Origin of the sequence: Paenibacillus uliginis N3/975 (assembly GCF_900177425.1) — a bacterium.
GTDB classification, from domain to species: domain Bacteria; phylum Bacillota; class Bacilli; order Paenibacillales; family Paenibacillaceae; genus Paenibacillus_AQ; species Paenibacillus_AQ uliginis.
Genome location: NZ_LT840184.1, coordinates 2,219,251 through 2,276,921 on the forward strand (window position 1 = coordinate 2,219,251; position 57,671 = coordinate 2,276,921).

The 57,671-nt window shown below is 44.5% G+C and carries 57 protein-coding genes and 1 tRNA gene (2 of these 58 only partly in view); 48 read left to right on the plus strand and 10 right to left on the minus strand.

What is annotated here, in order from left to right; translation table 11 throughout:
- The 3 genes from B9N86_RS10495 to B9N86_RS10505 all read left to right on the plus strand — a co-directional run.
- Nucleotides 1-228 carry the final stretch of a PTS sugar transporter subunit IIA gene (locus tag B9N86_RS10495; protein WP_208919072.1) on the plus strand. 270 nt of this gene lie to the left of the window's left edge, so the window shows 228 of its 498 coding nt (coding positions 271-498); its start codon lies off the left edge, out of view; the stop codon is at nt 226-228.
- A gap of 349 nt (nt 229-577) precedes the next feature.
- Nucleotides 578-2,041 carry a PTS transporter subunit EIIC gene (locus B9N86_RS10500; protein ID WP_208919073.1) on the plus strand — a complete coding sequence of 488 codons (1,464 nt, stop codon included), beginning with the start codon at nt 578-580 and terminating at the stop codon, nt 2,039-2,041.
- 240 nt (nt 2,042-2,281) lie between these two features.
- Nucleotides 2,282-3,679: an amino acid permease gene (locus B9N86_RS10505; RefSeq protein WP_208920203.1), complete on the plus strand. Its 1,398-nt coding sequence runs from the start codon at nt 2,282-2,284 to the stop codon at nt 3,677-3,679.
- A 24-nt stretch (nt 3,680-3,703) separates the two neighbouring features.
- Here the strand turns inward: B9N86_RS10505 and B9N86_RS10510 are convergent, their stop codons facing one another.
- Nucleotides 3,704-4,330, minus strand: coding sequence for a LysE family translocator (locus tag B9N86_RS10510; protein WP_208919079.1), 627 nt, complete (start codon nt 4,328-4,330; stop codon nt 3,704-3,706).
- A 276-nt stretch (nt 4,331-4,606) separates the two neighbouring features.
- Between B9N86_RS10510 and B9N86_RS10515 the strand changes: the two genes are divergently transcribed.
- The 7 genes from B9N86_RS10515 (at nt 4,607) to B9N86_RS10545 (ending at nt 12,798) form a co-directional block, all read left to right on the plus strand.
- Entirely contained in the window at nt 4,607-4,771 is a 165-nt protein-coding gene (locus B9N86_RS10515) for a hypothetical protein (protein ID WP_208919081.1), read from the plus strand.
- A 123-nt stretch (nt 4,772-4,894) separates the two neighbouring features.
- Complete coding sequence (locus tag B9N86_RS10520; protein WP_208919083.1) at nt 4,895-5,821, plus strand: Gfo/Idh/MocA family protein; 927 nt, start codon at nt 4,895-4,897, stop codon at nt 5,819-5,821.
- Nucleotides 5,822-5,883: 62 nt separating this feature from the next.
- Entirely contained in the window at nt 5,884-6,768 is an 885-nt protein-coding gene (locus B9N86_RS10525; protein WP_244563026.1) for a DUF72 domain-containing protein, read from the plus strand.
- A 226-nt stretch (nt 6,769-6,994) separates the two neighbouring features.
- Nucleotides 6,995-9,871 (plus strand): 2-oxoglutarate dehydrogenase E1 component, encoded by a 2,877-nt coding sequence (locus tag B9N86_RS10530; RefSeq protein WP_208919085.1) that lies wholly within the window; start codon nt 6,995-6,997, stop codon nt 9,869-9,871.
- Nucleotides 9,872-9,877: 6 nt separating this feature from the next.
- A complete protein-coding gene (odhB, locus tag B9N86_RS10535; RefSeq protein WP_208919087.1) occupies nt 9,878-11,149 on the plus strand; it encodes a 2-oxoglutarate dehydrogenase complex dihydrolipoyllysine-residue succinyltransferase in 1,272 nt (423 codons plus the stop codon).
- 197 nt (nt 11,150-11,346) lie between these two features.
- The gene (locus B9N86_RS10540) at nt 11,347-12,429 is read left to right on the plus strand and encodes a lactonase family protein (RefSeq protein WP_208919088.1); all 1,083 of its coding nucleotides are present in this window, start codon (nt 11,347-11,349) and stop codon (nt 12,427-12,429) included.
- 120 nt (nt 12,430-12,549) lie between these two features.
- Nucleotides 12,550-12,798: a YuzB family protein gene (locus tag B9N86_RS10545; RefSeq protein WP_208920207.1), complete on the plus strand. Its 249-nt coding sequence runs from the start codon at nt 12,550-12,552 to the stop codon at nt 12,796-12,798.
- Between the two features lie 80 nt (nt 12,799-12,878).
- Here B9N86_RS10545 and trhO read toward each other — a convergent pair whose 3' ends face one another.
- Entirely contained in the window at nt 12,879-13,775 is an 897-nt protein-coding gene (gene trhO, locus B9N86_RS10550) for an oxygen-dependent tRNA uridine(34) hydroxylase TrhO (protein ID WP_208919097.1), read from the minus strand.
- Between the two features lie 265 nt (nt 13,776-14,040).
- Here trhO and B9N86_RS10555 point away from each other — a divergent pair, with 265 nt between their 5' ends.
- The 7 genes from B9N86_RS10555 (at nt 14,041) to B9N86_RS10585 (ending at nt 21,553) form a co-directional block, all read left to right on the plus strand.
- A complete protein-coding gene (locus B9N86_RS10555; RefSeq protein ID WP_208919099.1) occupies nt 14,041-14,679 on the plus strand; it encodes an SGNH/GDSL hydrolase family protein in 639 nt (212 codons plus the stop codon).
- A 242-nt stretch (nt 14,680-14,921) separates the two neighbouring features.
- The gene (locus B9N86_RS10560) at nt 14,922-15,956 is read left to right on the plus strand and encodes an ABC transporter substrate-binding protein (protein ID WP_208919101.1); all 1,035 of its coding nucleotides are present in this window, start codon (nt 14,922-14,924) and stop codon (nt 15,954-15,956) included.
- Between the two features lie 57 nt (nt 15,957-16,013).
- Nucleotides 16,014-16,931 (plus strand): ABC transporter permease, encoded by a 918-nt coding sequence (locus B9N86_RS10565; RefSeq protein ID WP_208919103.1) that lies wholly within the window; start codon nt 16,014-16,016, stop codon nt 16,929-16,931.
- Nucleotides 16,931-17,725 carry an ABC transporter ATP-binding protein gene (locus tag B9N86_RS10570; RefSeq protein WP_208919105.1) on the plus strand — a complete coding sequence of 265 codons (795 nt, stop codon included), beginning with the start codon at nt 16,931-16,933 and terminating at the stop codon, nt 17,723-17,725. Before B9N86_RS10565 ends, B9N86_RS10570 begins: the two co-directional genes overlap by 1 nt.
- A 164-nt stretch (nt 17,726-17,889) precedes the next feature.
- Complete coding sequence (locus B9N86_RS10575) at nt 17,890-19,113, plus strand: CynX/NimT family MFS transporter (RefSeq protein WP_208919125.1); 1,224 nt, start codon at nt 17,890-17,892, stop codon at nt 19,111-19,113.
- Between the two features lie 158 nt (nt 19,114-19,271).
- Nucleotides 19,272-20,486: a chromate efflux transporter gene (chrA, locus tag B9N86_RS10580; RefSeq protein WP_208919127.1), complete on the plus strand. Its 1,215-nt coding sequence runs from the start codon at nt 19,272-19,274 to the stop codon at nt 20,484-20,486.
- A 149-nt stretch (nt 20,487-20,635) separates the two neighbouring features.
- Nucleotides 20,636-21,553: an NAD(P)/FAD-dependent oxidoreductase gene (locus B9N86_RS10585; RefSeq protein ID WP_208919129.1), complete on the plus strand. Its 918-nt coding sequence runs from the start codon at nt 20,636-20,638 to the stop codon at nt 21,551-21,553.
- A gap of 129 nt (nt 21,554-21,682) precedes the next feature.
- Here the strand turns inward: B9N86_RS10585 and B9N86_RS10590 are convergent, their stop codons facing one another.
- Nucleotides 21,683-21,982, minus strand: coding sequence for a hypothetical protein (locus B9N86_RS10590; RefSeq protein ID WP_208919131.1), 300 nt, complete (start codon nt 21,980-21,982; stop codon nt 21,683-21,685).
- Between the two features lie 96 nt (nt 21,983-22,078).
- Between B9N86_RS10590 and B9N86_RS10595 the strand changes: the two genes are divergently transcribed.
- The 9 genes from B9N86_RS10595 to B9N86_RS10635 all read left to right on the plus strand — a co-directional run bounded on the left by B9N86_RS10595 (nt 22,079) and on the right by B9N86_RS10635 (nt 31,589).
- Entirely contained in the window at nt 22,079-22,417 is a 339-nt protein-coding gene (locus tag B9N86_RS10595; protein ID WP_208919133.1) for an antibiotic biosynthesis monooxygenase family protein, read from the plus strand.
- A gap of 60 nt (nt 22,418-22,477) precedes the next feature.
- Entirely contained in the window at nt 22,478-23,278 is an 801-nt protein-coding gene (locus B9N86_RS10600) for an alpha/beta fold hydrolase (protein ID WP_208919135.1), read from the plus strand.
- A 129-nt stretch (nt 23,279-23,407) separates the two neighbouring features.
- The gene (locus B9N86_RS10605; RefSeq protein ID WP_208919137.1) at nt 23,408-24,385 is read left to right on the plus strand and encodes an AAA family ATPase; all 978 of its coding nucleotides are present in this window, start codon (nt 23,408-23,410) and stop codon (nt 24,383-24,385) included.
- A gap of 11 nt (nt 24,386-24,396) precedes the next feature.
- Nucleotides 24,397-25,503, plus strand: coding sequence for a DUF58 domain-containing protein (locus B9N86_RS10610; RefSeq protein ID WP_208919140.1), 1,107 nt, complete (start codon nt 24,397-24,399; stop codon nt 25,501-25,503).
- Complete coding sequence (locus B9N86_RS10615) at nt 25,500-26,804, plus strand: DUF4129 domain-containing protein (protein WP_208919142.1); 1,305 nt, start codon at nt 25,500-25,502, stop codon at nt 26,802-26,804. Before B9N86_RS10610 ends, B9N86_RS10615 begins: the two co-directional genes overlap by 4 nt.
- 12 nt (nt 26,805-26,816) lie before the next feature.
- Entirely contained in the window at nt 26,817-28,775 is a 1,959-nt protein-coding gene (gene pulA, locus B9N86_RS10620; RefSeq protein ID WP_208919144.1) for a type I pullulanase, read from the plus strand.
- A 106-nt stretch (nt 28,776-28,881) separates the two neighbouring features.
- Entirely contained in the window at nt 28,882-30,498 is a 1,617-nt protein-coding gene (locus B9N86_RS10625) for an S-layer homology domain-containing protein (RefSeq protein ID WP_208919146.1), read from the plus strand.
- Between the two features lie 408 nt (nt 30,499-30,906).
- A complete protein-coding gene (locus B9N86_RS10630) occupies nt 30,907-31,362 on the plus strand; it encodes a RidA family protein (RefSeq protein WP_208919148.1) in 456 nt (151 codons plus the stop codon).
- Entirely contained in the window at nt 31,359-31,589 is a 231-nt protein-coding gene (locus B9N86_RS10635) for a GNAT family N-acetyltransferase (protein ID WP_208919150.1), read from the plus strand. The genes B9N86_RS10630 and B9N86_RS10635 overlap by 4 nt, the downstream gene beginning before the upstream one ends.
- Before the next feature lies 1 nt (nt 31,590).
- Here the strand turns inward: B9N86_RS10635 and B9N86_RS10640 are convergent, their stop codons facing one another.
- Nucleotides 31,591-32,448 (minus strand): alpha/beta hydrolase family protein, encoded by an 858-nt coding sequence (locus B9N86_RS10640; RefSeq protein ID WP_208919152.1) that lies wholly within the window; start codon nt 32,446-32,448, stop codon nt 31,591-31,593.
- A 190-nt stretch (nt 32,449-32,638) separates the two neighbouring features.
- Between B9N86_RS10640 and B9N86_RS10645 the strand changes: the two genes are divergently transcribed.
- A tRNA-His gene (locus B9N86_RS10645) sits at nt 32,639-32,711 on the plus strand.
- Nucleotides 32,712-32,833: 122 nt separating this feature from the next.
- On the opposite strand, the gene B9N86_RS10650 is transcribed toward B9N86_RS10645, so the two are convergent.
- Nucleotides 32,834-33,334 (minus strand): hypothetical protein, encoded by a 501-nt coding sequence (locus B9N86_RS10650; protein WP_244563027.1) that lies wholly within the window; start codon nt 33,332-33,334, stop codon nt 32,834-32,836.
- A gap of 365 nt (nt 33,335-33,699) precedes the next feature.
- Here B9N86_RS10650 and B9N86_RS10655 point away from each other — a divergent pair, with 365 nt between their 5' ends.
- The 9 genes from B9N86_RS10655 (at nt 33,700) to B9N86_RS10700 (ending at nt 39,932) form a co-directional block, all read left to right on the plus strand.
- The gene (locus B9N86_RS10655; RefSeq protein ID WP_208919156.1) at nt 33,700-34,431 is read left to right on the plus strand and encodes a ZIP family metal transporter; all 732 of its coding nucleotides are present in this window, start codon (nt 33,700-33,702) and stop codon (nt 34,429-34,431) included.
- A 67-nt stretch (nt 34,432-34,498) separates the two neighbouring features.
- Nucleotides 34,499-34,759: a YqkE family protein gene (locus tag B9N86_RS10660; protein ID WP_208919158.1), complete on the plus strand. Its 261-nt coding sequence runs from the start codon at nt 34,499-34,501 to the stop codon at nt 34,757-34,759.
- A gap of 262 nt (nt 34,760-35,021) precedes the next feature.
- Nucleotides 35,022-35,471 (plus strand): HAD family hydrolase, encoded by a 450-nt coding sequence (locus B9N86_RS10665; protein ID WP_208919167.1) that lies wholly within the window; start codon nt 35,022-35,024, stop codon nt 35,469-35,471.
- Between the two features lie 42 nt (nt 35,472-35,513).
- On the plus strand, nt 35,514-35,930 hold the full coding sequence (locus B9N86_RS10670; protein ID WP_208919169.1) for a GNAT family N-acetyltransferase: 417 nt from the start codon (nt 35,514-35,516) through the stop codon (nt 35,928-35,930).
- A 72-nt stretch (nt 35,931-36,002) separates the two neighbouring features.
- Nucleotides 36,003-36,722 (plus strand): DsbA family oxidoreductase, encoded by a 720-nt coding sequence (locus B9N86_RS10675; protein ID WP_208919171.1) that lies wholly within the window; start codon nt 36,003-36,005, stop codon nt 36,720-36,722.
- Nucleotides 36,723-36,923: 201 nt separating this feature from the next.
- Nucleotides 36,924-37,736 carry a GNAT family N-acetyltransferase gene (locus B9N86_RS10680; RefSeq protein ID WP_244563028.1) on the plus strand — a complete coding sequence of 271 codons (813 nt, stop codon included), beginning with the start codon at nt 36,924-36,926 and terminating at the stop codon, nt 37,734-37,736.
- Nucleotides 37,721-38,845, plus strand: coding sequence for a DUF4269 domain-containing protein (locus B9N86_RS30225; RefSeq protein ID WP_244563029.1), 1,125 nt, complete (start codon nt 37,721-37,723; stop codon nt 38,843-38,845). Before B9N86_RS10680 ends, B9N86_RS30225 begins: the two co-directional genes overlap by 16 nt.
- 111 nt (nt 38,846-38,956) lie before the next feature.
- On the plus strand, nt 38,957-39,571 hold the full coding sequence (locus tag B9N86_RS10695; protein ID WP_208919173.1) for a TVP38/TMEM64 family protein: 615 nt from the start codon (nt 38,957-38,959) through the stop codon (nt 39,569-39,571).
- Between the two features lie 34 nt (nt 39,572-39,605).
- Nucleotides 39,606-39,932 carry a hypothetical protein gene (locus B9N86_RS10700; RefSeq protein ID WP_244563030.1) on the plus strand — a complete coding sequence of 109 codons (327 nt, stop codon included), beginning with the start codon at nt 39,606-39,608 and terminating at the stop codon, nt 39,930-39,932.
- Between the two features lie 163 nt (nt 39,933-40,095).
- Here the strand turns inward: B9N86_RS10700 and B9N86_RS10705 are convergent, their stop codons facing one another.
- From B9N86_RS10705 to B9N86_RS10715, 3 genes are read right to left on the minus strand one after another with little or no spacing between them, the layout of a single operon-like run.
- Nucleotides 40,096-41,982: a CotH kinase family protein gene (locus B9N86_RS10705; protein ID WP_208919175.1), complete on the minus strand. Its 1,887-nt coding sequence runs from the start codon at nt 41,980-41,982 to the stop codon at nt 40,096-40,098.
- Between the two features lie 19 nt (nt 41,983-42,001).
- Nucleotides 42,002-42,703 (minus strand): DUF4956 domain-containing protein, encoded by a 702-nt coding sequence (locus B9N86_RS10710; RefSeq protein ID WP_208919177.1) that lies wholly within the window; start codon nt 42,701-42,703, stop codon nt 42,002-42,004.
- Between the two features lie 3 nt (nt 42,704-42,706).
- Nucleotides 42,707-43,420: a polyphosphate polymerase domain-containing protein gene (locus B9N86_RS10715; protein WP_208919179.1), complete on the minus strand. Its 714-nt coding sequence runs from the start codon at nt 43,418-43,420 to the stop codon at nt 42,707-42,709.
- A 265-nt stretch (nt 43,421-43,685) separates the two neighbouring features.
- Here B9N86_RS10715 and B9N86_RS10720 point away from each other — a divergent pair, with 265 nt between their 5' ends.
- Nucleotides 43,686-45,434, plus strand: a complete 1,749-nt coding sequence (locus B9N86_RS10720; protein WP_208919182.1) for a M28 family peptidase — start codon at nt 43,686-43,688, stop codon at nt 45,432-45,434.
- Nucleotides 45,435-45,610: 176 nt separating this feature from the next.
- Here B9N86_RS10720 and B9N86_RS10725 read toward each other — a convergent pair whose 3' ends face one another.
- Nucleotides 45,611-46,885 (minus strand): MFS transporter, encoded by a 1,275-nt coding sequence (locus B9N86_RS10725; RefSeq protein ID WP_208919184.1) that lies wholly within the window; start codon nt 46,883-46,885, stop codon nt 45,611-45,613.
- A 279-nt stretch (nt 46,886-47,164) separates the two neighbouring features.
- On the opposite strand from B9N86_RS10725, the gene B9N86_RS10730 reads away from it, so the two are divergent.
- The 9 genes from B9N86_RS10730 (at nt 47,165) to B9N86_RS10770 (ending at nt 55,674) form a co-directional block, all read left to right on the plus strand.
- On the plus strand, nt 47,165-47,920 hold the full coding sequence (locus tag B9N86_RS10730; RefSeq protein ID WP_208919186.1) for a DUF2087 domain-containing protein: 756 nt from the start codon (nt 47,165-47,167) through the stop codon (nt 47,918-47,920).
- 29 nt (nt 47,921-47,949) lie between these two features.
- A complete protein-coding gene (locus B9N86_RS10735; RefSeq protein ID WP_208919188.1) occupies nt 47,950-48,306 on the plus strand; it encodes a GIY-YIG nuclease family protein in 357 nt (118 codons plus the stop codon).
- A gap of 315 nt (nt 48,307-48,621) precedes the next feature.
- Nucleotides 48,622-49,470 (plus strand): DegV family protein, encoded by an 849-nt coding sequence (locus B9N86_RS10740; protein ID WP_208919190.1) that lies wholly within the window; start codon nt 48,622-48,624, stop codon nt 49,468-49,470.
- A 217-nt stretch (nt 49,471-49,687) separates the two neighbouring features.
- Nucleotides 49,688-49,843 (plus strand): hypothetical protein, encoded by a 156-nt coding sequence (locus B9N86_RS10745; RefSeq protein ID WP_208919193.1) that lies wholly within the window; start codon nt 49,688-49,690, stop codon nt 49,841-49,843.
- Nucleotides 49,844-49,952: 109 nt separating this feature from the next.
- Nucleotides 49,953-51,260, plus strand: coding sequence for a beta-N-acetylhexosaminidase (gene nagZ / locus B9N86_RS10750; RefSeq protein ID WP_208919194.1), 1,308 nt, complete (start codon nt 49,953-49,955; stop codon nt 51,258-51,260).
- A 217-nt stretch (nt 51,261-51,477) separates the two neighbouring features.
- On the plus strand, nt 51,478-52,428 hold the full coding sequence (rpoD, locus tag B9N86_RS10755) for an RNA polymerase sigma factor RpoD (RefSeq protein ID WP_208919196.1): 951 nt from the start codon (nt 51,478-51,480) through the stop codon (nt 52,426-52,428).
- 362 nt (nt 52,429-52,790) lie between these two features.
- A complete protein-coding gene (locus B9N86_RS10760; protein WP_208919198.1) occupies nt 52,791-53,813 on the plus strand; it encodes a UDP-N-acetylmuramate dehydrogenase in 1,023 nt (340 codons plus the stop codon).
- A 125-nt stretch (nt 53,814-53,938) separates the two neighbouring features.
- On the plus strand, nt 53,939-54,868 hold the full coding sequence (locus B9N86_RS10765) for a manganese-dependent inorganic pyrophosphatase (RefSeq protein ID WP_208919200.1): 930 nt from the start codon (nt 53,939-53,941) through the stop codon (nt 54,866-54,868).
- 287 nt (nt 54,869-55,155) lie between these two features.
- A complete protein-coding gene (locus tag B9N86_RS10770; protein ID WP_208919202.1) occupies nt 55,156-55,674 on the plus strand; it encodes a hypothetical protein in 519 nt (172 codons plus the stop codon).
- A gap of 96 nt (nt 55,675-55,770) precedes the next feature.
- Here B9N86_RS10770 and B9N86_RS10775 read toward each other — a convergent pair whose 3' ends face one another.
- Complete coding sequence (locus B9N86_RS10775; protein WP_208919204.1) at nt 55,771-56,514, minus strand: DUF1707 domain-containing protein; 744 nt, start codon at nt 56,512-56,514, stop codon at nt 55,771-55,773.
- 250 nt (nt 56,515-56,764) lie between these two features.
- Between B9N86_RS10775 and B9N86_RS10780 the strand changes: the two genes are divergently transcribed.
- Together B9N86_RS10780 and B9N86_RS10785 are read left to right on the plus strand one after the other, a co-directional pair.
- Nucleotides 56,765-57,532, plus strand: a complete 768-nt coding sequence (locus B9N86_RS10780; protein ID WP_208919213.1) for an amino acid ABC transporter substrate-binding protein — start codon at nt 56,765-56,767, stop codon at nt 57,530-57,532.
- Nucleotides 57,533-57,595: 63 nt separating this feature from the next.
- A protein-coding gene (locus B9N86_RS10785) for an amino acid ABC transporter permease (protein WP_208919215.1) crosses the window boundary here: on the plus strand, nt 57,596-57,671 show its 5' end (the start). The gene runs 584 nt beyond the window's last position; only the first 76 of its 660 coding nucleotides appear in the window; its start codon is at nt 57,596-57,598; its stop codon lies off the right edge, out of view.

Below are 57,671 nucleotides of genomic sequence, written 5' to 3' on the forward strand. Positions count from 1 at the left end.
GGATTGAAGGGTGAAGGATATACGAGTCATGTCAGTATAGGGGATTCTGTTAAAGCCGGTCAGACTTTAATCGAGTTTGACATTGACACAATTAAGGCTGCAGGATATCCGATTGTAACGCCGGTGATTGTCACGAATGCCGATGAGTTAGCTTCTGATGTTGAAGGGCATACAGGAAGTGTGACTGCCGGATCAGATTCCGTGCTCAGCATCACCCTAAATTCCTAATTAGAATTTTTTGTCATTGACAATCCTGATATACTGAATTAAGATAACAACATCAAATGAATACGTTTTAAGGCGTGTTACCATGAATTTGGGCATGAGCCAAGAAGATAGTGTGACTACTTTATGTAGTCATCGTTCTTCTTGGCTTTTTTTGTGGACTGCAGGGGGTTATGACAGCTAGAGACATGCGGCCTTGAAATGTTAAATACACTTCCCATAACAAGGAGGGGGTTGTCCTTAGACAGGATTGTTTAACCGGAGTAAAGGAACAAAAAGGTTATTCATTCGATGCATTATGTAAACGTTTTCAGTCATATGCTAAATTATTGAAATTGAAAGGATGATTGACATGCTGGCAAAATTACAAAAGCTTGGTAAGTCTCTTATGCTGCCTGTGGCTACACTGCCTGCAGCAGGTATTTTGCAAGGTCTTGGTATGATCGACTATCAGAAAGATATTCCTTTAGGTGTAGTCGGTGAGTTCCTTAATCAATATGTAACACCATTTATGACTTCGGGTGCGTTAGCGATTTTGGAGAATTTGCCGATCATCTTCGCAATCGGTGTTGCAATCGGTTTCGCTGGAGATGCGGTTGCCGCGTTATCCGCTCTAATTGGTTATTTGGTGCTGGTCAGAGTAATGGACAAAGTGCCGCTGCAAATGCCTTTTATTGCAGATGATGTTAAGCTGAACATGGGAGTGCTTGGCGGTATCTTAATCGGTATATGGTCTGCGTATTTATATAGTAAGTACCACAAAATTAAGATGCCAGATTGGCTCGGCTTTTTTGCTGGAAAACGGTTCGTACCTATCATTACGGCTGCCACTACGATGGTTTTAGCAGTTCTGGTCGGAATGATCTGGTACCCGATACAGCTCGCTATTGCTGACTTCGGTAACTGGATTGTAAGCCTAGGCGGTATTGGAGCATTTTTATTTGGTACCGCTAACCGTCTCTTAATTCCGCTTGGTTTGCACCATGTGCTTAACTCGATTGCCTGGTTCCAAATTGGTGACTTCACGAATGCTGCTGGTCAGGTTGTTCAAGGTGACTTGACCCGATTCATGCAAGGAGACAAATCGGCAGGCATGTTTATGACTGGATTTTTCCCGATTATGATGTTTGCCATGCCAGCAGCAGCACTTGCTTTCATTCATACGGCAAAGCCATCCAAACGTAAACTTGTTGGCTCCATCGTTATCGGTTCAGCTGTTGCTTCGTTCCTAACCGGTATTACAGAGCCGCTCGAATTCACCTTCATGTTCCTTGCTCCTTTACTATACGTTGTACATGCGATATTGACAGGTCTTTCGGGTCTAATCATGTACTTGTTGGATGTCCATTTAGGGTTCACCTTCTCGGCTGGTCTGATCGACTATCTCTTATATCTGAAGCTGTCCACTAATGCATGGATGCTCATACCTGTTGGTCTGGCCTTCGGGGTACTGTATTACTTCCTTTTCCGGATCATCATCGTTAAGTTAAACTTGAAGACTCCAGGGCGTGAAGATGATGAGGATGAGGATGAGGCAGCTGCTGATGCGTCTGTTGGAAAATCCGCTGCTGCTGTATCTGGGGAATCGAAAGCGGCTAAAGTTCTTACAAACATCGGTGGACCAGAGAACATTACGAGTATCGATGCTTGTATTACCCGTCTGCGTCTCGTGGTTAAAGACGACAAGGCTGTCAAGGACGCTGAGCTTAAAAAGCTGGGAGCTTCCGGAGTCATGCGTCTCGGTCAAGGTGCTGTACAGGTTGTGTTTGGAACGCAGGCTGAGTCTATTAAGGATGATATCAAGAAATTGTTGTAAAATCATACGAAAGAGCGGGCGTCATTGCCCGCTCTTTTTTGTGCTTCATCATTTAAAGCATGTTATGAAAACTGATATTGGAATACCCCGGCCAGCAGGCAAATTATACGCCCCAAAATCAGGTTATTAAGGATAATTTTCATGATTGAAGGGGGGATTATGCACATAGCTGTCAGCGCATAATGAAACGGAACAGCTTGTGTCCTAATTTGGACATTGCTATAAAAGGGGGGGATTCATATTAGTGCATCAGACTCAAAAAAATCAGGAACCAAAAGTGAACAAGATTTAAAATGGTGGCAGCTGTCGCTGCTTGGTGTAGCCTCAACGATCGGAACAGGCTATTTTCTTGGATCAGCTTTTGGAATTAAACTGGGCGGTCCGGCGGTTTTGATCTCTTTTGTGCTGGCAGCACTTGGTACGTTTATCGTGTTTGATGTTTTGGCACGCATGACGGCAGAAGATCCGCAAAAGGGGTCTTTCCGTACATACGCCAAAAAGGCCCATGGGCGATGGGCTGGCTTTTCGACAGGATGGATGTACTGGTGCTCGGAAGTGTTAATTATGGGCAGCCAAATGACCGCTCTTTCGATATTTTCACAATTCTGGTTTCCAGACATACCCATGTGGTTGTTTGCTACGGGGTATGCTGTTTTGGGGTTAATCGTCATTTGGATCGGGAATAAAGGCTTTGACCGTCTGGAAAATATCCTTGCTGTTATTAAAATTGCAGCGATTGTGATGTTCCTTGTGATCGCAGCTGCGGCATTGATGGGATGGCTTAAAGGTGGAATCCAACCGAAAGCTCCTGTGACTGGTTCCTTGTTCTTTCCGACCGGAGGATTAGGTTTATGGTCATCACTTATCTTTGCTTTTTACGCTTTTGGCGGCATCGAGGTTATGGGGGTAATGGCAGTAAGACTTAAGGATCCGAAAGAGGCGCCTAAGTCAGGCAGGGTGATGATTTTGATTTTGGCAATTATCTATGTGCTGTCGCTTGCTGCAGTCGTAACGATGGCTCCCTGGAACAAGTTCCCTACCACAAAAAGCCCGTTTATCTTCGCGTTAAGTTCGTACAATCTGCCATTCGTGCCTCATGTTTTTAATGCGGTATTGATTATTGCCGGTTTCTCGACCATGGTGGCCTCCCTATATGCAGTAACAACGGTGCTCATCTCCTTGTCTGAGGATCATGATGCGCCTACACTGTTTTCCCGGAAAATGTTTAAACGACAGACTCCGATGTATGCATTAGGACTTACAGCTGCGGGACTCGTTGCTTCGATTGTTTTATCCCTACTTATGCCAGGAAAAATTTATGAGTATTTAACGACAGCGGCAGGATTAATGCTGCTTTATAACTGGTTTTTTATTCTGATTTCGGCTGGAAGGAATCTGGATTTGACCGCTTGGGGTCAAATTAAAAGGTATACCGGTATGCTTCTGATTCTGCTTGCTGTAAGCGGAACCTTGTTCCATGCAACCAGTCGTCCTGGATTTTGGATCAGTCTTGGCTTTATTGCGATTATAACTGCTGTAGTGCTGTTTATGCAGTCGGTGTGGCGGAAAGAGGAGAAAGAGAACCCTGATCAGAAAGAACGGAAACGTTCAAAGCTTCGTGCTAAACCGATTCGCTAGTACAGGTCACATTTAGAGCAATGCTTAAAAGAATAGCAATTTGATTGCTCTAAAGCCAAAATAAATGCCGAAACCGATCAAGGAAAGCCCGGAAATAATCGAAATGAATGTGATCCCTCGGTTACTCAAATATTTACGGAAAGTACTAGCCATGGCTGCCATAAGAAAGTCCCAGATTAGAACACCAAAGATTACAGCAGCACTGTATAGTAGAAGATCACCCGTACCATAATCTGAAGCTGTCTTCACTAGAACAGAACCGTATATTCCAAGCCAGAACAAGATTGTCATTGGATTGGATAGAGACATGAGAAAACCGGACGACACCGATGACAACAGGGAATCCTCCTTTTTGTTTGAGCTTATCGTTACTTTACCGGCGCTAACGACACTTTCGATGCCAGTATAGATCAGAACGAAAGCCCCGAAGAGCCAAAGGAAGGTTTGCATGAACGGGGTACTCAGAAAGTGAACAACACCCATATATACAAGAACCATATACAGGATGTCGGCCATCACAGCGCCCAGACCGAATAACCAAGCGTGCCAAAATCCCTTTTTCAGCCCCTTGTCCAGTTGGGCGGCATTAATCGGACCAACTGGGGCGGATAAAGAAAGTCCTAGAAAGATGTAACTTAGAAAAAGACTCATTGTGTTCTCTCCCATCCGAACGAAATAGCCTTGTACATGTAAGCTCGTACCCATTATATTCAGACCTTTATAGTGGTAATACCCGATGTTGAAAATTAAATATGAAGCTAACAAGCCACGTATCTTTGCGTGATTATAAAAATTAACACATATTATGATGTACATTTGATGTTTACTTAACGATTCTCGTGTATGCTTGGTAGTATCAGTGCTAAAAATGAATTATACGAATCATCCAGATTCTTCACTCAGTTCAACGGAAAGCGGGGATAACATATGGCGACAGAACGTTTGCCGGATATAGACCGGTTTTTGAATCTGGTAGGTCATCTGGAAGAACGAATTCATTTATTAATTGAGAAGACATCATTAAGTGAGCAGGAGAAAAAGTTTATTTGGGATCACATTATGGTGGTTCCAGGTAAAAACGACGATTTATAAATACGCAGCCGTAACTATTATTGGTGAAACATGCCTCTTTCTGAGGTATGTTTTTTTGTTTTATATGATCATTGTTTATAATAGAAGAAAAATACTTATTCAGCTTATAAGGGGGCATCATATATGAAAGTGGGAATCATTGGACTTGGAGATATTGCTCAAAAAGCGTACCTACCAGTCATGACGGGAATTCAGGGAGTGGAATGGGTACTATCTACAAGAAATGAATCTGTTCTGGAACAAATAAAAGACAAATACCGGATAACGCAGACTGCTCAAACTATTGAGAAGCTGATAGAGACAGGAATCCATGCGGCTTTTGTACATACATCGACAGAATCACATCCAGCGATCATTGAATCATTACTGAATGCAGGCATCCATGTCTATGTGGACAAGCCGATTGCATACACATACGAACAAGCCAAGACTTTAACAGAGTTGGCACACCAAAAGAATTGTGTACTCATGACCGGATTCAACCGCAGGTTCGCTCCAATGGTGTCTGCGCTTAAAGAGGTGAAAGATCGAACTTATATTTATATGGAAAAAAACCGTATTCATCAACCGGATTACGCGCGTCGTTTCATATTTGACGACTTTATCCATGTGGTAGATACGATCTCATATTTATCTCCCGGGACCGTTCGTGATGTCTCTGTTTCTCCAAAGATTCAGGATGGAATGTTGGTTCAAGTGATGATCAAACTTGAAGGAGATGATTATACATCTGTCGGGTTCATGAACCGGGATAGCGGAATTACAGAAGAGCGGCTGGAAGTCATCAGTTCTGGTCAGAAACATATAATCCGGGACCTTAATACTACAATTCATTTTAGCCAAGGAGAAGAGAAACATCGGGCATTTGGAGACTGGGAGCCGGTATTGAAGCGGCGCGGGTTTGATGACATCATCGCAAGCTTTCTCAAATGTGTTATGGGGGAGGCCCGGCAAGAGCCGTCTATGGAAGAAGCACTGGAGACTCATCGTTTGTGCGAGATTATTGTGAAAAAAGCAGAAGAGAATGGAGCTATCGTCTGGAAGCTCTGACTTTTGAATGCGCGAAAAAAAAGGTTAATAACGAAAGACGGTTGTTCTAATACCTTGTTGATATGGAGAGGATAATGATGCCGACAGAGGAATCCATTGGCAACAGCATCCGTATTGGATTGTCTGGGTGGGGAGATCATGATGATCTTTACGAAGAGGGCACCAAGGCGGCAGAGAAGCTGAAGGCATATACACGACATTTCCCTATTATCGAGATGGATAATTCGTTCTATGCGATTCCGGCCCCGGACCGGATGGATAAATGGAGTGCACAGACCCCGGATGATTTTGGCTTTATTGTCAAAGCCTATCAAGGTATGACAGGTCACTCGCGCGGCAAAAATCCTTATTCGGATATGAAGACGATGTTTGAGGTCTTTAAAGAATCAGTGAACGTGTTAATGCAGCAAGAAAAGCTAAAGACGGTTTTGTTCCAGTATCCGCCTTGGTTTGACTGCGAGCGAAAGCATGTCGAAATTCTAAAGCGTACTCGGGAATGGATGGACGGCTTTCCGGTCGCGCTGGAATTCCGCAATCAGAGCTGGTTTGTATCAGATTACAGGGAGAAGACGCTGCAGTTCATGCGGGATGAGGGTTGGATTCACAGCATTGCCGACGAACCGGAAGCGGGGATCGGCTCTATTCCCGTCGTGCTTGAACCGACGCAGGGGCATGCAACGATGATTCGTCTTCACGGACGTAATGCCTCTGGTTGGCATGCAAGTGGAGAGGCCAATTGGCGTGAGGTACGATATTTGTACCGTTACAGCGCTGAGGAGTTGGAAGAATGGAAACAAAATTTGTTCACTTTGCTACATTCTACGAAGGAATGCTGGCTGATCTTTAACAATAACTCGGGTGGGGATGCTGCAGCCAACGCGAAGCAGTTGATGGAGCTTCTCGGTTTGGACACCGGTCCAGTTCCTATCAGACAGATGGAATGGTAAATAAACATTAATTGATGGTTATTTATCCTTTTAATGTAAAGTGAAAAGGTTTGTTTGCTCTTTGATAACAGAACCGTCACGAAATTGACGCAAATTGATCTGTTTATGAGATGATAATTATATAAAAAGGTTATTTTCGGTATGGTGGTTAAGTGTATTATAATGAATTTGTAAGTAGAATTTCCGTCCATGAACTATCAAAATAATCTGACGGAGGGAGTCAGCGATGAAGACCCTTGACAGAATGACAGAGGGACCATGGCAGAAATATCACGGTCCAAACTTAGGGTACATTCAAGACCAGTATGAAAAGTTTCTAAAAGATCCACAATCTGTGGAGCCGGCATATCGTGAGCTATTTGCCAGTTGGGGATCTCCTCCATCTTTGCCAAACAAAGAAAAGAAAGCGGATACGCAGGTATCCGGCGGTACATTTGACCGCAATCTACTGAAAAAGGGCGTGAATGCCGGTAAGCTGGTGTGGAACATCAGAACTTACGGTCATCTAGCCGCAGACATTGATCCGATTGGTATCGGAACGAAGGTAGACACACGTCTTCTTCAACCTGAAACGTACCAGCTTAGCCAAGCGGATTTGACAGCCCTACCTGCAGAAGTCGTATGGGAAGAAGCTCCCGGCGATGTGAAGAATGGGTGGGAGGCGATCCAAAGGCTGCATCAGATATATACAGGAACGATCGCCTATGAGTTTAGTCATGTACATGAAGAGGAAGAGCGGAATTGGCTGAACAGCCAGGCCGAATCAGGTACCAACCCGGCACCGTTGAATGGGAACGAGAAGAAACACCTGCTGAAGAGATTGCTTGAAGCAGAGCAATTCGAAGAATTTTTGCATCGCACGTTTGTGGGTGCAAAGCGCTTCTCTGTTGAAGGTAACGATGCACTCATCCCTATGCTGGATGAGATCGTACGGGAAATGGCCCATGCGGATGTCAGATCTATTTTGATGGGTATGGCTCACCGGGGACGTCTGAATGTGCTTGCTCATGTTCTGGGCAAATCTTACAGTAAAATTTTCTCGGAGTTCCTGAACTCGCCTAACAAACACCTGGTGCCTTCTGAAGGATCCATGGGAATTAATTACGGTTGGACCGGCGACGTGAAGTATCACCTTGGAGCAGATCGCTTCCTTAAGGAAGCAGATGCGCATGAAGTTCGTATTACACTTGCTAATAACCCGAGTCACCTCGAGTTTGTTAATCCGGTTGTTGAAGGGTTTGCTCGTGCAGCCCAAGAAGACCGTAGTAGACCAGGTTACCCGAAGCAGGACGTTAACAAAGCAGCGACGATTCTGATTCATGGTGATTCTGCATTCCCTGGTGAAGGAATTGTAGCAGAGACGCTCAATTTCAATAAGCTTCCTGGATTCCGTAACGGCGGTACGATTCATATCATCGTAAACAACCGTATCGGCTTTACAACAGAAGGCAAGGATTCACGTTCCACATTTTACGCCAGTGACCTCGCTAAAGGTTATGAAATCCCGATTATTCACGTGAACGCTGATGATCCGGAGGCATGTATCGCTGCTGCTCGTCTTGCAAGCGAATACCGCAACAAGTTCAAGAAGGACTTCCTGATTGACCTCGTCGGTTACCGCAGATACGGCCATAACGAGACAGATGATCCGGAAACGACTCAGCCGCTCATTTACCAAAAAGTTAAACAGCATGACACCGTTACCAACCTGTATATGAAAAAGCTTGTTGGTGGAAAAGTCATGACTCAAACAGATGCTGATGAATTAAAGGCAAAAGTTCAAAATGGTTTGAAGGATGCTTATGACAGCGTTAAGTCGAAAGAGCCAGTGGATCATGTGCTTCTGAGTATGAACCCGACCGGCGATAACAGTAAGCCGAAGGCTAACACAAGTGTACCGGCAGAAACGCTCCGTGCCATAAATGCCGAGCTTCTTCAATGGCCTGAAGGATTTACAGTTTACCCTAAACTTCAACGTATTCTTGAACGCCGCAGCACTGCGCTTCAAGATGGTGAGAAAGTAGATTGGGGACATGCCGAAACGTTGGCGTTTGCCTCCATCCTTGCTGATGGGCAGCCGATTCGAATTACGGGACAAGATGCGGAACGTGCCACGTTTGCACACCGTAACCTTGTTCTACATGATTCTGTTGATGGAACAACGTTCTGTCCGCTGCACCAATTGTCACATGCCAAAGCTTCATTTGCTATACACAACAGTCCGCTTTCCGAGGCTTCGGTATTGGGCTTTGAGTACGGATATAACGTATACTCGCCTGAAACATTGGTGATCTGGGAGGCCCAGTATGGTGACTTCACGAACTGTGCCCAGGTTATCATTGACCAGTTCATCACATCCGGACGTTCCAAATGGAGACAGAAATCCAGTCTCGTGATGATGCTTCCGCACGGTTATGAGGGACAGGGCCCTGAGCACTCCAGTGCCAGACTTGAAAGATTCCTGCAGCTTGGCGGGGAAGACAACTGGACTGTTGCGAATCTGACAAGTTCAGCTCAATATTTCCATCTGCTTCGCAGACAGGCTTCTATCGTGAATACCGAAGATGCCCGTCCGCTTGTACTGATGGCTCCGAAGAGCTTAATTCGGAATCCGCGGGTAGGATCACCGGTAACCTCATTCAGTGAAGGCTCCTTCCAAGAAGTTATTGAGCAACCTGGACTTGGACAATCGCCGAAAAAGGTTGAACGTCTCGTAATGTGCTCTGGTAAAGTAGCTGTAGATCTGGAAGAAGCGATCGATAAGAAGAAGGATGAGGATCATTCCTGGCTGCATGTGCTTCGTGTAGAGCAATTGTATCCGTTCCCGAAAGAGGAAATTACCCGGATTATGAAGCAGTATCCGAATGTGAAAGAAATCCTCTGGGTTCAGGAAGAGCCACAGAACATGGGTGCATGGAGTTACATGGAACCGAAAATTCGCGAAATCGCACCGAAGGGTACTGAGGTTCGTTACAGCGGGCGTCCGGAACGTTCAAGCCCGGCGAGCGGATATCAGGATGTGCACGTGTACGAACAACAAACAATCATTTCTTTTGCCCTTAATCGCAAAACTATAAATCAACATATCTCATTGGGGAGGTAAGCGGCTGTGAACGAAATAACTGTACCAGCTATGGGCGAATCTATCACCGAAGGAACGATATTTAAATGGCATGTCAAAGAAGGGGATAGCGTTAACATCGGTGATGTTCTGCTCGAGTTAGAAACGGATAAAGTCAATCTTGAAATCAGTGCGGAGGCAAGTGGTGTTGTGCAAAAAATCCTTCGCCAGGAAGGGGACAACGTAACGATCGGTGAAGTCATCGGTCAAATTTCCCCAGAAGAAGGAGTAGGTAACGAGCCAGCAGTACCAAAGACGGCTGAAGTTCCGGTACCTGCACAAGCAGAAAGTAAAGCTGCTCCAGTAGAGCAGCCTAAATCGCCAGCACCTCCGGCAGAAAGCGGAGACGGTTCAACACCGCCGGCTTCACCTGCCGCACGTAAACTAGCGCGTGAGCGCGGGATTGATCTGGACCAGGTACAGGGCCGCGACCCAATCGGTCGTATCTACCATGAAGATGTGAAAAACCACTCTAATGGCGGAAGCAAGACAACAGCGACTGAGAGCAAGTCTGTAGCACCGGCAGTGGCTTCATCGGCTCCGGCTGAGAACCCTGCCAAGCCGACAGAGCGCCAGCGTATGTCTCGTCGCCGTCAGACGATCGCTAACCGTCTAGTTGAAGCTCAGCATACAGCAGCCATGCTGACTACATTTAACGAAGTTGACATGACCGCCATTCTGGACGTTCGTAAGCGCCGGAAAGACGCTTTCAAGGAAAAGCATGATGTAAGTTTAGGGTTTATGTCCTTCTTCACCAAGGCAGTAGTAGGAGCGTTGAAGCGTTATCCGCTGCTAAATGCAGAAATTGATGGCGAGGATATCATTCTTAAGAAATTTTATGATATCGGTATTGCAGTTTCGGCTAAAGAAGGTTTGGTTGTACCTGTTGTTCGTGACGCCGATCGCTTGGGCTTTGCAGAGATCGAGAAGGAGATCGTTGATCTCGCAGGCAAGGCACGCAGTAATACGTTATCTCTGTCTGAACTGCAAGGTGGAACCTTTACGATTACGAACGGCGGTGTTTTCGGCTCGCTCCTCTCAACTCCAATTTTGAACACTCCACAAGTTGGTATTCTGGGTATGCATAAGATCCAGCTTCGTCCTGTGGCTATAGATGCGGAACGTTCCGAGAATCGTCCGATGATGTACATCGCACTTTCTTACGATCACCGTATCGTTGATGGGGCAGAAGCGGTACGTTTCCTTGTAACTGTGAAGGAACTGCTTGAAGATCCGGAATCTCTCTTGTTGGAAGGTTAATGAACTACTGTTAAAGGCTGTCCTGCAGATTTCTGTCGGGCAGCCTTTTTGTTGGCTAGAAACAGTGACAGCTGCCACGCAATTGAATGGTAATATGGAAAAAGCGGGATTGATTTCTTCGAACCGGGAAGTGTAACATGAGTAAAGAAGTGTACATGCCCATCTCAAGATGGAAGTGTGAAAGGAGAGGTATAACAATGGAAACAGCAAAGGTTAGCCGGACGTTGGTATTTACGGGCTCATATGCAGAAACTGGTGAGAACGGTATTTGTGTTTATTCATTTGATCAAGACAGTGGTGAATTACAGCTGCTGGATCAAAGTTCAGGAATAAAGAATCCTACTTTCCTCAATGTGGACACGGTGACAAACCGTTTATATGCGATTGGAGAGGTATCAGAGAACGGAGGAAAAGTCGGTGAAGTGGTGACGTTTGATATCGATCCTTCATCAGGGAGGTTGAATCAATTAAGCCACATTCACGGAAGCAGCAGTTCAACGTGTCATATTCAGAGGGATTTGGAAGATAAGTACCTGATCGTATCAAGCTATCACGGAGGTCGGGTGAGTTTATTGTCCTTGGATGACAACGGTGTGGCAGATAGTCTGTTGGATGAGCAGTACCACGAAGGACACCGTACTGACGCAGAACAGCAGCCTAGAGCGCATTCAGCTTTTTTCAGTCCCGATGGTAAATACATATTTGTTCAAGACCTGGGTCTAGACAAAATTATCGCATACCAAATCAATAAAACTGACAACAAGCTAGAGTTTCATGGGGAGACTCAGCTAACGCCAGGATCAGGTCCGCGCCATCTTGCTTTTCATACAAGTGGTAAATATGCTTATGTAATTAATGAATTGAATTCAACAGTTACGGCATTCCGTTATGTGTCAGAAGAGGGACGACTGGAGACGATTCAAACTATCTCTACATTACCTGCTGATTTTACTGGCGAAAGCTATTGTGCGGAGATTGCCGTTTCAGAAGATGGACGTACCGTTTATGGTTCCAACCGGGGGCATGACAGTATTGTGGTCTTTTCCGTAGATGCAAGCTCCGGTGAGCTAAGCCCGATACAGTATATCTCCACAGAAGGAGGACACCCGCGTCATTTCTCTTTGATGCCTGAAGGTAAGTTTATGATTGTGGCGAACCGTGACGGTAACAATCTAGTATTGTTCACAGTTGACCCTGAGAATGGGACGCTACAGTTTACTGGAAAGACAATAGAGCAATCCAAACCAGTGTGTGTTAAACCGGCTGTATTTATGGTTTAATGTTATCTTAGGGCTCGCCTTTATTCGTAGCGTCTCATGAGATACATTGACAAAAGCATCTGAATTCCTCATAATAAACTGACGTATTTCTATACTAGAATTCAGGTGATCAAAATCATGATGGGTATCGTTGTAGTGGAAGTGTGCGACAGTAACTTGATGAGCGCCTTGGATCTGGAGCATTTAGAAGAACTGTATCCTGAAATTGCGGTGCTTCGCGCGGACTGCATGAACCTTTGCGGTTTATGCAGGCTTCGACCTTATGCTCTGGTTAATGGTAAACGCGTATTCGGCAAATCAACTGAAGAATGCGTGGACAAAATCAAAGCTGCCATTGAATCCGAACTGGCTGTCTTTCATGATAATTAATCGTCTACAGGACGTTTATAACAAAACGGCATGCTCGCTTTAATAAGCGGCATGCCGTTTGTGTTTAAGTGTCAAATATATTATCCTGCAGCAACGGTTTCTTCACACGTATCGGAGCAGAAGCCTTGGTGCAGCTCTTCACATTTTTCACAGCAGATGTGCTGTAGATGACAAGCATCATTGGCACAGTTAATGTACCGGTCTTCAGGCTCACCGCAATGATGGCATTTACCTACAATAACATCTTCATCCGTATGATTGATCGGCACGGATATACGCTCGTCAAATACATAACATTTACCGTCAAAGAGACGACCTTGAATTTCAGGATCTTTACCGTAGGTTACGATACCGCCGTCCAGCTGAGCGACGTCTTGGAAACCTTCCTTCAACATGAACCCGGTAAGCTTCTCACAACGGATACCGCCGGTGCAGTAAGTAAGAATTGTCTTGTCTTTATACTGACTCATATTTTCACGAATCCACTCAGGGAACTCACGGAACGATTCAACATCCGGACGGATCGCGTTTCTAAAATGACCGATATCATATTCGTAGTCCGTGCGGCCGTCGAGAACAATGACATCGTCCTGCTGAAGCTGCTCGAAAAATTGTTGTGGGGAGAGGCGTTTACCGCTAATCACATTCGGATCTAATTCATCATCCACTCGGAATGTAACGAGTTCTTTCCGGTGTCGGACGAACATTTTGCGGAATGCATGTCCCTCAGAAGGATCAGCCTTGAATACCATATCAGCAAACAGCGGATTGGATTTCATGTCCCGCATATACTGTTCCGTCTGTTCAACCGTACCGGATACCGTACCATTAATGCCTTCAGAAGAGACAAGAATACGGCCTTTGAGTCCGAGATCCTTGCAGTACTGCAAATGCTCGCTCTTAAAGGCTTCGGGATCCGAGATATAGACGAATTTATAATATAATAAAATTTGATAGGACTGTTGTTGTTCAGTCATGAATGATCACCTGTTCTTTTTGGGATTTCGGTTAAAGCATACTTATAAAATTGTAGTGAATTCTTGTCATTTAGTCAACTTTAATGTATAGAAAGTTTGGCAGTATTTATGCAGACATTAAAGGTAATAATATTTCGTCGCAAGGGGGTTGGAAGAGCACGGAATAGCGTATATGATAAGTTTATGGACTCCCAATGTTACAAGTGAACATTAAATAGGCTAACGTTTCGAGTCGAATTTTTCGTTTCTTGAGGAGTGTGCATCAATGCTACATAAGGAAGAAGAAAAGGTACTATTGTTCCAGGGAGACAGCATTACCGATTGCGGCAGGAATTACGGTGATCCCGGAAGTCTTGGAAGCGGTTATGCATTAATGGTTGCAGGTAAGCTTGGCTTGAAGTACCCGGAAAAAAGAATGCGCTTTCTTAATCGTGGGATCAGCGGCAATCGTGTTGTTGATTTAAGGTCTCGCTGGGATGAAGATAGTATTAATCTGAACCCTTCGTGGGTATCGATTTTGGTAGGTATTAATGAAGTGGGGTGGAGATACCACCGTGGAGAACCCACTTCAACACAAGCTTACTATGAAGGATACAGAGAGCTTTTGGTCCAAACCCGTGAAAAAACCGGTGCAAAAATCATTCTGATGGAGCCTTTCCTGCTTCCTGTCACCGAAGAGAAGAAGCATTGGCGCGAAGATTTGGATCCAAAGATTCAAGCGGTGCGTGAATTGGCCCGTGAGTTTAATACACTATATGTACCATTAGACGGGTTGTTCGCAGCAGCAAGTGCACAGCATGATATGACGTATTATGCCCCGGATGGAGTCCATCCTACACCGGCCGGGCACGCTTTAATGGCAGATGGGTGGCTCGCAGCACTTAAAGGTAAATCATTTTTATAAACCGATTATATTATAATCTTTAATGGTGAGAGAACATCTTCAGCAGAGCTGGGGATGTTTTTCCTTATTTAATCAAAAATCACAATTGACGTAACCTGCAACCTGCATATAAAATATGCATAATAAACCGTTGTTCAAAACTATATTTTTTTGCTTTAATACTTTTATCGATAAAAGCGTTTCAGCGGTGTCGCTTTGTGTCGATCATCAAATGTCTCGATAAAGAGAGGGGTTAATTTCCATTGAAGAAAAAAATGTGGTTATCGTTGACATTGTCCGCGCTATTGCTGACAGCTGCCGGTTGCGGAAGCAAGCCGGATGCAGGTACTCCATCAACCGGCTCCGGTGGCGACACAGAGAAGAAGCAGTTTAAAATTGCGATTTCGCAATATGTTGAGCATCCATCGCTCGATGCTACTCGCGAAGGAATTATGGCAGCGCTTAAAGACGGAGGAATTTCCGAGCCTGACACCTTGAAATTGGACTATAACAATGCTCAAAACGATTCCACCAATAACCTTTCAATCGGGCAAAAGCTGAAGGATTCCAAGAATGACCTGATCATCGCGATTGCTACACCTTCGGCTCAGGTAATTACAGATAAAGTGAAGGAAACTCCCGTTTTATTTGCGGCGGTAACGGATCCGCTTGACGCCAAGCTGGTGAGTGATCTGGAAAAGCCGGGCGGCAACGTCTCCGGAGCATCGGATACGAATCCTGATGCTACGAAACAGCTTATGAAATTTATCAGCACTCATTTTTCTAACGTGAAGAAGGTCGGTCTCATTATAAATGAAGGAGAACCGAACGCTGTGGTTATGTCCAAGACAGCTGAAGAAGCTTTGAAGGAACATGGCATCGAGTTGGTCAAGGCTGCTGTAACGAATACCTCGGAAGTAAAACAAGCTGCGGAGTCGCTTGTTGGCAAGGTGGATGCTTTTTATATAACTCTCGATAATAACGTTGTAAGCGGCGCAGACACGATTATCCAAACGGCTAAAGCCAACAAGATTCCGTTCTTCGCAAGTGATCGGGACACGGTCGAGAAGGGGGCTTTCGCCACAGTAGGATTCAAATATTATGACCATGGATATCAAGTAGGTCAAATGGCTGTAGAAATACTGAAGAATGGAAAGAAACCGGCGGATATGAAGATTACGATCCCGGATAAATTGGATTTGATTCTGAATGCCAAGGCAGCAGCTGATTACGGAATTGAAGTAACAGACGCCATGAAGCAGGAAGTCAAAGACCCGGATAATAACATCATTCAGTAGCAGTAAGGCGCGGACATGACTGCCCGCGCCTTGCTTAATCATATAGGAGGGCATGACATGATTGAATTCCTGAGTAAATTGGATGGTCCCATCGAATTAGGTCTGTTATACGCTCTTATGGCACTTGGCGTGTATATAACATTTAGAATTTTGGATTTCCCTGATTTGACCGTTGATGGCAGCTTTACGATGGGCGGCGCTATTGCTGCAATCCTGATCACAAACGGAGTTTCTCCTTGGCTCGCAACATTAGGCGCTTTCACCGGAGGGATGCTTGCAGGTGCTTGTACCGGCCTACTGCATACAAAAGGGAAAATCAATGGACTATTGTCCGGCATTATTATGATGATTGCTCTCTATTCTATTAACATGAGGATTTTGGACAAGCCCAATGTATCTCTAAGTGGAGAAAATACAATATTTTCGACACTTGACCCGATCTTACTTATGGCTGTTATTGTGATTGTTGGTAAACTGCTGCTGGATGCATTTTTCCGTACTGATCTCGGTTTATCCTTGCGGGCGACGGGTGACAACAAGCGGATGATCCGAAGCTTTGGGGTGAATACAGATACGACAACGATGTTGGGTTTAAGTCTTTCTAATGGGCTTGTTGCCTTGTCCGGTGCAGCGGTTGCGCAGCAGTCGAGCTTTGCAGATATCGGCGCAGGGATCGGAATGATTGTTATTGGTCTGGCTTCCGTCATTATCGGAGAAGCAATCTTGGGTACAGGTTCTGTATTCCGTACAACAGCAGCGGTTATTATGGGCTCCATTATTTATCGTATTGTGGTATCCGCCGCTTACGAAATTGAATGGCTGGAAGCTTCTGATCTCAAGTTAATCACTGCGGTCATTGTCATTATTGCTCTGGTCGTTCCGACAATCCGCAGATCCATGAAACAGCGGTCTCATGCACGCAAGCGCTCCGCACAGCTACTAGCTCAAGGCAAGACAAAGGGAGGTGCGCTCTGATGTTGCAATTGAATAATGTGTCCAAGCTGTTCAATCCGGGTACGGTGGATGAAAAAATTGCTCTCATGGGCATTCACCTTCATTTAAATCCCGGGGATTTCGTAACCGTCATTGGGAGTAATGGTGCAGGAAAATCTACATTGATGAATATTATTTCCGGAGTGATGAAGCCTGACGCAGGCGATGTGAGCATTGATGGGAATTCGATCGGTCACCTGCCGGAATTCCGGCGCAGCCGATGGATTGGTCGTGTATTCCAGGATCCAATGGCTGGTACAGCACCACATATGACTATTGAAGAGAATCTAGCAATGGCCTACCGCCGCGGACAATCTCGTGGATTAAGAATAGGAGTGACTATAGCCAAGCGAAAAATGTTCCGTGAGCAGCTGATGCGACTCGGCATCGGCTTGGAAAACCGTTTGAGAGCAAAGGTCGGCATGCTGTCCGGCGGTGAGCGTCAGGCATTAAGCCTGCTCATGGCGACTTTCACTGAGCCGCAAATTTTGCTGCTGGATGAGCATACCGCTGCGCTTGATCCTGCTCGCGCGGAGCTGATAACCCGGTTAACTGATGACATTGTTCGCGAACTCAAGCTGACAACGCTTATGGTAACGCACAATATGGAGCAGGCGATACGTCTTGGAAATCGTCTGATTATGATGGACAAGGGGCGGATAATCCTCGACGTGAACGAGGAGCGCAAACAGCACTTGACAGTAGAACAACTGTTAGGTGAGTTTGAGCAGATCAGCGGACATAAGTTGTCTGATGACCGTCTTATGCTTGGTTAACTCGGACCGTATTCTGAGTCTGCGATAAACCAAGCAATAACAGCATTAACGGAGAACCGCATCGAAAAGATGCGGTTTTTCCTCTTGGCAAGGTGTTTGCTGTAAAGCTTACAATTGTGATAAGTTTATTTCTACATATTTATTTAGAGTGAGGAGTTTGTATCATGGCATCAAGTTATACATCCATAGATCCTGACCAACAACAGGAGACCCGCAAGTGGCTTCTTTTTGTTGGAATTATTTTAGTTGCGGTTAATTTACGGGCAGGTATTACATCTGTAGGTCCGTTGATTGGAATTATTCGTGATGATACAGGTATATCCAATGCATTGGCAGGAATGCTTACGACACTTCCCCTGCTTGCATTTGCAATTCTGTCTCCGATTGCACCCGGATTAGCCAGAAGATTCGGGATTGAATCTGCACTTCTATTCAGTATGATGGTTTTGACCGTCGGCATCTGGGTACGCTCGATATCATCTCCATGGACTCTGATGCTGGGAACGGCACTCCTCGGCATGGCTATTGCGGTAGGCAATGTTCTACTTCCAAGTCTCATCAAGAGGGACTTCCCGCGCAGCATCGGTCTGATGACCGGAACCTATTCCATGTCGATGAACATGCTCGCAGCGATTGCCTCAGGAATAAGTATACCCCTGGCTTCACAGCCGAAACTGGGCTGGCAGGGATCGCTTGCGGTGTGGTCAGTATTGTCTGTGCTGGCAAGCGTCGTATGGATCATGCAACGCCGCGGACGAGCCTCCATAAGCAAAGTTAGTTCTGTATCCAAAGGCGGAAGTGTAATGAAGTCTAAGAAGGCTTGGCAGATCACATTATTTATGGGACTTCAATCTTTCACCTTCTATGTTAATATTTCCTGGCTGCCTGAAATACTGCACAGTCAGGGATTGGATTACACTGCTGCGGGATGGATGCTTTCTATTCTGCAATTCGTTAGCTTACCGTTTTCCTTTATTATCCCTGTGCTTGCAGGGCGCAGACCCAATCAGCGTCTTCTGGTGTTGGTCTCTGCAGCATGTATGTTTGCAGGTTATGTGGGCCTGTTATCGGGCATACAATCCATGAACTTGCTGTGGGTGATTCTGATCGGCATTTCCGGCGGTGCGAACTTTAGCTTGTCGCTCATGTTCTTCACGCTTCGAACCCGGACGGCTCATGAAGCAGCGGCCTTATCCGGTATGGCCCAGTCTTTAGGTTACCTGCTTGCAGCCGTAGGTCCAATGCTGATCGGCTACATGCATGATTTTACACACGGCTGGAGTGTTCCGTTGATGATCTTGACGGGAGTAGTCATAATTATGTTTATATTCGGTTTCGGTGCGGCAAAACCGGGATATATTTCTGCCACGACGGAGAAATCGGAATAAATAGCTTATAGAAGATCAAGTACAATTTACGGTTAGCAAAGAGGGCAGTCCACTATGAGGTGACTGCTCTCTTTTTTTACATATAGTTAACACAAACCTGTATCTTATGTTCAGTATTTATTATATTGTGGTTCAAGAAACGGTACAGGAGGGATGAAATGTTCTCAAATCAACCAGAAGAGCTAGAATCGAATTTCTCTAATCCGAGCCAGAGACGCGAATTATGGAGTGTCTGGTGGACCTCATTAAAGCTAGGGATGACCTCATTTGGGGGGCCTATTGCGCACTTGGGGTATTTTCACGAAGTCTATGTAACACGTAAAAAATGGATTGATGATAAATCGTTCGCCGATCTCGTCGCATTATGTCAGTTTCTTCCCGGTCCGGCCAGCAGTCAGGTTGGAATCGGCATTGGTGCCATACGGGCAGGCATTTGGGGTGCAATTATTGCTTGGGTTGGATTCACTTTACCATCAGTGCTGGTACTCATTGCCTTTGCCTATATGATACATACCCTGGATACCAGTGTGTTTGGCTGGCTTCATGGATTGAAGCTTGTCGCGGTTGCAGTTGTGGCTCATGCCGTTGCAGGTATGGGCAGCAAACTAGCTGCCGGTCAGCTCAAGGCAAGCATTGCATTTGGTGCGATGGCATCTGTACTGCTCTGGCAGACTCCTTGGATACAGGTCGCGGTCATTGGAGCCGCGGGGATAGTTGGACTAATTCTATTCAAGCAGGAGGAGCCGGTATCCGGTTTGCTCAAGTCTTTTCGAATTGGACACAAGACGGGTATTCTCTGCCTGGCTTTGTTTGTCATTTTGCTAGTAGCGCTTCCAATTGCACGTCTGATAAGCGGGAACGAGTGGATTGCCATCGTCGATAGTTTCTACCGTACCGGATCTCTTGTATTTGGCGGTGGACATGTCGTCCTACCACTATTGGAGACAGAGATGATGCTTAACGGTTGGATGAGTAAAGAGGATTTTATAGCGGGATATGGGGCAACCCAGGCTGTACCTGGCCCATTGTTTACGTTTGCTGCTTATTTGGGAGCCCTCATACACGGAATACCAGGTGCTGTTGTGGCTGTGCTGGCGGTTTTTCTTCCAGGATTCCTGTTGGTCATAGGAGCTATGCCTTTCTGGAATCGGTTTAGACGAAACGTTAGATTGCAAGGAGTTATGTTAGGAATGAATGCGGCAGTGGTAGGTATTTTATTCGCTGCGCTGTACGATCCTATTTGGAAATCATCGATTACCTCTCCATTCGAGTTTATCATTGCTGCAGGCTTATTCGTTATGTTGATGTTCTGGAAATCACCACCCTGGGTTGTCGTTGTTGTTGGAGCAGCGGTTGGACAATTGTTGCTGTAGGAAACTACCGCTAAATACGTCTGTCTTCTATGAGGTACGTCGATAGACGTTTTTATAAGGACATGAAATTATGGAAAGAATAGTCGGAGGGGTAAAGAATGATCTTGTTTTGAAAAACAGAATGATTTTCAAAAAGGAAGTGTTTTTGCATGAATGATTGTATTATTGTCGGCGGAGGGATCGCCGGTTTACAGGCTGCCATTCAATTAGGTCGCTATAGTGCCCACGATATTCTAGTGATAGACAACGGAAGTGGGCGGTCGACATTATGCCGGAATTATCACAATATATTGGGCTGGCCTGAAGGGATTTCGGGAAAAGAGCTTCGTTCTCTTGGGAGGCAGCAGGCTGAGTCTGTAGGAGTACAATTCGCAAATGACACGGTGAAGAAGGCAGAGGCGAAGAACAGCTCATTTTTGCTTACTGGCGAGAGCGGTAAAGAATACAACGCGAAGACGATCTTGCTTGCCACTGGACTGACAGATCGCTTTCCAAATATTCCGGGGCTTGTGCCAACGCTGGGCTGTACGGTATACGTATGTCCGGATTGCGACGGTTACGAGGTCCAAAATCGCAAAACTGTCGTACTGGGAGCAGGTAAGTCCGGTGCAGACATGGCTCTTCTTCTACGTGACAGAACCGATGATTTAACGTATATCAACCACGAAAAAACAGCTGTTGATGATGACCTAATTGGGCAGTTAAAGAATAAAGGAATTGCGTATGTGGAGAAGACAATCACGAAGGTGGAATGCCAAGGGGATGGAATGATCCAAGGCGTGAAGCTGGAAGATGGGACAGTGATTTCGGCAGAACGGGGGTTTATCTCTTTTGGCGGAAACAAGGTTCATTCCGAACTAGCAGCGCAGCTCGGAGCGGAGCTTGAGCATAACAAACATGTAAAGGCTGATCCAAGATCCAAGATGACCAACGTAACGAATGTATGGATCGCAGGCGATCTTGGTGTTCACGCTGAACAGACAACTGTAGCGATGGGTGATGGGGCGACTGCTGCGATATGGATTCACAAAGCGTTAAAGGAAATGGACGATGCCGCTAAGACTTAAAGTTTTTTAGATTCAAGATAGACAAATTGAAGCGTTTAAGTAATAATATGGACATATAAACCCACCAAGTTTCATCACCTTGCAGATGATACTTGGTGGGTTTTTAACGTTCTTACCACACGCATTCATTCAGAGGTTAAAACGACGTACATGACTGTCCAGAGAAGCCTTACGAAGGATCTCGGCCTGTTTAGGGCCAATGAGGTCAAAGTGAGGATAGGGCATGCGGTTATGAATATATATGGGATCGAGGTCATGTTCCATACACCATTGTCTCAGGCGGACTAGATCGGAGCATCCGACTTTGGTTACCGTCTTGTACTCTGGAAATCTGGAATCGTACCAATAGTGGGTCAGATATGCGATTTCGCCTCGACTCACCGCTGTCTTCCATTCTTTAAGTTCTTGCTTCGAGATGCCAAATGCCATGCTTGTTTCATCCCCGTTTCAGTATTCTTTCCTATTATATCAGCATATACATGGATACTGCACAAACATATTTCTAGATGAAAGCGGGGGCTCGAAATGATATTAGAAGCAGCCACATTGTATATCAAGCCAGGAGCTATAAACGATTTTGAGAGTGTATTTCGTTCCGCGTACGGTATTATTTCCAAAATGCAAGGTTACCTAGGCCATGAACTGTATAAATGCATTGAGAACAAAGATGAATATATATTGCTGATCCGTTGGAATGCAATTCATGATCGTTCGATCGGACTCCGCCATTCTCCTGAGTATAAGGAATGGAACGCACTGCTTCAACCATTCTACGATCCGCAACCTGAAGTGAAACATTATATAGATATTCCTGTAGAGGGAAGGGAATATGAGCGTGAGAAACGGATGAATAAGGATGAATAAGGATGATCTAGCCGATGAATTGACAGAATTATAATTCGAATAAAGATGGAGTGAGCGACTTTGAGCATTTCGCCAGAAATTTGCAGCATCCAAGGAATCAATTACAGAATGACCGTTAGCGGTCAGGGAGAAACCGTTGTATTTCTGCATGGAGGACACACGAACCTTGATGTTTGGGAAGAACAGATTTCGTTTTTTGCCCGGTATTTCAGAGTTATTGCTTTTGACCAGCGCGGCTATGGACATACAGATATTCCTTCGGAACCTTTTTCTTATGAAGATGATTTAAGGCATATTTTGGACGAGTATATGATTGAGAGAGCGATTCTAATTGGCGCTTCCTTTGGCGGCAGTGTAGCGATTGATTTTGCTCTCACGTATCCTGACAGAGTCAAAGCGCTAGTGCTCGCTGGGCCAGCTGTAAATGGTAACAAGCTACCTCTGAGAATGCGGCTCGAAAGTATTAAGAGTTACGTTGCGGTTAAAAGCAAAGGTATACATACGGCTGCGGATCAATTTGAGCGAAACCGGTACTGGAAGTATTTTATTCCGAAGCAAGCTGACAGAAGAAAAATATTTATGGATATTTTTCGGGCAAACGAAGCTTTCTATACATGGGACTTGAAGTTGAACAGGAGTTTATCCCCTCCGGCAGCAGCCCGGTTATCAGAAATCCGTATGCCCACGCTTATTATCGAGCCCGGTGACGACCTGAAATTTAATATAAAGACTTGCCAAATGCTCCAGAAAGGTATTTCGCAATCAGAATTGGTCCGTCTTCACCATTGTGGTCATCTTCCAAATTTGGAACGGCCTGATGAATTTAATGAAGCCGTGTATGCCTGGCTTCTGAAGCTATGACTCAAAGCTCCGGTTCCATGATGGAATTGGAGTTTTTTAATAATTTCATATCAACTAGTGATATCGGATAAACAGGTTTTTTAATCAAGATGCCGAATTTTATACTTATAGAGCAGATCTACATAAGGAGTGGTTCCTATCTCAGATTATAATGCAGTTCGCGAGTTGGCCGGACAGGTCCGGACAAGCATCGGTAAAGTTATTGTAGGTAAAGAGGATTTGATAGATAAATTGTTTATAGCTTTAGTAACTTCAGGTCATGTCCTACTGGAGGATGTACCAGGTACGGGCAAGACATTGCTAGCTAAATCACTGGCGAAATCGGTCGCTTGCACGTTTAAAAGAGTTCAGTTTACACCCGACCTGCTGCCGTCCGATCTAAGCGGCATTTATTATTTTAACCAGAAGAGTTCCGAGTTTGAATTCCGCCCTGGTCCACTGTTTACTCACATTTTGCTTGCTGATGAAATTAATCGGGCAACACCGCGTACCCAGTCCAGTCTGCTTGAGTGTATGGAGGAACGTCAAATTAGTATCGATGGTGTCACCCACATGCTGGAGAATCCTTTTCTTGTCATTGCTACCCAAAATCCGCTGGAACAACAAGGCACTTTCCCGCTTCCAGAGGCCCAGTTGGACCGTTTCCTGTTTAAGCTCAGTATGGGGTATCCGAGCTCGGAAGAGAGTGTGCATATATTAAAGCGCTTTAAAGAGGCACAGCCGCTTGAACTGCTTACAGCTGCAGCTTCTATCCACGAACTGTTACATGCGAGAGAGACTGCTGCCAAAGTATTTATTAGCGATGATGTGCTGAAATATATCGTGGACCTGGCCGAGCGGACTCGTAAGGATGAATCTGTGGCTTCCGGAGTCAGTCCGAGGGGCTGTCAGGCTCTGCTTAAGGCGGCTCAGGTACAGGCTATTTTGCAGGGACGGGATTTCGTCACACCAGATGACGTTAAGCAGTTGGCACCTGCGGCCTGGGCACATCGTATGCTCCTCCGAGGAACTGCCCGTACGCGCGGCAGAGTGGGAGCTGCAGAAGAGGTGATCCTACGTATTCTGCAGGAGATACCGGTTCCGTCAGAAGAAAGCATCTTACCATAGGAGGAAAACTTATGGGAGCATACTGGATACTTCTTGTCGCAGCCGTTGTCATTGCAATGCAGGCAGGCCTGTTTCGACGTCTTGCTCTGAGTAAGATTACATATAACCGATCATTTAAGGTTTCATCATGTTTTGAAGGTGAGGCGCTGGAATTGATTGAAACAATCGAGAACCGCAAGGTTCTTCCTGTGCCCTGGCTTCGGGTGGAATCTCAATTCCGGATGGGACTTGTCTTTCGGGGGCAACAAAATCTGGATATAAGTGAAGGGCAGTATAACCAGAACCACAAAAGCTTTTTCAGTCTGATGCCATGGACAAAGATCGTTAGAAGACATTACGTAACAGCAGCTCATCGAGGGGTTTACCGTTTGGGTACCGTGTCGATGACTTCCGGTGATCTTCTGGGAAGTAACTTCGTTGTACGGAGCGTTCCTCTTCAAGGTAAGGTGGTAGTTTATCCTGAGCCGTTAGATGTCTCTAAAATGAGTTTGCCGGTCCAGACCTGGATGGGAGATTTGGTTGTCCGAAGATGGATTGTGGAGGATCCGTTCCTTATTTCAGGAATCAGGGAATACCGGGATGGTGATCCTTTAAAAAATATTCATTGGAAGGCCAGTGCCCGGAGCGGATCTCTGCAGGTTCACAGGCGAGATGCAACGGCAGACTACCGGATAAAACTTTATTTGAACATTGAAGATCATGAACTCATGTGGAGTAAGGCAACCCGGCCAGAACCTGTTGAACACGGGATTCGTTTAGCAGCAGGTGTTGCCTCTCATCTTCTGTCTCAAGGCATGGAGCTAGGCTTAGGCTCTAACGGAAGTCTTGAAGAAGAGCCCAATGAACTCATTGACATACCCATTTCCGGCGGGAGAGAACAGCTGATCCTTATTTATGAATCACTCGCAAGGTTGGAGTTAAATCGCGCGATCTCTTTTCATGATTATATGGAACAAGAGCTTTATCATTTGGAGGGATCACATGATATCTTGGTGCTAAGCACATATGTGAATGATCGTTTGCAGTCCATGTTGAACCGGTTCAAAGAGGAAGGACACCGTGTTCAGGTAACCATTCTTGAAGATCCAGGTTTATCGAGGAAGGAGGTGTTATCATGAAATCCATGCTGAAGGATTTGCCTCGAGCTATTGGACAGGGAATGGTTGAATGTTTACTGTTCTTTCCGGTATTATACATACCGATGGTGTATCTTCTTCCGAAATCATTTATGATCATATGGTCGGTGGTGCTCATTCTTGGATATGCTGCAGGTTTTGCAGGCAGTCGACTGTTCAAGTTAAACACATTTGTAAAAACAGGATTATGGGCTTGCGTTCTAGCCATTGTGGTATCCATTTCATTGCTCGGTACTTCACTCGCTCTTCTCGTAACCGTTCCCAGTTTAATTGTTGCGTGCTATCGAGGAGCTCGAATGGAACAGATCAGCTGGTCCATCATGTTTCCGGGACAATACTTCTTGATTGGCTTGATCGTATATGGCGTAAGCAGCTTCGTCTTGAGCTTTATTGTTTTATTAAAGCCTTTTTTATCTGTCTTAACACTGGCTGGAGCTTTGGCACTAATCGTTACCTTATTCATTGTGAATCGCAAATCTGTTGAAGAACAGACCCTTCCCGGATCAGAGGTGCCAGTTATTGAGCAGCGTGTGCTCAGGTATAACAGAGGGATGATAATTATTTTGTTGCTGATCATTGGTGTGATCGTTCTTTTCTCACAACTGCAGCAATGGCTGGCTGGATTAGGAAGAAGCATCGCGTCCTGGATCTCGGGCCTTCTGAGTACATCTCCAGAAGAAAGTGAACCTCTTCAGCAGAATCTTCCGGGAGAGAACAACATGCCTTTCCCCGAAGAAATATCGTCACCGCCTGCATGGATTAAATTCATAGAGCAGCTCGCATTTTACGCTTTTTACATTTTGGCTGCAGCTTTGATTGTATTCCTGCTGTACCGCTTCGCCAAATCTCTTCCAGGCTTGCTCAGAAAAATGTCTGCCTGGCTGAACCGCTTGATGTCTCGCTCGCCGCAGAACGTAGCAGTATTGGGCTACGAGGACGAGGAAATAGAAATCGAGCATGAGAAGGCTAGCAAGCTGTTCAAACGTTTGCTCAAAGGGCTGGGTGTAAACAGACCCTTTCATAAAAATGATGAGTCAGGTGATAATGCGGCAAGAATAAGACAGATATACAGAAGGATACTGACCCGTAAAATACGGGAAGGATACAAATGGCAGCCGTCCCACACACCAAGAGAAACCGAACAGGATCTGAAAGCATGGAAAGAAGCGGAGGAGTCCATGTCAGAAGGTTTTATCAGTCTGTATGAACAAGCCAGATACGGCGATCGCTCGATTCGTGATGATGAGCTACACAACAAACTTAAGAAATTTAATCGTAAATAAGGAGTGGACAGCATGTCAGTACAGAAAGAAAGCAATGTTAATATTGATTATGGAGATCTCTCCGTAACCGGAGGAATTTCGGTATTCTCCAAGGAGTTTGATAAAGCCTTTTATTATGATGGTGAAGATCTTGGACTTACTTATTCACTTGTTAGCTCAAAGTTCCGTTTATGGGCTCCTACATCCAGTGAAGTCTTTCTCATGCTCTACGAAGACTGGAACAGTACTTCCGGCAAGAAAATCCCTATGAATCGCGATGTGAAAGGCACATGGACCGTTCAGATTGATGGTGATTTGGCAGGACAGTATTATACATACCTTGTTCGGATCGGAAACCAGTGGAATGAGGCCGTTGACCCTTATGCTAAAGCTGTTGGCGTAAATGGAGACCGAGGTGCAATTATGGACCTTACAGAAACGCATCCTGATCGATGGACCTCAGATAAACCAAGTTTTGTGAATGCGGTGGACGCTATTATTTATGAGCTGCATATTCGGGATTATACGATTCATGCTGGCAGTGGTGTGCGGAATAAGGGGAAATATCTCGGTCTGACTGAGAAAGGAACCCGCGGAACGGACCAAATTGTTACAGGGCTGGACCATATCAAGGATCTTGGCGTGACACATGTTCAACTGCTGCCTATCTATGATTACGCTACGGAAAGTGTAGACGAGACTCGCTTGGATGAGCCGCAATATAACTGGGGATATGATCCCAAGAACTATAATGTGCCAGAAGGATCTTATGCGAGCGATCCGTACCGGCCGGATACCCGTATCCGAGAGTTGAAACAGATGATCCAGACGTTCCATGACGAAGGGATCCGGGTCATTATGGATGTCGTGTACAACCATGTGTATGACGGGTATCTTATAAACTTTACGAAGCTGGTTCCCGGCTATTATCTTCGCTATACAGCGGACGGCAAGTTCTCTAACGGCTCCGGATGCGGAAATGATAATGCAACCGAAAGACCGATGATGCGCAAATTTATCGTTGATTCAATACTGCATTGGGTTCAGGAATATCATATTGATGGTTTCCGCTTTGATCTCATGGGGCTTATGGATACAGATACCATGAACGAAATCCGCAGACAGCTGGATAAGATCGATCCATCGATCATTATGATCGGTGAAGGCTGGAACATGGAAACCGAGCTGGCACAGGAGAAACGGGCGAATCAGCTTCAAGCTGCGGTAATGCCAAGAATCGCACATTTTAATGATGGATTCAGGGATGCTGTAAAAGGAGATATTTTTGTTTTTGATAAGAAAGGATTTATCAGCACCGGAAAGTCCTTCGAATCCCATGTGAAGAAAGGAATTGTTGCAGGTATTTCCTACAGTGATGAATTTGCTTCATTCGCGGTTGAGCCCAATCAGACGGTGAACTTTGTGGAATGTCATGACAATCATACCCTGTGGGATAAAATTGTACTGTCCACCGAGGGAGAAAACGATGATCTTCGGCGCGCTATGCACCGATTGGCTTCTTCTATGGTTCTGACCAGCCAAGGGATCTCATTCATTCATGCGGGGCAGGAATATTACCGTACCAAAGGCGGCGAAGAGAACAGTTACAAATCTGGGGATGAAGTGAACCAGCTGAACTGGGATCAGGCAGCCGAGCACAAGGACGGCACGCTGTTTATCCGTCAGCTCATCAAGCTTCGCAAGGAACATCCAGCTTTCCGGATGAAAGATGCTGGTGCGATACGAAATCATCTCTTCTTCGAAGAAGCACCAGAGCATGCGGTGGCTTACAGTATTCGTGATCATGCGAACGGAGATCCTGAGAAGCATTTGTATGTGCTTCACTATGCTGGCAGAACAGCGGCTGAAATTAAGCTTCCGGATCTTGGCTCCTGGCATCTGTTGTTTGGAGAGGAATGTGTTGAAAATCTATGTGATAATATGTTAAAAGTCAACGGGATTGGCACGGTCGTTCTCGCCTGCAAGCCGTAGATCGTCGTTATGAAAGCTGGAAATTACCAAGAAATGATTAATGCCTGAAATATCTTTCGTCTGATATGCTGGTGAATGAATCTGACGAAAGAATTGAGGCGTACTTGTGAAAAAATATATATTGTCTCTGATGGTGTGTTTGATGTTAATCCCAAGCGGATTCACCCCTGTGGAGGCCAAGCAAGCCCCGAGTCAACCCGTATTTAATGATATCTCAGGAAGTTATGCGAAAGAAGCTATTCTTCGCTTGGCCAAGAGAGGGATCGTAAACGGAAATGGCGCCGGGGCTTTTCTGCCGCGGGGTAAAGTTACACGCGCAGAGTTTACGGCGATGCTTGGCAGGCTCTTGGGGATGAATCCGGTAATGAATGATCTGCCTGCATTTCGGGACGTTCCGAACCAGGCTTGGTATTACGGATGGGTTCACAGTGGAACGAATCTCGGGATTGTTAATGGTAAAGGAGAGCGGCTATTTAATCCCATGGATCCCGTGTCTAGGCAGGAAGCGGCGGTAATGATGGTCCGTGCCATGAAGCTGGACAGCAGCCGTGGTGATATGGATGTAGCAGACCGTTACAAAGATTCAGAGGATCTGGCGTCCTGGGCACGGTCGGAAGTGGGAACTGCTACAACAAAAGGTTGGATGCAGGGAAGTGATGGATTCTTTCGTCCATATGATGCTATTACCAGAGAAGAAACGGCCATGCTGTTGGACCGTGTTCTGCGTTCCGGTAATGTATCGGATGTTCTGGACTCAGGATATAACTCATTAGCGTCCGGTATCCAAATGGGATGGATGTACAACGGATCTGCGGAGCAGTATATCTCCTATGCCAAAACAGCCGGCCTGAATACACTCGTGCCTCGGTGGTATTATATCGAGAGCACTGGGGCGGTCTCTGACAAGACAGACCAGAAGCTGCTTAATTGGGCTCAGCTTAACGGCCGAAAGGTGTGGGGGATGCTCGGAAATCGTTCTAATGCAGAAGCAACCCATCAAATGCTGAGTGATGCCAATTCAAGGCGTTCCGTGGTGAACACACTGGCTGGATATGTGGTGAAGTATAAGCTCAACGGTATTAATGTGGATTTTGAAAATGTTTTGCCTGAGGACCGCTATAATTTGACAGCCTTTATTCGTGAGTTATCGGCTGAACTGCGGCGTTGGGGTGCTGTGACCTCGATCGACGTTTCTCCGGACTTAGGAACAGATTGGACAGCCGCTTTTGATTATGCTGCCCTGGGTAAATCCGCCGATTATTTGGTGCTTATGGGGTATGACGAACATTGGGGAGGAGCGCCGAAAGCCGGATCGGTTTCTTCATTGCCTTGGTTATCATCCGCAGTGGATAAATTTTTGACTCAAGTTCCAGCTTCGAAGGCGGTGATCGCTCTTCCGCTGTATACCCGGGAGTGGAGATTTTATCCAACAGTTGGCTCAGAGGATATCAGTTTAATCGAGCAGGGAAGACGAATACGACAGCAATCAGCTTCAATGGTATGGAATGATGTTGTTGGACAATATGAAGCGGGGTATATACGTAGCGGATTGCAGCGCAAAATCTGGACGGAGGACGCCCGATCCTTATCAGTGAAGCACAGCATGGTAGAGGATCGGCATACTGCCGGATTCGCTTATTGGTTTCCGGGATCAGAGACCCCGGATGTATGGCAGGCCATCATGAATATGAAACGATATAAGAGCTATTCATTTGATATTTAATACTTTATAAAGCAGAAGTAAAACGTGCCAGCCAAGGGTTTACCTTTGGTCGGCACGTTTTTTTAGTAATACATTGTGTCGTATTGAGCCTACAGGCTTTCTACCTCCGTTATTTACAGGATCGAAGGCTTCTTTCATCGCGTGTTCATTGATTCACGTATCCCGGAGAAGCGAGAGCGGTCGGCTAAAAGTTTTCCAAAGGAAAACTACTTCGGAAGCAAACGCTTTGTCTCCTAGAGACAACAGCGATTGGAGGGACGGTTCGTACACGCAACGTCTCACAACGAAAAAGTTTCTTTATACGGAAGTGTTTGTTACAGAAGCGCTTTTTCATGATACAATGGACCGCAAATGACAGCTTGGTATCACTAACGATTTCAGATAACAAGGAATTAGGAGGGGTTTAGCATGGTTGATTCCATCGATGAACGATTGACGGTACTCGGTATAACACTTCCTGAAGCTAGTGGGCCTGCTGCGAAGTACGCAAACGCTGTAACGGTAAACGGCCTTATGTTTGTGTCAGGCAAAGGTCCTGCGGGACAGCCGCGTGGGAAGCTTGGAGAAGCTTTTACGACTGAACAGGGATACGAATTTGCACGTCAAGCTGGGATCGAAGTGCTAGCTGTACTTAAGGAAACTCTTGGTTCGCTGGAAAAGGTAAAGAGGGTAGTGAAAATCCAAGGATTCGTGAATGCAGTATCCAGCTTCGAAGAACACCACAAGGTGTTAAACGGGTACTCAGACCTTCTGATGGATGTATTCGGTGAAGCCGGCGTTCATGCCCGTTCCGTATTGGGTGCTGTCTCGGTCCGGGATGATCTGCCCATTATCGTAGATTCTATTTTTCAGGTGGAGGAATGATACATGGTGGTCATATCGGTTTTGTTATCCGTCCGTCGGAGAGAAGCAAAGGTTATGGCAAGCTTCTGTTGAAAGAGCTGCTGGATAAGGCCAAGGAGAAACAAATCTCTGAGGTACTATTGACATGTGATGAGGATAACGCTGCATCCCGCCGCATTATTGAGAGCAACGGGGGCAGGCTAAAAGACATACATGACGGAAGCTGTAAATACTGGATTATGACCTAACTTAAGAGGTAACGGGCTTGTCTAGCCAATCAAATATTCGGTTTACTGCAGTCTCATGCCAGTCAGCAGGAAAGTGGTGTCCAAGGTCTTTATACAGATGCAAGCTGACATCCTTTCCTAATTCAAGCAGCCGTTCGTTCATTTGAAGTCCATGACCGACAGATACTTGCTCATCTAGAGTACCGTGTACGATAAGTACAGGACATTGAATTTTATCTGCAAAATGAAGAGGGGATCGTTCAAGGTAACGCTCGGGGTATTTTGTCGGTGTGCCCCCGATCACTCTCTTCAGCATTCTGCGGAGATCGACACGTTCCTCATACGCCTGATTCATGTCCGATATACCGCTCCAAAGGATCAATTTGGATATCGCAGAAGTTGCTGCAGCCGCTTTAGCTGCATTGATTGATCCCCGAGAGAAACCGAGCATATAGATGGACTCCGTATCTACAAATGACAGCTTGGAAAGCCAAGTCATTGCGGACAGAACATCCATGACATCCCGACCGCCGAACTCGTCCCGGCCTTGGCTTCCTTCATTTCCTCGATAGGCAGGAGCGAATACAGCATAGCCTCTAGCTGCGAATTGGCGAAGCCAATCCAGTTTGACGGCACCATATTTACCGATACCCCCACGGCAATAGATAAGGAGAGGGAGCTTGTCTTTTTGAAGAGTGGACGTACCCTCTCCGTCTATATCCAGTGGTGACTCTATTATCTCGACCCCTGATATATCGGAAACGGACTGGTTTATGTATTGTTTCAGAGGGGTACCTTTGTAATGCGTAAAGTTTGTCGGCATGCATAAATAGCCTTTAACTTGGAGATCATCTGATAAGTATGTTAATCGATAGATCATGCTTAAACCGCCTTTGTGCTTTGTTGAAATGGATGTGTTGGCTTAATGTGACTATACCTTTAATGACGATAGCCAGCAACAATTTGAAGCTGTTGTTATGGGTACAAGTAAACAAAAAAGGGATTGGAAAAAGTTACAACTTGCAAAGATTCCTACTCATATGTTAAATTATAAATCACTGATTGATATGGCGGTCGTGGCGAAGGGGTTAACGCACCGGTCTGTGGCTCCGGCATTCGTGGGTTCAAGTCCCATCGATCGCCCTTATAAAGCAAACTTAATAGTCAACATAAAAGGAGAGCCCTCGGGCTCTCCTTTTATGTTTGTTATGTATTTTTGGATAGCAACGAAAATATATGTTCCCGATTTGGTGCGTAACAACAATTTACCCGCGCTTTCTTTGTCCGAGGATTAGCCAAGCACCGCCGAGGACAAGCAAGATTGCAATCAAAGGCTGTACAATTGACAAATAACTCAGAACCGGTCCGATTGAGAAAACGACAAAGAATAACAGCGACAGCACGGTCAAAATATTGATCGGAATAAGCATCCACTTGTTGCGGGAGCCAAACCAGTAAAATTCGAACAGGCCTGCAGCAACGGCTAGAATGAATCCCGGCCACATGGTTCCCCAATTATCAAATAAGGAAGCAATTTGGCTGACAATACCCGCTGTGAGCAGAATTCCTCCCGGAATAAGAAGTCCGACCCCTTTGCGTCCAACCATGGAAAAGTACATCCAATGGAAGAACAGTCCGAGTGGAATGACAAACAGTGTAGGCCAAAACGTTGCGAAGATGGATCCTGTACTTATCATGCCTCCCTGGTTGAATAACAGATAGGCACCCAGTAAGATCAGCAGCGGCGCAAGAATGGTTCGTTTCATTACGTAAATCATCTCCTTTCATATGTACTCAATAAAGTGAGCATATCACGAATTAAAAAGAGTGTCCTCCGTCTGAGGGTAAATGTACTACCTAGACTTTAGTCTAGGTAGTGTATAAGGGGGACTTATATAAGTAGTGAGTCAGTTGAACGAATAAAGTAAAACAAGAACAAAGATACTACATTTATACGAAAATCCGTTCCAGTTGGGGCGGATTTTTTGTCAAATTTGCATGCCAGATTATCGTTTTACAGTTTAGTTGGAAGTCCTTCCCATTTTCATATTCGTAAATCAATGTTTATATAATGATAGCTAGCATCAAGAAGTTGACGATTAACACAGAAAAATAAAGGGGACAGCATGATATGGAATCGGCTCTTATAGGTAGCTTTATTTCAGCCATGGCAACCGTGTTTGGAGCGGTGCCGTTATTATTCGTAAAAACATTATCCGAGAAATGGAAAGATATCCTCATCGCTTTTACGGCAGGAATCATGGTTTCTGCTTCGACCTTCGGCCTAATGCCTCAATCCTTGCAGGAAGGCGGGATCATACCGCTTACAGTCGGATTGCTGCTCGGTATTGTGGTCTTGGATCTGATTGAAAAAAACATTCCCCACATCGATGTGGAAAATCAGTCGCGTATAAGGTCTTTTGATTCTTCGTCATTGCTGGTCATTATTGCTTTGTTCCTTCATAACATTCCGGAAGGGCTTAGCACGGGATTCAGTTATGCGAGTCAAAATGTTGGACTGGGACCCATGGTTGCAATCTCGATCGGCGCACAAAATATGCCGGAGGGATTAATCTTAGCCGTATTCCTGATTAACTCCCGAGTGAGCAGATTCAAAGCATTTATGATCGTGTTCATAACCGGAATGATGGAGCTTGTTTCCGCTGTCGTTGGTTATTTTGCAGCTAGTTATATTGAATTTTTGATTGGTTACGGATTAGCATTTGCAGCTGGAGCCATGATGTTTATCGTGTATAAGGAACTGATTCCTGAGAGTCACGGACACGGGTATGAGCGTCCTTCAACCTATTCATTTATAATAGGACTCCTGATCATGGTATATATTAGCTATGCTTTTGCTTGATACATAAGGACCGGATGCTGTGAAAGGTCGAAACTGTTATAATGATGAGGAACCGAGGTGATGCGATATGGCGAAAAAAAAGGGAAGAAAAGAGACGCCTAGAACTGAATCTACAGATAAGCCGGCGACTCTTAAGGATTTGTTAAATCCGCAGGTGATCGAACGCTTAAAAGCCCAGGCTGATTCCCTGAAAGCTGATGAAGCAAAGAGACTTGAAGAAGAGCGTCTCAAGCGGGAAGCAGCACGTAAAGCAGAGCAGAAACGATTGGATAATGATTTTGAGCATCTGCTGGAAAATAGTGGGATGGATTGGCGCAAGTACAAATGAACAGGCGGCTTTAGCCGTCTGTTTTCTTGTACTTATACCTCATTTGATGTGCTAACTTATTGCACTACTTGGTAACTAAATTTACAACACGAGTCACCTGGCCTTTTGGCTATGGCAGATCGTGTTTTTTTGTTATTCAGACTTGCCTTTTCTCTAATCCAATTCTCTAGTATCCCTCGGCTTCTTATCCGATGTATAATTATGGAATACTGCTGTCTAAAGATAAAGATGTGGTATTCATAAGATCTTGTGATGCTATTTATTGGCCACAGTCCGAACAGAGGAGAAACGGATACAGCCTGTTATTTTTGAGGACACCGTGCCGTTTCTTGAAGAATGGACTGGACAGATACCTGTATTTATATTATCTAATATCGATTCAGAAGACCTCATAGCAGCAATTGAATATCACAGCTTGAAAGTGGGTGGAGTCATTACAAGTGAAGAGGTTCGCTCATATAAACCGAGGAAAGAAATGTTCCTGGAGGGATTGCACAGAACAGGTTTAAAACCTGATGAGGTGCTTCATATCGGAGATTCCATTGTGAATGACGTCTATGGAGCCATGCAGTACGGGCTTGATGCAGTGTGGTTGAATCGTGCGGGGAAAGATAATCAGAAATCTATTCATCCTACTTATATCTATTCGGATTTGAACGCAGTTACGGAGATGATGAAGAGTCAAATTTCAAGTAAAATCGGGAAGTGTTGAAACAGGTTACGGGGTAAAGTATTGCTTTTAGGAGGATACTAAATGCATCTATTTAGAGAACTGGTTATTGAAGACTATGAACAGATTCTGGATTTATGGAGAAATACAGCAGGAGTTGTAATCAGTGAATCCGATTCGGAGCCCTCAATTAGAGCATTTTTAGATCGAAATCAAGGACTGAGCTTTGTATGTGAGGATGAAGGTCAGATTGTCGGAACGGCCTTATGCGGCCATGACGGAAGAAGAGGTTTCTTGTATCATGTTGCCGTGAAGAGTTCATATCGGGGGCAGGGAATCGGATCGGCATTAGTTTCATCCTGTCTTGAGCAGCTTAAGCAACGAGGTATACTGAGGTGTCAATGTATGGTTTTAGCGGATAACACAGTAGGTGGTCGGTATTGGTCTGCAGCGGGCTGGAATTGCCGGAGAGATGTCCTTCTGTATTCTCGTGATACGTAAAAAACTTGCAGAAAACTCGAACGTAAGTTACAATAAGTAAGTGGAGATAATTACCTTAGGGGGTTGTGTTTGATGAAGGTTGAGATCTGGTCGGACATTATGTGTCCGTTCTGTTATATTGGAAAACGCCGTATTGAGACGGCACTTAACGATTTTCCGCATAAAGAAGATGTTGAGGTTGTTTACCGCAGTTTTGAACTTGATCCGAATGCCTCTTATAAGCCGGGCGTATCCATAAACGAACTGCTAGCTGCCAAATATGGCATGAGCATCGAACAAGCGCAGGCTTCTAACGATAATATTACAAAACAGGCTGCCCAAGATGGACTTACTTATCATCTGGATAAAATCCTTCCGGCAAACTCCTTTGACGCCCATCGGCTCATTCACTTTGCATCACAGCATGGCAAAATGAAAGAAATGACCGAGCGGCTTTTCCAAGCTTATTTCACAGAAACACGTAATCTGGAGGACAAAGATCTTCTGGCTGATTTGGCGGCGGAAATAGGTCTATCCCGTGATGAAGCCGCCGCCGTACTCGCTGGAGACGCATTTTCCGCAGAAGTGCGGGCTGATGAAGAAGCAGCGAACCGGATTGGGGTTCGCGGTGTTCCATTCTTCGTATTGGATGGCAAATACGCCGTATCAGGGGCTCAACCGTTGGAGGTATTTAAGGATGCCCTACAAAAAGCCTATGGTGAAGAAAAGCCATTGATTCTCGTGAATGATGATGACAATGCCGCTGGTGCTTGCACAGACGGTACATGTGACATTCCTACGAACGGTAAATAAATACAGTTCCAGAAGCACCCGGCTTTCATGAACATGATGGCAGGGTGCTTTTTTATATGGAATGAAGAAATTGTAAAGAGTTATTGAATTATGGGAACTTGTGTTCTAAAATAGTGATTATCGGAATATTTCGTTCTGAGGGTATACCATAGATTCATTTGATCAGATTTGATGATTAAACCAAGGAGGCGTTTATATTTTATGATTCCATCGTTCCCATCAGAGCCGTTAATCGTTGACATCGAGTCATCTGAAGTTGATTATATGACAGATCGGATGAAGGCCATTGAGGAACGGGACGGTAATCCGGAAGGCGTTGAAATAACGCGTATTGGCCATGCAGTTTGTTTGTATAGTAAAAGTATGCCTTGGCCGTCATTTAACACGGTAAAAGGGATACGGTCTGAAGATATCCCATACATCGATGACATAATACACTTCTATCGGTCGAGAGATCGTAAATTTCAGATCGAAGTTGTTCCTTCGCTGGTTGACCAGAAACTGTTGAAAGCGCTTGCTGACAAAGGGATGTATCAATCTGGCTTTCATACTTCTATGTATATTAACCCGGAGTCTCTGACTGATGAATTCCATTGGGCTGCGATCGATATTAGACCACTAAAGCGGGATGAGTTTGAGAAATACGCGACTGTTCATTGCATCGGAACAGGGTTGCCTCAGCAGGGTATACCATCTGTAGCACGAAACAACGAAGTGTTGTATGACCGTCCAGGATGGAGATTTTTTATGGCTTATATCAACGATAATCCGGCTGCGGCAGGCGTAATGTATGTCAAGGGGGATATTGCTTCTTTGACGTTTGCCGCTACGTTACCAGAATACCGGCGGCAAGGGTTGCAGCAAGGACTACTCAGAAGACGGATCGCAGAAGCTGCAAGGGAGAGCTGCCGTATGGTGGTAAGTCAGTGTTCATTTATATCCCCAAGCCATCGTAATATGGAACGTGTCGGAATGAAGCTTGGATACGTGAGAACAGCTTGGACGGAGAGATAGGAAATAAGAACGCTGCTTCTGGATTGAAGGTCAAATTGAAAGGTGTTGATCATACAATTATGGATTTTAGAGATCTTTCCTATTTAAAACGCGGAAATTACCGGCAGCAGGCTGTGTATGATGTTTTGGCAGAATTGCAGATTATGGATTTGCTTCAGGAGTTTGATCCTATACTCGTTGGAACGATTCCAATCGGAATTGATCTGCCGGAGAGCGATCTGGATATTATATGCTGCGTTTCAGACTTTAAAGTTTTCCAAAAAGTAATTACTGAACGTTTGGGAAGTCTACATACACTTTCTTTTTCTTCCGATCCAGAAAAGGCTCCAGAAAGCCTCGTCGTACAATTTACATATAAAGATTGGCTCTTTGAGTTGTTTGCTCAGCCAGTTCCGACTGTCTTGCAAAACGGCTTTAGGCATATGGTGGTGGAGCACCGAATATTAAATATCCTCGGTGAAGAGGCACGTCAAAACATTATTTCTCTCAAACAGTCGGGTGTGAAAACGGAACCGGCATTTGCGAAGCTGCTTGGTATCGAAGGAGATCCTTTTCAACAACTGCTTTTGTTATCCGATTGGTGTGAAGATGAATTAAGAACATTTTTAAAAAACAAGATTATTGGAGGCTTACAGGATATGAATGAGAAAAATCAGCTCATAGAGCAGTACTCGGCATGGATTAATTTTATTAAGGTTTTGGAAGAGCAGAAAGAGGATTTTTGGAATCAACCGCTCGGAGAAGGGAAATGGTCTGTGCGCGATGTCGTTAGTCATATCATGAAATGGGATCAGTACTTCTTTGAAGAAGCCATTCGTAAAGTTAGCGAGGGAGAGGAACTGACAGTTAAACATCTGGATTATAATGTGTTTAACGAGCAGGCCAAGCAGTACGGACGAACCTGCTCTATTCAAGAGTTGGTAGAGCAAACAAAGACATATCGCCAAACTCTGATAGACCACATTCAATCGTTGTCGGACGAGCAATATGATAAGGAATATACGGATGCGGACGGTCATCCATTCCAAACAGCCGTGTTCATGAAGGATTTCATCTGGCATGATCAGCATCATATGAAGCAAATTCAGCCTCTATTGAATAATCAATAATGGTCGGTATTCTGTAAACAATTATTAATGAATGATCGCCGCTAATCCGTTACACTATGTATAACTGAATAATAAAGTGGGTGAAATGGGTTGCACGATGTGATGGACATCATGTCATTATTTACAGAAGAAAATCTCGAGTGGTTTCTGGAGAAATTCAGATCATTCGGACCTTTGCCCGGAATTCTTCTTACCTTTCTAAAGTCGTTTATACCACCGCTACCAACAGCTCTAATTGTAGGTGTCAACGCTGCGGTATATGGCTTCTGGCCCGGGTTTATATATTCTTGGTTGGGTCTGGTAAGCGGATGCCTGGTTACGTTTCTTGTGGTGCGCAAAATATCCAGCTCTCGTTATCTGGATAAATGGGCTTCGAAGCCTAAGGTCCAGAAAGGGATGAGGTGGATTCAGCGTAATGGGTTTAGTTATGTATTTATACTTGGAATTCTTCCAGTAGGTCCCTTTGTAGCGGTCAACATGGCCGCAGGCATAGCAAGGATGCATATTCAATCTTATTTACTTGCTGTTACTTTAGGCAAGGGTATCATGGTGTTTAGTGTATCCTTTGTAGGAGCTAACTTTGCAGACTTTTTGGAGCAACCGCTTTTGTTACTCGGTGTACTCGCCGTTGTAATCGTGCTTCTATGGCTTAGCAGGAAAGTAGAGGCTTATATACTCAGAGGCAGTGATGAACTACACAAGACTGCAGAGGTTTCAAGTGATTAAGGAGACCCAAATTGTTCCGATGTGAAAGGAGCAAATGATGACGAAACTATGGAGTGCATCTCTCGAAATGGTGCGAATGATGATTATGATGTTCATCGTTGTAGCGCTTCTCGGGGAAGTAGAGCAGCGAATTAGTTCAACGTTAATCCAATGGCAGGATTTTTATGGACTTTTTTTGCTTGCGGGGAATTTACTTTTGTTTTTCGTTGTATATCGTAATAAACTGCAATTTCATGGTTGGTATCGTTCATCAGAGACACAGCGAAAACTGTCTGGTAAAGTGACCCGAGGTTGTATAACGGTTGCAATCGTATTGATTCTGACACCGGTCGTCTTATCAGGAATTCGTACTGTATTTTAGCAGGTGGTATTTTGTTTAAAAATTCTTTTATTCGAGACACGAAAATTTTAATATGCGCTGTACTCTTAACCGTAATCTATGTAATGATCATGCCAGAAAACAGCTAAGAACCATCTCTCATACAACTGTGTGAGAGATGGTTCTTTTATATTTTCATATCCGATTATAGCCGTTTGCGTTTGTAGAGCGTGACGAACACACAGGATAAAAGAAGTACGACAATTGCGATTCCTGTATAAAGTGCTTCGCGATCGCTGCCCTGCTGCTGAGTTCCTTCGCGGCCGAAACCATCCGGTTTAAAGCCACCGCCGCCTAGGCCCCCCGGCATCTGTCCGCCCATTTGACCGTTGTTCATTCCACCGTCAAATCCACCTTGACGATTGTTCTGTTGTCCGTTTTGAGGAGTTTCAGTTTGAGTATCAGCAGTATTAGGTGTATTCGCTGCATTTGGATCAACATTGCTGTCCGCAGCATTGCTTGTATTGTTATCTTCGGGTATTTGCGGTGTAGCATTGCTTGTATTGTTACCTTCGGGTACCTGTGGCGCAGCATCGGCTGGCATATCTCCAGGCATATCACCTGGTGGAGTAGGAGGTGTTGCCTGTCCATTAGCAGTATCGGGCGCTTCATTCATTATTGACTCACCGTCAGCGCCAGCAGCATCTTCCGTATTGGTATTGGTGTTGCCGACATCATCTTTACCCTCATTCTCTCGGCCCATGCCGCGGTTTCCTCCGCCGCCAGGTCCCATACCGCCACCGCTTCCGCTACCGTCACCTGAAGAAGGGCTCGTGCCATCCAATTGTTTTGTAATGTTCTCCACATTGGTTGCTGCAAAGGAGGTAAGTGTAGGTAGAGATTTTTCATACTCTTCGTAGGAAAAGAAAGGTCTGGGATCGTTCTTCACATGGGTAGAGATCAGCTCTTGAAGTTCCTCTACTCTGGCTGTGAAATTTTCCTCCTTCAGATACCCATTCATCATATCACTGAGAATCTGATGATACTTTTCCTTGTACTCATCGACTTCCAACAGCTTGGCGATAAGCGGTCGCTCGGCAAGAGCTCCTTGTGTGGGTTCATCAATCAGCAGATTTGAGCCTCCCAAACCACCAAATGCCATGTTGTAATCCCAAGGTAGGACATTAAAAATTCCATTATCTTCATACAAATAGTAATTTTGTTTATTGGAACCCAGGTAACTGTCCATATTGGAAGCTGCCACGTTGAGAGCCACATATTTCAGCACATTATCTACATTTAATACTTTTTCATAATCCGATCCGTTGTTAAGCTCATCCAGCATATTGATCAATAGTTTATCATTGGATTTTTTGGATTTCTTGACGAGTCCGCTGTAGGAGTCAGGATCATTTCCAAGCCACATTAGATCAGTGCCGGAACCCATCATTTCAGCTTTGTACAGTGCACCGGTCGTGGTGTCGAAATTCCGAGCCAGATAAGCTTCATCAATCTGCTCGATCGCCAGATAAAATCCCCAGAGCTCGTCATTAACATATACATTGACATAGGAGAAACCAGGTGTCGGGAGCCCAACGGACTCTGCCAGTTCATACGTTAAGAACTCACGCATATACGAAGCATCACTGTAGTTGTTGTTCAGATTGATTTTGCTGATACCATTCAATTGCTGATTAATATATTCGTCAAAAGAAATCTTGAAGCTGTATCGATCGGAGTCTGAATTTACGACGCTTCGCAGGCTCAGATTACCTTTGGTACGAATGCCGACATGATCAAACTGCTGACCGTTATAGTTAACGGATGCTTCTTTAAATTCCTCGTCGCTGGCATTATCCAGCATGTCCTGAAAATCAGCTTCATCCAGCGTGATTTTCACATCAATTACTTTGTCTTTCGGGAACACTTCCTCTTTAGCGGCAAGTTCCTTCTCGGAAAGAGTGTTTGTTGTTCCATCTGCAGTTGATTCCGCTGTATCCGAAGTGCTGTTCGTAAGCTCACATCCTGTTACGCCAAACAGAAGCAGCAGGCAACAGAAGCACAGGAGAATCGGTTCAAGCTTTGATCTCATCTTCCTGACACCACCTGTCTTAGGATACATAGTCTCCGTTATAGCTAATCAGCACTGCATTCTTAACGCCATGCATCTCAGAAATTTGATTCACAAACCGGCCTTCTTCGTCTTGAAGACGAACTTCGAGTGTTAATTCAATGTTTCCTGGGGTTACGGTTTTTTGCTTCACGTTATAACGTTTGACCACGCTCGTGATTGTCTTATGAATCTCCTGTTCACTGGAATCATTGTCACAGTTAATAACGAGAAGGTACGGGGTATCAACAGTTGCTTTCTTAATGAAGAAGAACAGGATTAACCCAATGATGACAGAACTTAATACAGCCAATGTGTAGAAACCTGCGCCTGTAACAATACCGGCCGCAGCAGCCCAGAACAGAAAGATGAGGTCAGTTGGATCTTTGATCGGTGTTCTAAACCGGACAATGGATAACGCGCCGACCATACCGAGTGACAAGACGAGGTTAGAGTTGATTGCAATAATGACCGTGGCTGTAATCATCGTCATACCGATCAACGAAACGTTAAAACTTTTAGAATACAAAACTCCGCTGAATACCCGCTTATATAAAAGATAGATGAAGAGGGCTATAACAAAAGCGATACCAAGTGTAATTAGAATTTTGGAAATGCTGATGTCGGAAACGAAATTTTCCATAACTGATTTTTTAATAATATCCGAGAAATTGGTTGATTCATTGGTCGTTGTGGTGTTCATGAATTAATAATCCTCCCAAGAGTTATATTTTAGAAATTTACGGCACATGACGTACTTGCTTGCGGATTGTCTGTTCAAGCCTTCCAGCTGAAGTGCCGCTTTAATATATTCCGGTATATATTCGTCGTATTTAACTTCCATAATAATGAGATTCTCATCAATCGCCCGGACAGGATCCAGATTTTTGTTAAACAGTTCAGTGGAGTGCCGACCACTCCGCAGTTCTTTATCGAACGTGATCCTCACGTTTCCGTGATGACAGACATAAGGTTCGCGAACATAGTCAACAATGACCTTTGGACGCAGCAGATTGTGTTTCATTTCATGATAAAGCTCCATTAAGAGAGGCTTGTCCGGAATGTTTAGTCCTTCGAACCGGCCTACCATGATCTCATCGGTCATTTCCCTCGTAAGAGGTTCTTTTACCTTGGCAATATAGTCTCTGAACTTGATCTTCTTTTCGAAATGAATCGTGGTGTCCTCAATATTGTAGATTCGGATACGATATTTCACCCGGTCTCTAATACCGCCCAGCTTCTCATGAAGGGCCTTGTTGTTAATATCATCAAAATATAAGCTGCGGATATGATATTCGCCTGAAGAACTTGCATGCTCATCACGTGACACCAGATTTCTCAGCCGTGTAGAAATAATCTGATACTGGTGCTGGTTCACAAAAAATTTCAGCTCATGTCGATATTTCAACGTTGAATTCATTTCACACCTCTTTTCTAAAAAAAATTACACAATTGGTTCCTCCGCCGGAACCTTGGTGTCTGGGTATGAAATTCATACTACCAACCATTCCTGATTCCTTTCTTAAGAACAACTGAAAGAAAACTGAAAGTTAACACAACGAAAACAATGCAAATATAAAATATATATTTATGTTTATTGACGGAGGTAAAAATTGGAATTAAACTATGGGGGGCTGACACCATTAGGTGAAAGTAACTTCATATATAGGAAGTAGGGTGCCGAAATGGAGATTATTACGAGAAAACAGCCACAAAAAGGTCGTCCATTTGTTCTTACACTCATTGTAGCTGGAACTTTAATACTGGCAGTTTTTCTGATTTTATGGTCAGAGAGACCGCCTCAAGCCAAGAGTGAAGTAGCCTCTGATTTAGTCTTCTCGTCAGAGCGGGCGATGCGTCACGTAGAAAATATCGCGCAGTACCCTCACCCTTCGGGAACTCTTGCCATTAACGGTGTCAGAGTGTATTTAAGGGAGCAAATGGAACAACTCGAATTGAATCCAGAACTGCAGGAGTTCAATGGCCGATTAAAGACGAAACATTTTGATGCAGATATTGAGCTTACGAACATCTTGGGAGTGATAAAAGGCTCTGGTAACGGCAAACCGCTGCTGCTCATGTCGCACTATGATTCTGTACCTACGGGTCCGGGAGCGAACGATGCTTCTGTGAGTGTTGCATCGCTTCTAGAGACTGCGAGAGCTTTACAAGCCGGTCCTAAGCTTCAGAATGACATATGGATCTTGCTGACGGATGGGGAAGAGAGGGGGCTGCTAGGTGCCGAGGTATTTTTTCGAGATCCGAAACACCAGGAGACTATTGGAATGGTCGCTAATTTTGAGGCCAGAGGCTCCAAAGGCTCATCCTTTATGTTCCAGACCAGCGAAGGAAACGGTCGTCTAATTGAAGAGTATAGTAAGGCTGTTACGAATCCGGTTAGCAATTCACTTCTGGTGGATCTTTATAAGAAGCTGCCGAATGATACAGATTTGACGGTTGCCCTGGAGAATGGACTGCCGGGATTAAATTTCGCTTATGGAGATGGTTGGGTTGCTTATCACACACCGATGGACAATGTTGATAATGTCTCTTTGCAGACGATGCAGCATCAAGGGGAGAACGCGTTGGCCATTGCCAAGCACTTCGGTAATTTAGACTTGTCCAATCTGGAATCCGAAAACCGGATATATTTCAATATGTTTGGGATTTTGATTCATTACCCTGCTTCGTGGAGTGTACTTATTTCCGTTATTTTTGCAGGAATATGGCTGTTCTTTGTTATTTATTTTGTACGTAAATCACTGGTTACTTTGAAGGGATCGTTGCTTGGACTTCTGATAACACTGGGTTCCATGCTTCTTTCTATTGGACTTTCCTACGGATTATGGCAGCTCATATTTGCGGGCTGGGCGCATAAAGTGACCATGTTCTCTGGGGCAACGTATGATGCCATTCTTTATAATGTTTGTTTTGCGTTAGTTGCTCTGATCGTGAATGTTGTGTTATTCCGTTTGGTGATCAGGAAAGTCAACGAGGTGGATATGATGCTTAGCGGTATGTGTCTGTTCCTTCTGCTTCTTATCGGATCAACATGGATGCTGCCGGGTGCGAGTTATTTATTCACTATACCGCTGTTAGCTCATTTTATTGCGCTGACTTGGGCAATTTGGTCTCGTAAACCGATGGAAATCGTAAATCACCCGGTAGTTATCTTAGGTACGCTTCTTATCCCAGTTCTCATGTTTACATCATTTTTCTATATCCTGTTTATCATGATGCCTCCAAGTATTAGCCTGTTCAGCTCGGCGATCGCGTCTCTGATCCTTGCATTTTCTTACCCTGCTATGAAGTTGTTAGCACAATCTTGGCGCTTGGTTCTGCCGGCAGCGATGCTAGCCATTGTTCTGCTTCTTGCCTTTGGATGGGATCAAGCCGAGCCTAGTCCGGAGCGTCCGGTATACACGGCAAGATGATGGTAGGTTGAAGAAATTGATCGAAATGAAGAAATCCATAGGAGCACCGGAGTACACGAAAACGACGATTTGGATCTTAGCGAGAGGAAAAAATTTGAGGTTAAAGTCCACCGTCTTGCTACCGGACAGACGAAATAAGCGGAATGGCTCAGGCCATTCCGCTTGTTGACTTATAGTTAAAGAGCTGATGGAAGCGTAGATACGCCCCGTTTCTTTCGTTCTCTGAACATCCGGTAGTAGAGCAGTGACGAGGCCACATAGAGTGTGCCGGTGATACAAAATGTAATGGCATACCCCCAATAGCTTCCATAATTCGTAACCAGCATAGCTTGTACAGGCCCCATCGTTGCCCAACCGAGCATAAATGCTGTCTGTGTAAATGAATTAGCGATACCTCTTCGATGGTCAGGAACCCGGTCAATCAGAATGGAAGATTGAATCGGGTTGGCAGCATTCATGAGCGCCTGACGGAATAGGAAGCCGATGGCAGCGACGCCAAAAATATTCGTAAAACCCGTAAGCAGCAGAAACGGCAAGGAAAGAATCTGAAAGCTGACTACGGCCCGTACGGCACCGACCTTGTTAACAAGGAATGGACCGATCAACATAGACACGATAGTCATAACTTGTCCGAGTGAGATAAGAATCCCTACGGCAGATAAGGATACGGAGAACCGGTTCGTGAAGTACAGATTCAGATACGGAACGACCAGACCTGAACCTAATCCAATGAGAAGCTGTGCGAATGCAAATTGTCCGATAATCTTGAAGTCGGAACGGGCGCTCCCTGGCTGTGTTTCCCCAGTTATAATTGCTGGCTCAGGTACAACAGCTTCTTGTAATTTGGAATCGGTCGTAAATAACAGTGGAATAAAGGCAGCAAAAGTAGAAGCTCCCCCGATCATCAACACGATTTTTAGACTTTGTACATGATCTGCACCGAACAGCTGTATAAAATCCGCTAAAAAACCGCCGCCCATCCCTCCCAGCACTTGCGCAGCGAGGACGAGCGAAGCATGATAGCTAAATATACGCATGCGGGCAGATTTTGCTGTATTCTCGGCAAGAAATGGAATTGCCAATACTTGAAAAAAGGAAGAAAAGAGTCCTGTAAACACTGCAAGACTAAGCAAACTCAATTCAGATTCCAACAGTGACCTGGCCATAAGGGCGATACCACTTAATAAGGAGCCCATCACCAGGATTTTTTTGCGGCTGCCGCGGTCACCTAAAAATCCGATTGGAATGAACATGAGGGCGGTCGCTAGAGACTGGACACTCACGACGGTTCCATTCATCGAATCCGCATAACCTAAACCTTTTATGTATAGATTGTATAGGACGCCGAACATGCCTGTACCAATCTGGTAAAGTACGTTGGCTAGAAAGAAGAGTTTTATATTACGTGGCCATTCACTCCACTCTTTTGCCGTCTGTTGTATTAATCGCATGTAGGTACCTCCTATTCTCAGCAGCAACTTCTCTATTCTATCAGGTTACATGTTGCTCAGAAAGGATAATGTTTCTAAAAGTTGGATATTTATTAGATTTTTAATTAACCTATAGAGAAGCCCTCCCAATTGCGGAAGGGCTTCTCTTAGATTTCTCTACGTTCAGTTATTAGAGACCCCGAAATAATAAGAAACTACAATCGTGTTTGAATGAATTGTTATAGACATAATTATATTTTGTCTATATAATTATCATCAGAGAAGGAAGGTGTCAGTTAGATGGAACTTCAAGATCGTTTTTGGAATGCTACAATTGAAGAATTAAAACAAGGTTTTTTTGAGGAAGATCATGGATGGGTGTGTTTGTTATGCGGCCGAGAGATTGAAAAGGGACTCATTTATCCGGACGACGGTCTTCTCTATGAGCCAAAGCGATATATTGCCTTGCATGTGGAGCGTGAACATGGCTCTGTGTTTCAATATCTGACCGGCCTAGACAAGAAACTGACCGGCCTGACAGATCACCAAAGTCGTCTGCTGCAATTGTTCTATCAGGGAAAAAGCGATGCTGAGGTCCAAATGGAAACAGGAATCGGAAGCGCATCAACGATTCGGAACCACCGGTTTGCGTTGAAAGAGAAAGAACGTCAAGCCAAAGTTTTGTTAACATTAATGGAGCTGTTAAAGGAAAAAGATGCTCACGCGCCTTCTTTTGTGCCTTTGCACAAAAGTGCCAAAATGGTGGATGAAAGATACAATGTAACGGAAGAAGAGCGGGTGGAAATTTTGACTAAATTGTTCCCGTCAGGTACGGACGGGAAGCTGACGAAGTTTAAACTGAAGGAAAAGCAGCGTTATGTTGTTCTACGTGAAATAGCGACCCGGTTCCAGCCTGAGAAAACCTATACAGAAACGGAAGTTAATGAGATTTTAAAGGGTGTTTATGACGATTATGTTACCGTGCGGCGGTTTTTGATTGAATACGGCTTTATCGACCGTGAACCAGACGGTAGCAAGTATTGGCTCATTTCATAACTCTTTATGATGAGGAGGAAGTTAGAATTATGAACCGTAGAGAAGAGTTACAACAGATGTATAAGGAAATCAAGATTGAAGCCGGTGTTTATGCGATTAAAAATATGAAAAACGGTAAAATCCTAGTAGTCGGAACACCGAATCTTAAGACGATTAACGGTAAACGTTTTGAACTTCAAATGGGAACAAGCATGAACAAAAGTATGCAACAGGAATGGAACGAGTATGGGGAAGATGCCTTCGTGTTTGAAATTCTTGAGGTGTTTGAACCGAACAATGATCCGTTCTACAACTTAAAGGATGCTGTTAACAAGAGAGAAGAACATTGGATTATGGAACTGCAGTCCTTTGGTGAACGCGGTTATAACTCGGTTAAACAATTATAAATTGTTCAGATAATGGAGCTGCTCAGTCAGCTTCATTTTTTTATGATCTACCCATTCCAACTTTTCTGATTTGGGCCTTTGAGACGGATAGAAGCTTATCAGGTACTTGATCATCTGGAAGAGATGATGGCACGGTTACATCGCGCTTGTTACTGCAGGGATAGGAGAAGAAACATGCATATTCACGGGGAAACAGTGGCTGGATAATTACTTCCATTTGCATGGGGGGGAAGGTTGATATATTATTTTTATTAACAACATAAACCGCTTGCCACACTTATGTTTGAAATACACGAAAGTGAGACGTGATCAGAAATGAGATCCATTGCATGGGTAACTGACAGCACAAGCACCATAGATCCAGAGTTTGCCAAAGAAAATCATATTTATATCGTTCCTTTACGCCTTATTCTTGGGCAAGAGATATATAAAGAGAGCATTGATATATCGGCAGAAGATTTCTATGAGAAAATGCGCCATGAATCGAAAGTCAGCAGCTCACAGCCACCGATTGGCGAATTCATTGAGCTCTATGAGTCATTGAAAGAGAAATATGATGATGTAATCGCAATTCACTGTTCTTCGGAGTTAAGCGGTACTCTAAATACGTCCATGCAGGCAGCAGAAATCGCTGAGGTTCCTGCTGTTGGGATCGATTCCAGATTCGGCGCGTTTCCGCTGCGTGAAATGGTGATGGCGGGAATAAGCTGGCATAAACTGGGTCATTCGATTCATGAAATTAAGGAAAAGATCGAGACCATGGTACAAAATACGTCCTTCTACCTTATCCCGGCAAATTTGCATCGTCTGCACAGTAGCGGACGAGTGTCAGGCACTCAATTGCTGCTAAGTAATCTACTGCGTATTCATTTGCTACTTCGTTTTGAGGAGGGCAAAGTGGTAGTCGAAGAGAAAATACGGACCTTCAAGAAAGCTAAACAGAAAATGGTAGAAACACTTAAGTTTGACATCCAGAAAATTAAAAAGGTATGTATCATGCATGCAAACAATGAGGAAGAAGCCAAAGAAATTGAAAAAGAATTGAGTGGTTTGCATCCGTCTCTTAAAACTGAGATTATGACGTTTATCCCTGTTGTCGGTGTTCATACGGGCGAAGGAACACTTGCCATGTCATGGATCAAAAATCAGCCCTCTTTTTCCTGATCATAGTTAAATACTAGTTAGTAATCACAGCAGCCTGAATTTCATTATCAGGCTGTTTTTCATCATAAAAATTTGTTGATCTCATCGAATTATCTTTTTGGAGCCGCTGTCATAAATTCATCGTTTCTAACCGTATGATATCAGTTGATAAGTATTAGGAGGAGATGTGAATGGCAACAATACAGTATGGTAATCTATATCTAAAGGAGTTCATCTTATGAAGATCATCATAAGTCAAACTGAAGCGATGGAGAAAAAAGTATGGGATGAAATTATAGTCATGTTTGGACTGGGAGAAGATGATGAAGTCTGGGACAATGAACAATTTATATTGACAGAAGACCAGGCAAGAGAGCTCGGGCTGATTAAATAGAAGGTTTCAGCCGCACACTGCTGCGGTTTTTTCTTCTTGTCAGGAAGGACATCAAAGGATATTTCTAGAAGTAGGACAACAAATGAGGTACATAAAAGGAAGGTGTATTATGAAGAGTTGTACATATATTAGTGTGTTGATGTGTCTGTTAATACTCGGGATCGCCGGGTGTGGTGCAAATTCGGAGACAGCCAAGGACGAGGTACAGATACCACCGAAGACAGAAACCAGTGATGGTCCTAAAGTTTCAAATGGAGTGAAGGAGGGGAAATCACAGACGAAAGATCCTGTTGCCAACAAGCCTGTTGACGATTCAAATGATTCTGCGCTTACACAGCTGAAAGAACTCAGTTTGGAAGAAAAAGTAGGTCAGTTGGTTATTGTCGGTATGGAAGGTACAACGGTGGACAGTTCCTCCCGTAAACTGCTGAATACATATCATGTTGGTGGATTTATTTTTTTCAAGGACAATATGGAAAGCATAAGTCAGTCGGTACAGCTCTTTAACAGTTTAAAGAAAGCGAATGCCGGTAATCCAATTCCGCTCTGGATGAGTATTGATGAAGAAGGGGGAAGGGTCTCTCGAATGCCCGATCCGTTTGTAAAGCTGCCTTCGAGTGGTAAAGTCGGAGAGAACGATGATCCCGCGTTAGCTCAAGAGATCGCCGGTCAAATCGGGAAAAGGCTGTTCGGATTCGGTTTGAACATGGCCTATGCTCCTGTGCTTGATGTGAACAGCAATCCGGATAATCCGGTCATTGGAGACCGTTCCTTTGGTAACAGCGCCAAAATGGTTAGTAGACTTGGGATCGCTGCCATGAAAGGGATTCAAGAAACAGGTGTTGTGCCGGCGGTGAAGCATTTTCCCGGCCATGGGGACACGTCCGTCGATTCTCATTTTGGACTGCCTGTGGTTGAGCATGATAAGGAACGTCTGAATAAACTGGAATTGGCTCCGTTCAAGGATGCAATCGATAACGGGGCTGACGTTGTGATGGTCTCCCACCTCCTTATGTCGAAGATTGATCCTGAAACCCCTGCTTCATTCTCAAAGCCTGTTATTACAGGATTACTGCGTGAGCAGCTTGGATTTAAGGGAGTTGTCATTACTGATGATATGACGATGGGGGCTGTCGGAGCGGGCGAGATTGAGATTGGTGAGGCAGCCATTCGTTCGGTATTGGCGGGAACTAACATTGTTCTGGTGGGGCATGAGTACGATAAAGAAGAAGCAGTAATCAAGTCTTTAATTCAAGCTGTAAAAAGCAAGCGAATCACTGAAAAAATATTGGATGAACGAGTACTGACCATTTTACGTCTAAAACAGAAGTACAACATCAATGATCAGCCGGTAACAGGTCCTGATGTGAAGCAGTTGAATGCGGAAGCTAAGCAGTTGATCAGCAAGCTTAAATGATTTATGACAGGAATGAATGACATAATATATTTTAGGTTCATATTTATCAACAAAAAAACCGATCTCGAATGAGATCGGTTGTCCTTACATTATTTAAAAGTTGAAAACATAGTATTAATATGATAGAATGACGGATAAACAATTATTGTCTTGAAGTCATAATAATCTACAATAAGATTAGCATAAAATATCAGAAATGTCAACAGGGGGGCATAGAATGGAAAACCGTCACGGTGCGGATTTCGCAATGGAACGTGAGGCTGTGGAACCGGAAAAAACAGCGAGCTCTCCAACAGAGGATTTTTCGGTACACGATGATCTTACGCTTCCTCCAGGCATCAAGATCAGCGATCCGGTTCGTATGTATTTGAAAGAGATTGGACGTGTTCCGCTTCTTTCAGCTGATGAGGAAATAGAACTTGCAAAAAGAATCAATAATGGTGATGAAGAAGCCAAGCGCCGATTGGCCGAAGCCAACCTTCGTCTGGTCGTCAGCATAGCAAGACGTTATGCGGGACGAGGCATGCAATTCCTTGATCTCATTCAAGAAGGTAATATGGGTCTGATCAAAGCCGTTGAGAAGTTTGATTATTCTAAAGGATTTAAATTCAGCACATATGCCACATGGTGGATCCGGCAGGCTATTACCCGTTCAATCGCCGATCAGGCACGAACGATTCGTATTCCTGTACACATGGTTGAGACGATCAATAAGCTTGTAAGAATTTCGCGCCAGCTTCTTCAAGATCTTGGACGTGAGCCGACTCCTGAGGAGATCGGTAAAGAGATGGATATCAGCCCCGAAAAAGTACGGGAAATTCTTAAAGTTTCTCAGGAACCGGTTTCTCTTGAAACTCCGGTAGGGGAAGAAAGCGACTCGAATCTGGGCGACTTTATAGAGGACCAAGATGCACTCGCTCCGGCAGACGCAGCAGCTTTTGAACTGTTGAAAGAACAGCTGGAAGAAGTGCTTGATACCCTGACGGAGCGGGAGGAGAATGTTCTTCGTCTCCGGTTCGGACTTGAGGATGGCAGAACGAGAACGCTTGAAGAAGTGGGTCAGGTATTTGGGGTAACCCGGGAGCGTATCCGTCAAATTGAGGCCAAAGCACTTCGTAAACTAAGACATCCTAGCCGAAGCAAACGATTAAAAGACTTTCTTGAATAGTCTTTGTTTTCGGTACAGATAACTATGGCTCAGATCAGATCTCTTGTGAATGCGGAAATGCACTTGAGGAATATAGTCAATACGAGGGCGCGGAACAAGAAGAATTTGTTGGGGTGTGGAGAGATCTATCCACTCCGAAGTAATCCACACGGTTATAAACACAGTCCCTTGGAAGTCGGCATCTTGTTGCCCTTTTCAAGGGGCTATTTAGTTTGTTAAAGGGAAGCAATCTGTGAATGAATTGACATGGGTCAAGAGCTTCCATCATAATTATGAAACGTAAATATATATATAGATAGATCATCGTAATTACCATTGATGTATCAAAGACGAAATATTTTTAGAGGAGTGACATGACACCGATGAGTTTACATACATCCGCTGTTGAACGGTTATGCTTGCGTAATATACCGCTGTCGAGCTTCTCTACGTATAGCATTGGAGGAGCGGCCAATTATGTGGCGCTGCCCGAGACGGCAGACGACCTGGCTGCGTTGTATCAGGATTGCAAGAAGCAAGGGTTGCCTTGGTACACCTTTGGTATGGGATCTAATATTTTATTTCCTGATCAGCCGGATCCGGATATGGTCTTTGTCTCTCTCAAGAGATTTACCGAGCTGAAAACAAAGGGGGATAAATGGTTTGTATCTGCTGGAACCCCGATGTCACTGCTCTCCTTAATGGGACTTAGTGGCGGTACAGATTTGTTAGACTTTACGTTCCTGCTTCCCGGTTGTCTTGGGGCAGGCATTTATATGAATGCAAAATACAATCATCGCCAAATTTGCGATATTATTGATACCGTTTATTATATCGACTTATCTTCCCGAGCGATGTCGGTTCAGTCCATTCCTTCAGCAGAGTGCGATTTTGCATACAAACAGTCTATTTTCCAGCATCATCCCTGGATTATTGTCGGGGCTGATCTGAATATTCCTGTTCATTCCGAAGAGCAAATCCAGTATGTCTCCAATCTGGCGCCGGCTTGGAAGGAGAGAGGAAACCATCCGTCATCACTTCCGCAGTTCTTTTCCTTTTTCCTTGGAGAAGTTCATGCTCTTGCGGGAAAAGGCATTCCAACACCGGAATCTATGCTTGATATTATTAAATATCGGACTGGCAAACGTCATTTCGACTATCCGTCATGTGGCTCTGTGTTTAAGAACAATTATAATTATGGTGTAGCCACTGGCTCACTGGTCGATCAGCTGAATTTGAAAGGAACAGAGCATGGGGGAGCGATTATCTCTCCTCATCATGGCAATATGATATTAAACCAGAATCAGGCCAAGGCTTCCGACATTGTGTATTTGATGGAAGTGATAACCGAAGCGATTCATCGGAAATTCGGTTTTGTACCGGAGCCGGAAATCGTTCTTGTTTGAAGGATTTTTTGAAATTCAGTGTAAATGAATTGGAATAAGAAGAATTTAGCGATATAATCAGATAGGAGTTTGACCAGCAGAAGTTTCTCATGAGTCAAGATAACAATCGACGGAGGGCAATTATTATGGAAAATACTTTGATCTTTGGACACAAAAATCCGGATACGGATACAATCTGTTCTGCTATAGCGTATGCCGAGCTGAAAAAAGCACTCGGTCTTAAAGCGGAAGCAGTCCGCTTGGGAGACATTAACGGGGAAACCCGATTCGCACTTGATTATTTCAAGGTGGAGGCTCCGCGATATGTTGAGACGGTAGCTAACGAAGCGAAAGAAGTAATTCTGGTAGACCATAATGAGCGTCAACAAAGCGTTAGCGATATCGATCAAGTGCGCGTTGTAGAGGTCATTGACCATCACCGTATTGCTAATTTTGAGACAAGCCATCCGCTTTATTACCGTGCTGAACCGGTTGGATGCACAGCAACGATCCTGAACAAAATTTACAAAGAAAAAGGCGTTGCAATCTCCAAAGAAATCGCTGGTCTGATGCTGTCCGCGATCATTTCGGATTCCCTGCTCTTTAAATCTCCTACCTGCACAGAGGAAGATGTGGCTGCAGCCCGTGAATTGGCTGAAATTGCGGGTGTTGATGCGGATGCATACGGATTAGACATGCTGAAAGCCGGAGCCGATCTGAGCGACAAGAGCATCGCTCAACTCATCTCCCTGGATGCAAAAGAATTTCAGATGGGCGGAGCAAAGGTAGAAATCGCCCAAGTTAATGCGGTTGACACGAACGATGTCCTTTCTCGTCAGACGGAGTTAGAGGAAGCGATCTCCGCAATCATTGCTGAGAAGAAGTTGGATTTGTTTGTTTTCGTTGTAACAGACATTTTGAACAACGACTCTATCGCGCTTGCATTAGGACAAGAATCTCAAGCAGTGGAGAAGGCTTATAATGTGGCACTGAATAATAATCAAGCATTCTTGAAAGGTGTCGTTTCCCGTAAATCCCAGATCGTGCCCGTATTGACTGAAGCATTCAATAAGTAAAATTATAGCCTAAGCTCTTAAGATTAATAGCTTTTATAGTAATAACCCGTCTGTTTCAACACTTATGTGTAGAGACAGACGGGTTATTTGTGTACAGAAGATTGAATTATTGTAACGAATTAAAGACGAAATGAAACCCTTTTTGTTTCTGATTTTCATATACTAGCTATATAGAACGACAAAGAAATATGATCCATACTTAGAAATTGGTTTTAAGTTCCAGTCATAAGGGTAATCATTATATAGATGTCTGTTCTCCAATTTATACATAAGGGAGAGATGAAATTATGAAAAAAAGAGTCTGGAAATTAACGTCCGTAATGCTGTTGGTATTTATGATGATGACGACGGTTGGGGTGGCTTCGAGTAATGAAGATTACAAACCAGTTGAGAAAGTTTCAAACCAAGAGGCCGTATTCATTAATTCTATAGAAGTGAAAGATGGAAATGTATATCTGAATGTAGATCCGATTCAATGGTATGAAGGAGAAGAAGCGAATGAGATCTTCCGTGAACGCGAACAGGATCCTGAAATGACAGAAGCTCCGAATGGTTATTATATTGTAAATGATACGGAAGAGCAGGTGACTCTGCGAGTTGCTGATGATGCCGAGGTCCTGCTGCAGTTATATGACCACACAGGGCAAGTGGAAGATGCTGAAATTTTTTGGAATGAAGCAGTTAGCTTGAATAAATTCCTGTCAGCTTATGATAAGAACGATATTATTGATATGAGCTGGTTCCCATACCACGTTACCGTTGAGGACGGTGTCGTAGTTAAAATTATTCAGCAATACACACCTTAATATGTAACATATAACGGCCTGCATTTATGCAGGCCGTTTTTTGTGTCCTCACATGCTATTCGAGCCGAGAATCATACGGCTTATTTCAGGATTCTCTTACTCTTCAAATGTGTTCTGCGAAATGCTTCGATGTCTGAAGTGATCTTCCTTCGGATTCATATTCCGACCGTTAACGAAGTCAGTAACAAATTGTTTAACTTTAGCTTTGCGCTCATCGTATTGGTCCTTCGTAAGCTTTCCTTCTGCCAAATGGCGATCTAGCCGGCCCGTGACAGCTTTAACCTGCTGATCGATGACCGACTGCACACTGACTCCATTTTCCTCTGCCAGCTTGGCAAGCGTTTTGCCGGATTGAAGAGATTCTTTAAGTTGGTTTGGCGTCATGTTCAGAAGTTTGGCCAATTCCTCTACATTCATCAAGCGCTTGTGGTGCCGTTTTCCACCGTGATGCCACCCGCCTTTGGCATCCATAAACTTTTCAGCCGCAGCAGAGAAATCTAAGGTGGTTCCCAAAGGTGTAGGGCGAGAAGCCGCGTGTGCTTTCATAAGCTCAATTACCTTGGTTTTGAGTTCAGCACGGGTGATACCTTGCGCTTGTGCAATATCAGAGAGTGACTCGCTCTGTAACTTTTCATGCATAATTTTTGGTTCAAGCTTAAGGAAAGTTGCAAGCTCTTTTAGCATTCCTCTCTCGTGCTTGAAAGATTGGTTGCTTGCTGTACCAGATTCAGCGTTAGCCGAATCAGCACTTGATATTCCTTGGAGGCTCATGGCGAATACCAGGGTTAAGGTGAGACTAAGAAGCCTCTTGATCCATAGGTTCTGTGTTCTCAAATTCATATACCGCCCTTCTTCGTTGTATGGTGTTTGTAATGTGGTTCTACCCCTCATTGTTTCCGGGTATGCTGAAATCATCCTTAATTTTTCCTTAAAATAGAATGAAATTATAGAGAAAGCGCCCTCATTTTTTGAAGGTATCGACTCTTCTATGCTAATATGGTATCATGTAGCTCTGATAACGTATTAAAGCGAGAAAGAGAGAGGCTGTGATCCAAATGAGATCTGGTCAAGTGTATAGGGGGCATTTGTAATGAGAAAGCTATCATTGTTATTCATGAGTCTAGTATTGTTATTATCCGTCGTAGGATGTGCAAGCTCCGCGAGCGGAGATAAAGAACTGATTGTCGGCATCGACGACAAATTCGCGCCGATGGGGTTCCGGGATGAGAAGAATGAAATTGTCGGGTTTGATATCGATTATGCCCGTGCTGCTGTTGAGAAGATGGGGTACAAGATTAAATTCCAGCCGATAGACTGGAAGACAAAAGAATCGGAGTTAAGCAGCGGTCGGATTGATTTGATCTGGAACGGTTACACAATTACCGATGAACGTAAAGAAAAAGTATTGTTCACGAAACCATACTTAAAGAATAGCCAAGTTGTAGCAGTTATGGCGGATTCGGATATTAAAGGAATCAATGATTTGGCAGGTAAAAATGTAGGACTTCAGGCGCTTTCCTCAGCTGCTGATGCGTTGGCTTCCAATGAGATCAAATCTCAGATCAGTAATATTTCGGAGTTCTCAGATAACGTACTGGCGCTAAGTGATTTGAAGAATGGCCGTCTGGATGCCGTTGTTATCGATGAGGTTGTATTGAAGTATTATATGGCGAAAGAAGAAGGAACCTATACATTGCTCGAAGAGTCACTTGCTCCTGAGGAATATGGTATCGGAGTCAAGAAGGGAAGAGAAGACCTTTTGAACGAGCTTCAGAAAGCTTTAGATGAAATTAATGCTGATGGGACTGCAGCTAAAATTTCCGAAAAATGGTTTGGTGAGGATAAAGTATTGAAGTAGGCGTCACCGCTAAGTGCGGTCTGTCTTCTTTGAGGTACGCCGATAAATGGGAGCATCGAAATAATGGACATAAACTATCTTATTGACATAACGATCCCTATGTTGGAGGGAGCAAGGGCTACAATTTTATTGTTTATCA

Excerpts from the sequence above, each read along its gene's own strand:
- B9N86_RS10500 (WP_208919073.1), top strand. The coding sequence starts at position 578 with ATGCTGGCAAAATTACAAAAGCTTGGTAAGTCTCTTATGCTGCCTGTG.
- B9N86_RS10510 (WP_208919079.1), bottom strand. The coding sequence starts at position 4,330 with ATGAGTCTTTTTCTAAGTTACATCTTTCTAGGACTTTCTTTATCCGCC.
- B9N86_RS10515 (WP_208919081.1), top strand. The coding sequence starts at position 4,607 with ATGGCGACAGAACGTTTGCCGGATATAGACCGGTTTTTGAATCTGGTA.
- B9N86_RS10520 (WP_208919083.1), top strand. The coding sequence starts at position 4,895 with ATGAAAGTGGGAATCATTGGACTTGGAGATATTGCTCAAAAAGCGTAC.
- B9N86_RS10525 (WP_244563026.1), top strand. The coding sequence starts at position 5,884 with ATGGAGAGGATAATGATGCCGACAGAGGAATCCATTGGCAACAGCATC.
- B9N86_RS10530 (WP_208919085.1), top strand. The coding sequence starts at position 6,995 with ATGAAGACCCTTGACAGAATGACAGAGGGACCATGGCAGAAATATCAC.
- B9N86_RS10540 (WP_208919088.1), top strand. The coding sequence starts at position 11,347 with ATGGAAACAGCAAAGGTTAGCCGGACGTTGGTATTTACGGGCTCATAT.
- B9N86_RS10545 (WP_208920207.1), top strand. The coding sequence starts at position 12,550 with ATGGGTATCGTTGTAGTGGAAGTGTGCGACAGTAACTTGATGAGCGCC.
- trhO (WP_208919097.1), bottom strand. The coding sequence starts at position 13,775 with ATGACTGAACAACAACAGTCCTATCAAATTTTATTATATTATAAATTC.
- B9N86_RS10555 (WP_208919099.1), top strand. The coding sequence starts at position 14,041 with ATGCTACATAAGGAAGAAGAAAAGGTACTATTGTTCCAGGGAGACAGC.
- B9N86_RS10565 (WP_208919103.1), top strand. The coding sequence starts at position 16,014 with ATGATTGAATTCCTGAGTAAATTGGATGGTCCCATCGAATTAGGTCTG.
- B9N86_RS10570 (WP_208919105.1), top strand. The coding sequence starts at position 16,931 with ATGTTGCAATTGAATAATGTGTCCAAGCTGTTCAATCCGGGTACGGTG.
- B9N86_RS10575 (WP_208919125.1), top strand. The coding sequence starts at position 17,890 with ATGGCATCAAGTTATACATCCATAGATCCTGACCAACAACAGGAGACC.
- chrA (WP_208919127.1), top strand. The coding sequence starts at position 19,272 with ATGTTCTCAAATCAACCAGAAGAGCTAGAATCGAATTTCTCTAATCCG.
- B9N86_RS10585 (WP_208919129.1), top strand. The coding sequence starts at position 20,636 with ATGAATGATTGTATTATTGTCGGCGGAGGGATCGCCGGTTTACAGGCT.
- B9N86_RS10590 (WP_208919131.1), bottom strand. The coding sequence starts at position 21,982 with ATGGCATTTGGCATCTCGAAGCAAGAACTTAAAGAATGGAAGACAGCG.
- B9N86_RS10595 (WP_208919133.1), top strand. The coding sequence starts at position 22,079 with ATGATATTAGAAGCAGCCACATTGTATATCAAGCCAGGAGCTATAAAC.
- B9N86_RS10610 (WP_208919140.1), top strand. The coding sequence starts at position 24,397 with ATGGGAGCATACTGGATACTTCTTGTCGCAGCCGTTGTCATTGCAATG.
- B9N86_RS10615 (WP_208919142.1), top strand. The coding sequence starts at position 25,500 with ATGAAATCCATGCTGAAGGATTTGCCTCGAGCTATTGGACAGGGAATG.
- pulA (WP_208919144.1), top strand. The coding sequence starts at position 26,817 with ATGTCAGTACAGAAAGAAAGCAATGTTAATATTGATTATGGAGATCTC.
- B9N86_RS10630 (WP_208919148.1), top strand. The coding sequence starts at position 30,907 with ATGGTTGATTCCATCGATGAACGATTGACGGTACTCGGTATAACACTT.
- B9N86_RS10635 (WP_208919150.1), top strand. The coding sequence starts at position 31,359 with ATGATACATGGTGGTCATATCGGTTTTGTTATCCGTCCGTCGGAGAGA.
- B9N86_RS10640 (WP_208919152.1), bottom strand. The coding sequence starts at position 32,448 with ATGATCTATCGATTAACATACTTATCAGATGATCTCCAAGTTAAAGGC.
- B9N86_RS10650 (WP_244563027.1), bottom strand. The coding sequence starts at position 33,334 with ATGAAACGAACCATTCTTGCGCCGCTGCTGATCTTACTGGGTGCCTAT.
- B9N86_RS10655 (WP_208919156.1), top strand. The coding sequence starts at position 33,700 with ATGGAATCGGCTCTTATAGGTAGCTTTATTTCAGCCATGGCAACCGTG.
- B9N86_RS10660 (WP_208919158.1), top strand. The coding sequence starts at position 34,499 with ATGGCGAAAAAAAAGGGAAGAAAAGAGACGCCTAGAACTGAATCTACA.
- B9N86_RS10670 (WP_208919169.1), top strand. The coding sequence starts at position 35,514 with ATGCATCTATTTAGAGAACTGGTTATTGAAGACTATGAACAGATTCTG.
- B9N86_RS10675 (WP_208919171.1), top strand. The coding sequence starts at position 36,003 with ATGAAGGTTGAGATCTGGTCGGACATTATGTGTCCGTTCTGTTATATT.
- B9N86_RS10680 (WP_244563028.1), top strand. The coding sequence starts at position 36,924 with ATGATTCCATCGTTCCCATCAGAGCCGTTAATCGTTGACATCGAGTCA.
- B9N86_RS10695 (WP_208919173.1), top strand. The coding sequence starts at position 38,957 with ATGTCATTATTTACAGAAGAAAATCTCGAGTGGTTTCTGGAGAAATTC.
- B9N86_RS10700 (WP_244563030.1), top strand. The coding sequence starts at position 39,606 with ATGATGACGAAACTATGGAGTGCATCTCTCGAAATGGTGCGAATGATG.
- B9N86_RS10705 (WP_208919175.1), bottom strand. The coding sequence starts at position 41,982 with ATGAGATCAAAGCTTGAACCGATTCTCCTGTGCTTCTGTTGCCTGCTG.
- B9N86_RS10710 (WP_208919177.1), bottom strand. The coding sequence starts at position 42,703 with ATGAACACCACAACGACCAATGAATCAACCAATTTCTCGGATATTATT.
- B9N86_RS10715 (WP_208919179.1), bottom strand. The coding sequence starts at position 43,420 with ATGAATTCAACGTTGAAATATCGACATGAGCTGAAATTTTTTGTGAAC.
- B9N86_RS10720 (WP_208919182.1), top strand. The coding sequence starts at position 43,686 with ATGGAGATTATTACGAGAAAACAGCCACAAAAAGGTCGTCCATTTGTT.
- B9N86_RS10725 (WP_208919184.1), bottom strand. The coding sequence starts at position 46,885 with ATGCGATTAATACAACAGACGGCAAAAGAGTGGAGTGAATGGCCACGT.
- B9N86_RS10730 (WP_208919186.1), top strand. The coding sequence starts at position 47,165 with ATGGAACTTCAAGATCGTTTTTGGAATGCTACAATTGAAGAATTAAAA.
- B9N86_RS10735 (WP_208919188.1), top strand. The coding sequence starts at position 47,950 with ATGAACCGTAGAGAAGAGTTACAACAGATGTATAAGGAAATCAAGATT.
- B9N86_RS10740 (WP_208919190.1), top strand. The coding sequence starts at position 48,622 with ATGAGATCCATTGCATGGGTAACTGACAGCACAAGCACCATAGATCCA.
- B9N86_RS10745 (WP_208919193.1), top strand. The coding sequence starts at position 49,688 with ATGAAGATCATCATAAGTCAAACTGAAGCGATGGAGAAAAAAGTATGG.
- nagZ (WP_208919194.1), top strand. The coding sequence starts at position 49,953 with ATGAAGAGTTGTACATATATTAGTGTGTTGATGTGTCTGTTAATACTC.
- rpoD (WP_208919196.1), top strand. The coding sequence starts at position 51,478 with ATGGAAAACCGTCACGGTGCGGATTTCGCAATGGAACGTGAGGCTGTG.
- B9N86_RS10760 (WP_208919198.1), top strand. The coding sequence starts at position 52,791 with ATGAGTTTACATACATCCGCTGTTGAACGGTTATGCTTGCGTAATATA.
- B9N86_RS10765 (WP_208919200.1), top strand. The coding sequence starts at position 53,939 with ATGGAAAATACTTTGATCTTTGGACACAAAAATCCGGATACGGATACA.
- B9N86_RS10770 (WP_208919202.1), top strand. The coding sequence starts at position 55,156 with ATGAAAAAAAGAGTCTGGAAATTAACGTCCGTAATGCTGTTGGTATTT.
- B9N86_RS10775 (WP_208919204.1), bottom strand. The coding sequence starts at position 56,514 with ATGAATTTGAGAACACAGAACCTATGGATCAAGAGGCTTCTTAGTCTC.
- B9N86_RS10780 (WP_208919213.1), top strand. The coding sequence starts at position 56,765 with ATGAGAAAGCTATCATTGTTATTCATGAGTCTAGTATTGTTATTATCC.